Origin of the sequence: Nitrosomonas supralitoralis (assembly GCF_003011925.2) — a bacterium.
Taxonomy (GTDB): domain Bacteria; phylum Pseudomonadota; class Gammaproteobacteria; order Burkholderiales; family Nitrosomonadaceae; genus Nitrosomonas; species Nitrosomonas supralitoralis.
Window position 1 is genome coordinate 1 of record NZ_PXXU01000009.1, and the last position, 57,671, is coordinate 57,671.

General features: G+C 44.0%; 58 protein-coding genes (1 of these 58 running past the window's edge). 21 read left to right on the forward strand and 37 right to left on the reverse strand.

All coding sequences use genetic code 11. From position 1 onward, the window contains the following. The first annotated feature begins 390 nt into the window (after window positions 1-390). Window positions 391-2,352 carry a multicopper oxidase family protein gene (locus C7H79_RS04315; protein WP_197714593.1) on the forward strand — a complete coding sequence of 654 codons (1,962 nt, stop codon included), beginning with the start codon at window positions 391-393 and terminating at the stop codon, window positions 2,350-2,352. 203 nt (window positions 2,353-2,555) lie between these two features. On the opposite strand, the gene C7H79_RS04320 is transcribed toward C7H79_RS04315, so the two are convergent. Next, on the reverse strand, window positions 2,556-3,416 hold the full coding sequence (locus tag C7H79_RS04320) for an HDOD domain-containing protein (protein WP_106706070.1): 861 nt from the start codon (window positions 3,414-3,416) through the stop codon (window positions 2,556-2,558). A gap of 253 nt (window positions 3,417-3,669) precedes the next feature. Here C7H79_RS04320 and C7H79_RS04325 point away from each other — a divergent pair, with 253 nt between their 5' ends. The 6 genes from C7H79_RS04325 to C7H79_RS04350 all read left to right on the forward strand — a co-directional run bounded on the left by C7H79_RS04325 (window position 3,670) and on the right by C7H79_RS04350 (window position 10,620). Then, on the forward strand, window positions 3,670-4,935 hold the full coding sequence (locus C7H79_RS04325) for a glutamate-5-semialdehyde dehydrogenase (RefSeq protein ID WP_106706071.1): 1,266 nt from the start codon (window positions 3,670-3,672) through the stop codon (window positions 4,933-4,935). Between the two features lie 21 nt (window positions 4,936-4,956). Further along, window positions 4,957-6,723, forward strand: a complete 1,767-nt coding sequence (lpdA, locus tag C7H79_RS04330; RefSeq protein WP_106706072.1) for a dihydrolipoyl dehydrogenase — start codon at window positions 4,957-4,959, stop codon at window positions 6,721-6,723. 113 nt (window positions 6,724-6,836) lie between these two features. After that, on the forward strand, window positions 6,837-7,199 hold the full coding sequence (locus tag C7H79_RS04335) for a hypothetical protein (protein ID WP_242447144.1): 363 nt from the start codon (window positions 6,837-6,839) through the stop codon (window positions 7,197-7,199). A 190-nt stretch (window positions 7,200-7,389) separates the two neighbouring features. Then, window positions 7,390-8,094: an ATP-dependent zinc protease family protein gene (locus tag C7H79_RS04340; protein ID WP_242447145.1), complete on the forward strand. Its 705-nt coding sequence runs from the start codon at window positions 7,390-7,392 to the stop codon at window positions 8,092-8,094. Continuing rightward, the gene (locus C7H79_RS04345; protein ID WP_106706075.1) at window positions 8,094-9,644 is read left to right on the forward strand and encodes an inactive transglutaminase family protein; all 1,551 of its coding nucleotides are present in this window, start codon (window positions 8,094-8,096) and stop codon (window positions 9,642-9,644) included. The genes C7H79_RS04340 and C7H79_RS04345 overlap by 1 nt, the downstream gene beginning before the upstream one ends. Then, entirely contained in the window at window positions 9,625-10,620 is a 996-nt protein-coding gene (locus C7H79_RS04350) for an alpha-L-glutamate ligase-like protein (RefSeq protein ID WP_106706076.1), read from the forward strand. The genes C7H79_RS04345 and C7H79_RS04350 overlap by 20 nt, the downstream gene beginning before the upstream one ends. 42 nt (window positions 10,621-10,662) lie before the next feature. Here the strand turns inward: C7H79_RS04350 and C7H79_RS04355 are convergent, their stop codons facing one another. Together C7H79_RS04355 and C7H79_RS04360 are read right to left on the reverse strand one after the other, a co-directional pair. Further along, a complete protein-coding gene (locus C7H79_RS04355; protein ID WP_106706077.1) occupies window positions 10,663-12,327 on the reverse strand; it encodes a diguanylate cyclase in 1,665 nt (554 codons plus the stop codon). A 545-nt stretch (window positions 12,328-12,872) separates the two neighbouring features. Beyond that, window positions 12,873-13,601 carry a hypothetical protein gene (locus C7H79_RS04360; RefSeq protein ID WP_106706078.1) on the reverse strand — a complete coding sequence of 243 codons (729 nt, stop codon included), beginning with the start codon at window positions 13,599-13,601 and terminating at the stop codon, window positions 12,873-12,875. A gap of 469 nt (window positions 13,602-14,070) precedes the next feature. Between C7H79_RS04360 and C7H79_RS04365 the strand changes: the two genes are divergently transcribed. After that, window positions 14,071-14,760 carry a VIT1/CCC1 transporter family protein gene (locus tag C7H79_RS04365; protein ID WP_106706079.1) on the forward strand — a complete coding sequence of 230 codons (690 nt, stop codon included), beginning with the start codon at window positions 14,071-14,073 and terminating at the stop codon, window positions 14,758-14,760. Window positions 14,761-14,889: 129 nt separating this feature from the next. Here the strand turns inward: C7H79_RS04365 and C7H79_RS04370 are convergent, their stop codons facing one another. The 5 genes from C7H79_RS04370 to C7H79_RS04390 all read right to left on the reverse strand — a co-directional run bounded on the left by C7H79_RS04370 (window position 14,890) and on the right by C7H79_RS04390 (window position 17,789). After that, entirely contained in the window at window positions 14,890-15,252 is a 363-nt protein-coding gene (locus tag C7H79_RS04370; protein ID WP_106706080.1) for a hypothetical protein, read from the reverse strand. A 165-nt stretch (window positions 15,253-15,417) separates the two neighbouring features. Then, on the reverse strand, window positions 15,418-15,810 hold the full coding sequence (locus C7H79_RS04375) for a DUF3617 domain-containing protein (RefSeq protein ID WP_106706081.1): 393 nt from the start codon (window positions 15,808-15,810) through the stop codon (window positions 15,418-15,420). A 138-nt stretch (window positions 15,811-15,948) separates the two neighbouring features. Then, on the reverse strand, window positions 15,949-16,461 hold the full coding sequence (locus C7H79_RS04380; protein ID WP_106706082.1) for a DUF1993 domain-containing protein: 513 nt from the start codon (window positions 16,459-16,461) through the stop codon (window positions 15,949-15,951). Window positions 16,462-16,617: 156 nt separating this feature from the next. Then, complete coding sequence (locus C7H79_RS04385; protein ID WP_106706083.1) at window positions 16,618-17,469, reverse strand: carotenoid biosynthesis protein; 852 nt, start codon at window positions 17,467-17,469, stop codon at window positions 16,618-16,620. A 98-nt stretch (window positions 17,470-17,567) separates the two neighbouring features. Next, window positions 17,568-17,789 carry a hypothetical protein gene (locus C7H79_RS04390; RefSeq protein ID WP_106706084.1) on the reverse strand — a complete coding sequence of 74 codons (222 nt, stop codon included), beginning with the start codon at window positions 17,787-17,789 and terminating at the stop codon, window positions 17,568-17,570. Between the two features lie 957 nt (window positions 17,790-18,746). Between C7H79_RS04390 and C7H79_RS04395 the strand changes: the two genes are divergently transcribed. Beyond that, window positions 18,747-19,259, forward strand: a complete 513-nt coding sequence (locus C7H79_RS04395) for a lysozyme (RefSeq protein ID WP_106706085.1) — start codon at window positions 18,747-18,749, stop codon at window positions 19,257-19,259. 4 nt (window positions 19,260-19,263) lie between these two features. Next, the gene (locus tag C7H79_RS04400; RefSeq protein WP_172592353.1) at window positions 19,264-19,722 is read left to right on the forward strand and encodes a lysozyme inhibitor LprI family protein; all 459 of its coding nucleotides are present in this window, start codon (window positions 19,264-19,266) and stop codon (window positions 19,720-19,722) included. Window positions 19,723-20,041: 319 nt separating this feature from the next. Here the strand turns inward: C7H79_RS04400 and C7H79_RS04405 are convergent, their stop codons facing one another. The 4 genes from C7H79_RS04405 to purE all read right to left on the reverse strand — a co-directional run bounded on the left by C7H79_RS04405 (window position 20,042) and on the right by purE (window position 23,662). Next, window positions 20,042-21,004 (reverse strand): FRG domain-containing protein, encoded by a 963-nt coding sequence (locus C7H79_RS04405; RefSeq protein WP_172592354.1) that lies wholly within the window; start codon window positions 21,002-21,004, stop codon window positions 20,042-20,044. Window positions 21,005-21,138: 134 nt separating this feature from the next. Then, a complete protein-coding gene (locus tag C7H79_RS04410; RefSeq protein ID WP_106706088.1) occupies window positions 21,139-22,029 on the reverse strand; it encodes a phosphoribosylaminoimidazolesuccinocarboxamide synthase in 891 nt (296 codons plus the stop codon). Between the two features lie 11 nt (window positions 22,030-22,040). After that, entirely contained in the window at window positions 22,041-23,174 is a 1,134-nt protein-coding gene (locus C7H79_RS04415; protein WP_106706089.1) for a 5-(carboxyamino)imidazole ribonucleotide synthase, read from the reverse strand. Beyond that, entirely contained in the window at window positions 23,174-23,662 is a 489-nt protein-coding gene (gene purE, locus C7H79_RS04420) for a 5-(carboxyamino)imidazole ribonucleotide mutase (RefSeq protein WP_106706090.1), read from the reverse strand. The genes C7H79_RS04415 and purE overlap by 1 nt, the downstream gene beginning before the upstream one ends. A gap of 246 nt (window positions 23,663-23,908) precedes the next feature. Between purE and C7H79_RS04425 the strand changes: the two genes are divergently transcribed. The 6 genes from C7H79_RS04425 to C7H79_RS04450 all read left to right on the forward strand — a co-directional run bounded on the left by C7H79_RS04425 (window position 23,909) and on the right by C7H79_RS04450 (window position 28,319). Next, window positions 23,909-24,340: an ExbD/TolR family protein gene (locus C7H79_RS04425; RefSeq protein WP_106706091.1), complete on the forward strand. Its 432-nt coding sequence runs from the start codon at window positions 23,909-23,911 to the stop codon at window positions 24,338-24,340. A gap of 75 nt (window positions 24,341-24,415) precedes the next feature. Continuing rightward, complete coding sequence (locus C7H79_RS04430; protein ID WP_106706092.1) at window positions 24,416-25,057, forward strand: superoxide dismutase; 642 nt, start codon at window positions 24,416-24,418, stop codon at window positions 25,055-25,057. An 11-nt stretch (window positions 25,058-25,068) separates the two neighbouring features. Continuing rightward, a complete protein-coding gene (hisG, locus tag C7H79_RS04435; RefSeq protein ID WP_106706093.1) occupies window positions 25,069-25,713 on the forward strand; it encodes an ATP phosphoribosyltransferase in 645 nt (214 codons plus the stop codon). Window positions 25,714-25,746: 33 nt separating this feature from the next. Then, window positions 25,747-27,051: a histidinol dehydrogenase gene (gene hisD, locus C7H79_RS04440; protein ID WP_374057999.1), complete on the forward strand. Its 1,305-nt coding sequence runs from the start codon at window positions 25,747-25,749 to the stop codon at window positions 27,049-27,051. A gap of 46 nt (window positions 27,052-27,097) precedes the next feature. After that, window positions 27,098-27,922, forward strand: coding sequence for a TrmH family RNA methyltransferase (locus C7H79_RS04445; RefSeq protein ID WP_106706094.1), 825 nt, complete (start codon window positions 27,098-27,100; stop codon window positions 27,920-27,922). A gap of 49 nt (window positions 27,923-27,971) precedes the next feature. Beyond that, window positions 27,972-28,319 (forward strand): hypothetical protein, encoded by a 348-nt coding sequence (locus C7H79_RS04450; RefSeq protein WP_106706095.1) that lies wholly within the window; start codon window positions 27,972-27,974, stop codon window positions 28,317-28,319. Window positions 28,320-28,323: 4 nt separating this feature from the next. On the opposite strand, the gene uvrB is transcribed toward C7H79_RS04450, so the two are convergent. Then, on the reverse strand, window positions 28,324-30,354 hold the full coding sequence (gene uvrB, locus C7H79_RS04455; RefSeq protein ID WP_106706096.1) for an excinuclease ABC subunit UvrB: 2,031 nt from the start codon (window positions 30,352-30,354) through the stop codon (window positions 28,324-28,326). A gap of 81 nt (window positions 30,355-30,435) precedes the next feature. On the opposite strand from uvrB, the gene C7H79_RS04460 reads away from it, so the two are divergent. Further along, window positions 30,436-31,629 (forward strand): pyridoxal phosphate-dependent aminotransferase, encoded by a 1,194-nt coding sequence (locus C7H79_RS04460; RefSeq protein WP_106706097.1) that lies wholly within the window; start codon window positions 30,436-30,438, stop codon window positions 31,627-31,629. 33 nt (window positions 31,630-31,662) lie between these two features. Here the strand turns inward: C7H79_RS04460 and flhC are convergent, their stop codons facing one another. The 6 genes from flhC to C7H79_RS04490 form a co-directional block, all read right to left on the reverse strand. Then, a complete protein-coding gene (flhC, locus tag C7H79_RS04465; RefSeq protein WP_106706098.1) occupies window positions 31,663-32,199 on the reverse strand; it encodes a flagellar transcriptional regulator FlhC in 537 nt (178 codons plus the stop codon). A 28-nt stretch (window positions 32,200-32,227) separates the two neighbouring features. Next, complete coding sequence (gene flhD, locus C7H79_RS04470) at window positions 32,228-32,545, reverse strand: flagellar transcriptional regulator FlhD (RefSeq protein WP_106706099.1); 318 nt, start codon at window positions 32,543-32,545, stop codon at window positions 32,228-32,230. 540 nt (window positions 32,546-33,085) lie between these two features. After that, entirely contained in the window at window positions 33,086-33,463 is a 378-nt protein-coding gene (locus tag C7H79_RS04475) for a hypothetical protein (protein ID WP_242447146.1), read from the reverse strand. A 177-nt stretch (window positions 33,464-33,640) separates the two neighbouring features. Continuing rightward, a complete protein-coding gene (locus tag C7H79_RS04480) occupies window positions 33,641-34,141 on the reverse strand; it encodes a hypothetical protein (protein ID WP_106706101.1) in 501 nt (166 codons plus the stop codon). A gap of 94 nt (window positions 34,142-34,235) precedes the next feature. Further along, entirely contained in the window at window positions 34,236-34,448 is a 213-nt protein-coding gene (locus C7H79_RS04485; RefSeq protein WP_106706102.1) for an SUI1 family translation initiation factor, read from the reverse strand. A gap of 10 nt (window positions 34,449-34,458) precedes the next feature. Beyond that, window positions 34,459-34,713, reverse strand: coding sequence for a hypothetical protein (locus C7H79_RS04490; RefSeq protein ID WP_106706103.1), 255 nt, complete (start codon window positions 34,711-34,713; stop codon window positions 34,459-34,461). 591 nt (window positions 34,714-35,304) lie between these two features. On the opposite strand from C7H79_RS04490, the gene C7H79_RS04495 reads away from it, so the two are divergent. After that, window positions 35,305-35,754: a CBS domain-containing protein gene (locus C7H79_RS04495; RefSeq protein ID WP_106706104.1), complete on the forward strand. Its 450-nt coding sequence runs from the start codon at window positions 35,305-35,307 to the stop codon at window positions 35,752-35,754. Window positions 35,755-36,438: 684 nt separating this feature from the next. Then, the gene (locus C7H79_RS04505; protein ID WP_106706106.1) at window positions 36,439-36,774 is read left to right on the forward strand and encodes a hypothetical protein; all 336 of its coding nucleotides are present in this window, start codon (window positions 36,439-36,441) and stop codon (window positions 36,772-36,774) included. A 163-nt stretch (window positions 36,775-36,937) separates the two neighbouring features. Here C7H79_RS04505 and C7H79_RS04510 read toward each other — a convergent pair whose 3' ends face one another. The 12 genes from C7H79_RS04510 to C7H79_RS04565 all read right to left on the reverse strand — a co-directional run bounded on the left by C7H79_RS04510 (window position 36,938) and on the right by C7H79_RS04565 (window position 48,477). Further along, entirely contained in the window at window positions 36,938-37,564 is a 627-nt protein-coding gene (locus C7H79_RS04510; RefSeq protein WP_106706107.1) for a dienelactone hydrolase family protein, read from the reverse strand. Then, window positions 37,561-38,658, reverse strand: coding sequence for an AmmeMemoRadiSam system radical SAM enzyme (amrS, locus tag C7H79_RS04515; RefSeq protein ID WP_106706108.1), 1,098 nt, complete (start codon window positions 38,656-38,658; stop codon window positions 37,561-37,563). Before amrS ends, C7H79_RS04510 begins: the two co-directional genes overlap by 4 nt. Further along, window positions 38,651-39,241 carry an AmmeMemoRadiSam system protein A gene (amrA, locus tag C7H79_RS04520; RefSeq protein ID WP_106706109.1) on the reverse strand — a complete coding sequence of 197 codons (591 nt, stop codon included), beginning with the start codon at window positions 39,239-39,241 and terminating at the stop codon, window positions 38,651-38,653. Before amrA ends, amrS begins: the two co-directional genes overlap by 8 nt. Before the next feature lie 2 nt (window positions 39,242-39,243). Then, window positions 39,244-40,038, reverse strand: a complete 795-nt coding sequence (gene amrB, locus C7H79_RS04525; RefSeq protein ID WP_106706110.1) for an AmmeMemoRadiSam system protein B — start codon at window positions 40,036-40,038, stop codon at window positions 39,244-39,246. A 197-nt stretch (window positions 40,039-40,235) separates the two neighbouring features. Further along, window positions 40,236-41,474 (reverse strand): Tle-like phospholipase domain-containing protein, encoded by a 1,239-nt coding sequence (locus C7H79_RS04530; protein ID WP_106706111.1) that lies wholly within the window; start codon window positions 41,472-41,474, stop codon window positions 40,236-40,238. Between the two features lie 76 nt (window positions 41,475-41,550). Then, window positions 41,551-42,468, reverse strand: a complete 918-nt coding sequence (locus tag C7H79_RS04535; RefSeq protein WP_106706143.1) for an FAD:protein FMN transferase — start codon at window positions 42,466-42,468, stop codon at window positions 41,551-41,553. A gap of 46 nt (window positions 42,469-42,514) precedes the next feature. Beyond that, on the reverse strand, window positions 42,515-45,229 hold the full coding sequence (locus C7H79_RS04540; protein ID WP_106706112.1) for a DUF3570 domain-containing protein: 2,715 nt from the start codon (window positions 45,227-45,229) through the stop codon (window positions 42,515-42,517). 39 nt (window positions 45,230-45,268) lie between these two features. Beyond that, entirely contained in the window at window positions 45,269-45,430 is a 162-nt protein-coding gene (locus C7H79_RS04545) for a DUF4266 domain-containing protein (RefSeq protein ID WP_242447147.1), read from the reverse strand. 112 nt (window positions 45,431-45,542) lie between these two features. Continuing rightward, window positions 45,543-46,040, reverse strand: coding sequence for a TlpA family protein disulfide reductase (locus C7H79_RS04550; RefSeq protein WP_106706113.1), 498 nt, complete (start codon window positions 46,038-46,040; stop codon window positions 45,543-45,545). Window positions 46,041-46,094: 54 nt separating this feature from the next. Further along, window positions 46,095-46,556, reverse strand: a complete 462-nt coding sequence (locus tag C7H79_RS04555; protein WP_106706114.1) for a hypothetical protein — start codon at window positions 46,554-46,556, stop codon at window positions 46,095-46,097. A 135-nt stretch (window positions 46,557-46,691) separates the two neighbouring features. Continuing rightward, a complete protein-coding gene (locus tag C7H79_RS04560; protein WP_106706115.1) occupies window positions 46,692-47,435 on the reverse strand; it encodes a hypothetical protein in 744 nt (247 codons plus the stop codon). 589 nt (window positions 47,436-48,024) lie between these two features. Continuing rightward, the gene (locus C7H79_RS04565; RefSeq protein WP_242447148.1) at window positions 48,025-48,477 is read right to left on the reverse strand and encodes a hypothetical protein; all 453 of its coding nucleotides are present in this window, start codon (window positions 48,475-48,477) and stop codon (window positions 48,025-48,027) included. Between the two features lie 360 nt (window positions 48,478-48,837). On the opposite strand from C7H79_RS04565, the gene C7H79_RS04570 reads away from it, so the two are divergent. Continuing rightward, complete coding sequence (locus tag C7H79_RS04570) at window positions 48,838-50,499, forward strand: alginate export family protein (protein WP_106706116.1); 1,662 nt, start codon at window positions 48,838-48,840, stop codon at window positions 50,497-50,499. Window positions 50,500-50,564: 65 nt separating this feature from the next. Here the strand turns inward: C7H79_RS04570 and C7H79_RS04575 are convergent, their stop codons facing one another. The 6 genes from C7H79_RS04575 to queD all read right to left on the reverse strand — a co-directional run bounded on the left by C7H79_RS04575 (window position 50,565) and on the right by queD (window position 57,001). Beyond that, window positions 50,565-52,940 carry a fatty acid cis/trans isomerase gene (locus tag C7H79_RS04575; protein ID WP_106706117.1) on the reverse strand — a complete coding sequence of 792 codons (2,376 nt, stop codon included), beginning with the start codon at window positions 52,938-52,940 and terminating at the stop codon, window positions 50,565-50,567. A gap of 257 nt (window positions 52,941-53,197) precedes the next feature. Then, complete coding sequence (ald, locus tag C7H79_RS04580; RefSeq protein WP_106706118.1) at window positions 53,198-54,313, reverse strand: alanine dehydrogenase; 1,116 nt, start codon at window positions 54,311-54,313, stop codon at window positions 53,198-53,200. A 24-nt stretch (window positions 54,314-54,337) separates the two neighbouring features. Then, window positions 54,338-55,078, reverse strand: coding sequence for an SDR family oxidoreductase (locus C7H79_RS04585; protein ID WP_106706119.1), 741 nt, complete (start codon window positions 55,076-55,078; stop codon window positions 54,338-54,340). Between the two features lie 37 nt (window positions 55,079-55,115). Further along, window positions 55,116-55,766 (reverse strand): ankyrin repeat domain-containing protein, encoded by a 651-nt coding sequence (locus C7H79_RS04590; RefSeq protein ID WP_106706146.1) that lies wholly within the window; start codon window positions 55,764-55,766, stop codon window positions 55,116-55,118. Further along, window positions 55,750-56,532: a TatD family hydrolase gene (locus tag C7H79_RS04595; RefSeq protein WP_106706147.1), complete on the reverse strand. Its 783-nt coding sequence runs from the start codon at window positions 56,530-56,532 to the stop codon at window positions 55,750-55,752. The genes C7H79_RS04590 and C7H79_RS04595 overlap by 17 nt, the downstream gene beginning before the upstream one ends. A 19-nt stretch (window positions 56,533-56,551) precedes the next feature. Then, window positions 56,552-57,001, reverse strand: coding sequence for a 6-carboxytetrahydropterin synthase QueD (gene queD, locus C7H79_RS04600; protein ID WP_106706148.1), 450 nt, complete (start codon window positions 56,999-57,001; stop codon window positions 56,552-56,554). A 45-nt stretch (window positions 57,002-57,046) separates the two neighbouring features. On the opposite strand from queD, the gene C7H79_RS04605 reads away from it, so the two are divergent. Continuing rightward, window positions 57,047-57,671: the 5' portion of a radical SAM protein gene (locus tag C7H79_RS04605; RefSeq protein ID WP_106706120.1), read on the forward strand. The gene runs 236 nt beyond the window's last position; 625 of the gene's 861 nt are visible here — the first part of the coding sequence; the start codon lies at window positions 57,047-57,049; its stop codon lies beyond the right edge, outside the window.

Genomic DNA, 57,671 nt, shown 5'->3' on the forward strand with positions numbered 1-57,671 from the left:
TTTAAATGGAAGATAGTGAGTAATTGCAGCTAACTCTAAAGTTGCTGTGAGCGTTGCGGTTATGAGCTGTACTTCTTTGTCTGATTAACAAATCGACTTTGGTGAATTTCTTGTTTTCATGCATATTGTGCGAGTATCACAGTGAAGATAATGAAGCTTAATAATAAAGAACGAGTTCACGGCACAGCAAAATTTCAAGATTTTTCCACGCAATCCTCTTTATAACCAGTAACTATAGCAACAGTTACTGGACAGAGAGTAATCGTCAATGGTCCTTTCTAAAATTAATCTGACTAGCAGCTTGCAGTAGGGAAGTCATGCGGCATGATGATTAAGGTCTTTACATAAAGTCAAGAGGGGGTAAAAATGAAGGAAAATCAATCAAAAAAGATGTGTTGTAACTTAATGGTTGCAGCATTCCTGTGCGTAGGATTGCAGGTTTCAGTGCATGGAGCATTACCAGGAGGTTCACTCGATCCAACAACGATTCCGAAGTATATCAAGCCACTCAAAATCCTGCCCGCAATGCCGAAATCAACCAACCCAAATAACTTCTCTGGGGATTATTATGAGATCGCAGTCAGACAGTTCCAGCAGGAAGTGGTACCAGGTTTAAATACCACCGTCTGGGGTTATGGCTCGATCAATGATGATACAAGTTTCAGCTACCCAGCCTACACCATTGAAGCAAGCCAAAATAAACCGGTCCGGGTCAAGTGGATAAATGATCTGAAAAAGCCAAACGGCAAATACCTACGACACCTTTTACCGATTGATCAGACCCTGCATTGGGCTAATCCAATCATGGCAGATATGCACGGCGATGATCCTAAGCCCTACACTGGACCCGTGCCAATGGTGCCGCACCTTCATGGTGCGCACGTAACCCAGGATAGTGATGGTTATCCAGAAGCTTGGTTTCTGCCGAATGCCACTAATATTCCAGCTGGCTATGCCAAATTTGGCACCAAGTATGAACAATTCAAAGGGGAAGCTGAAACAGCCTACGGACAAACATGGGAGCCAGGCACCGCCGTTTATCAATACCCTAACGACCAACGGGCTGCTGCTCTCTGGTATCATGACCACTCTCTGGGTATGACTCGCACTAACGTGTATGCCGGCCCGACTGGTTTCTACTTGATTCGCGACGGAAACGACGATTTAACCTCTGGTCTTCCCTCAGGAGCCTACGAGATCCCCCTGATCATCCAGGATAAATCGTTTAACAAGGATGGATCGTTGTTCTATCCGGACAACCGCGCCTTTTTCGAAGGACTGAAACAGAGTAAGCTGAAAATACCATTTATTCCTGAGCCGACAATTGATGGTGAGCAGAGCGATGTATCGCCTATCTTTAATCCGGAATTCTTTGGCAATACCATGGTAGTCAATGGCAAAACCTGGCCCTATCTCGAGGTGGAAAAACGACGCTACCGTTTTCGTATATTGAATGCTTCAGATTCCCGTTTCTTAATCCTGAAGATGAGCAACAATCATAAGTTTTGGGTAATTGGTAATGACGGTGGTTTCTTGGCGGCGCCAGTTAAGCTTGATAAGCTGCTGATCGCGCCTGCTGAACGATTCGATATTATTATCAATTTCACTAAAATTCCGGCAGGCACAAAGATAACTCTGCAGAATATTGGCCCGGATGAACCTTTTGGGGGCGGAGAGCCAGACTTAGATTTCGATTTGGCAGATCCTGATACCACTGGTCAAGTAATGCAATTTCGTGTGGTAACGAGTAACGGTTCCGATAACAGTATTCGACCAAGAAATTTACTATTGCCTGCGATCACCCCCATTCCCGGGACTCCGGTTATCCGCCATTTGTCAATCAACGAGCTGGTATCCAAAACGGTCTTTGTTCCCGTTGATAGCGAAGGCGATCCGGTATTGAACAACGCGGGCAATCTTGTCGCTGTGCCAGCAAATACTCCGGGAGCCGGTATGTTTGGTCCGGTAAAAGCCGAATTAGGAGCTATGGAAAACGGCGTTCCGATACCTCAGTCCTGGATGGGGCTGATCAGCAATACACCTACCGTGGGCCAAACCGAAGAATGGGTACTTTACAACTATACTGAAGATGCTCATCCTATCCATCTGCATCAAATACAGTTCGAAGTTATAGAGCGTATCGATCAAATGGGAAAGGTCACAGGTCCAGAGTCTTGGGAAACCGGGTTTAAGGATACCGTCATTGCCTATCCGGGTAACGGAGATATAAATCCAGGCATTACCCGCCTTAGAGTCAAATTTGACCTCCCAGGGCTTTTCGTGTGGCACTGTCATATTCTTTCGCATGAGGACAACGAAATGATGCTTCCGATTAAAACTGTAGCGCCATAAAAATTCAGATCAAGAAGGAATAAATGAAAGCCGCAGCTATGCTGCGGCTTTTTTTGCCTTGAGAATCCAAGTGAACCGTAATATTCTTTCAGTAAATACGTTGGCATAAGCAAGGAGAAAGATGTTAAATCAGATCAACTATACTGCGAAATGCCAGACAAATAGGTAAGGCACGCAGAGACTGGATGCGTACTGAAACCCAATCAAACGCATAAAGCTTCGGTTAATACTCGCACTTCCTCTTCAGAATCCTGCAAAACATTGCTCAGCGTTGCATCATTGGTATACAAAGTGCAACTGACGTCAACATCGCTACCTTGTTGATTAGAAGGCAAGGCAAAAGGAGATTTGACGGGAGCCAATTGATTGGCGATTAACAGTGTATCGCCAAGCGATCTGGGTGGACATGTTAAATGACCTTGCCACAGATAAACAATATTTTCCAATACAACCTCTGGAACTGAAAGAGCTTTTAGGACGGCAGTCCCGATCGTAATTTCACAATCGAGCGCGCGTTCGGCATCCAAATCTTCATCACCGCTCCATGAACTCGCCATGCTTTCATCAATTAATCCCGGATAATACTTTTCTCGCGCCAACAAGTAAAACCAGCCAATTTCATGAATCATTCCAGCGAACATGGCTGTTTCCGGATCCTGTCCAGTGACGCGACGTGCTATGCTTTGGGCCAGCGCAGCCATATATGCGGAATGTTTCCATAACTGATCGGCCTGTTCGTTTTTGACTTGTGTTCCTACCAGTTGCTGTACCACCACGGCGGTTGCCAGATTGCGCACAGTTCGCATACCAATCAGCGTGATTGCTGAGCGCACGTCGGCGATTTTCTTTCCTGAGCGGTTAAATAGAACTGAATTGGCTATTGCGACTACTTTTGTCGATAGCAGCGGTTCGGCTTGAATCAGTCGAACCATGGAATCGAGACTGCAGTCAGGATCTTCTAATTTCTCTTTGATTCTGATCGCCACAGTGGCTGAAGTTGAGAAAATCAGTCGTCCTTGTTCCACCTCGGCTGCCAACACACTTAATATTGCACTCTTTTCCATAATCACCTCGCTTTACCGTTCCGGGCAAAGCATGATTTATTGTCAATAAATTTGCAGGTTACGCCAAGATGTAAAAAATAAATTAATGAAAAAAGCAATTATTAGAAGCCATTTCTCGCGCGAATTGGGTCGACGTTATTATAAAATATAGTTTTGTAACTGACGGCTGCTATGGCAGCTTATAATAAAGCCCTTATCTTGTACTATAATTCCAAATTACTCACAGATTCAGATTTCGATTAAAACTTAATTCATGAACATCATAGATATTAAAAGTTATATGCATCTAGTTGGTCTGGAGGCGCGCACAGCCTCCCGGCTGGTTGCAAAAGCCGATACTGCGGTTAAAAATCAGGCGCTAACCGCTATGGCCAATGCCATTCGGCGTGATGAGTCATTATTATTAACGGCCAACACCAAAGATCTTGAAAACGCACGTGCGAAAGGGCTGGAGGCTTCAATGATTGATCGATTGACTTTATCGGCCAAAGGCGTTGCAACAATGGCTGAAGGTTTGTTGCAGATTGCTGCGCTGGCTGATCCAGTAGGAGAAATCAGTGGGCTAAATTACCGCCCATCTGGTATCCAGGTGGGAAGAATGCGTGTGCCTTTAGGTGTAATCGGCATTATTTATGAGGCACGTCCGAATGTAACAGCTGACGCTGCAGGTTTGTGCTTGAAAGCGGGCAATGCGGCAATTTTGCGTGGTGGCTCGGAAGCCATTTACAGTAATCAAGCGATTGCCGCCTGTGTGAAAGAAGGATTGCGTCTGGCCGGACTGCCCGAAACGGCTGTGCAAGTGATTGAAACCATCGATCGCGCCGCAGTCGGTGAATTGATTACCATGAAGGATTTTGTCGATGTGATTGTACCTCGTGGCGGCAAAGGCTTAATTGAGCGCATTGCCAAAGAAGCACGCATACCGGTGATTAAGCATTTAGATGGTGTTTGTCACGTGTACATTGACGATCAGGCTGACTTCGATAAAGCGGTCCGGATAGCGGATAACGCAAAAACCCAACGTTACGGTACCTGCAACACGATGGAAACGCTGCTGATCCATACGGATATTGCACGGAGTATATTGCCCGTGCTGAGTAAAATTTATTTTGATAAAGATGTTGAGTTACGAGGCGATGAAACGGCGTGCAGCATTGTTCCACGAATCAAAGCAGCTACCGAGCAAGATTGGTATGAAGAATACCTGGCACCGATACTGAGCATTCGCATTGTTGATGGATTGGATCAAGCAATTGACCATATCGCAAAATATGGCTCGCAGCATACCGATGCGATTGTTACCGAAAACTATACCCGTGCGCGTCGCTTTCTGCGTGAAGTCGATTCCAGCTCAGTAATGGTCAATACCACTCCACGTTTTGCAGATGGATTTGAATATGGCCTGGGCGCAGAAATTGGCATTTCTACAGACAAAATCCACGCACGCGGCCCGGTCGGTCTGGAAGGATTGACCAGTCAGAAATTTATCGTGCTGGGTGACGGCCAGATAAAACAATAAACTCAACAATCAAAGGGTATTATGACGCAAGTTGTTGAAGTAAAAGTTCCCGATATCGGTGATTTTAAGGAAGTTCCGGTTATTGAAGTGCTGGTTGAACCTGGCGCCTCAGTTGAAAAAGAAACCTCTCTCATTACGCTGGAAACTGACAAGGCTTCGATAGAAGTACCTTCTCCACACGCCGGAGTAATCAAGGACATAAAGATCAAGATCGGCGATAAGGTATCCGAAGGTGCGCTTATCCTCACTCTGGCAGTGACCGAACACCCCACAGACACAAAGAAATCCGAAAAAGCACTCGAAATCAATCAAGAAGGGCCAGTTGTACCGGTTGAAGCTCCGACATCTTCATTAGCATCAGCGCAATCCATGTCACCAGGCGATATCCATGCAGAGGTGGTGGTACTGGGTGCCGGACCAGGAGGATATACTGCGGCGTTCCGCGCCGCCGATCTTGGGAAAAAAGTGGTTTTAATCGAACGCTATCCCACGCTCGGCGGAGTGTGTCTGAATGTTGGCTGCATCCCATCCAAGGCTTTACTGCATGTCGCCAAGGTGATAACTGATGCAGAAGAGGCGCAAGCGCAGGGGATTGTATTTGGCAAGCCTCAAGTCGATATAAACAAACTGAACACCTGGAAGGAATCAGTCACCGGCAAGCTGACCAAGGGCCTGAGAGCGCTGGCTAAGCAACGCAAGATAGCAATCATCCACGGCACTGGAAAACTTGCTACGCCACATCTAATTCATGTTGAAACAAGCGAAGGTGCAAAAACAGTGCCATTTGACAACTGCATTATTGCGGCTGGATCCAGCGTTACCCGCATTCCTGGTTTTCCATATGACGATCCACGCTTGATGGATTCTACCAGTGCTCTCGAACTGAACGATGTACCTCAACGTATGCTGGTTATCGGTGGCGGCATTATCGGTCTGGAAATGGCGACAGTCTATGACGCGCTGGGAAGCAAAATCAGTGTAGTGGAATGGATGGATCAACTGATTCCGGGTGCTGATGCAGATCTGGTAAAACCATTGTATCGCCGCATTAAGAAGCGCTACGAAGCGATTTATCTCAAAACCAAGGTAACCCGGATTGAAACTGGAAAAGCCGGGCTCACTGTAACCTTTGAAGGTGATAATGCACCGAAGCCGCAAATCTATGATCGCATTCTAATGGCGGTCGGACGCCGTCCGAACGGTCGCGCAATCGGTGCCGAGGAAATTGGCATCCAAATCAACGAGCGCGGTTTCATTCCGGTGGATCGGCAGATGCGTACCAATCTTCCGCATATCTTTGCGATCGGCGATATAGCGAGCGAGCCGATGCTGGCCCACAAAGCGACATATGAGGGAAAACTGGCGGCCGAAATAATAGCCGGACATAAAGCAGGCTTTGATGCTCGCACTATCCCTTCAGTAGCGTATACCGATCCCGAAATCGCCTGGATGGGTCTGACCGAGAGAGAAGCCATTCAACAGGGAATAGATTACGAAAAAACCCGCTTCCCTTGGGCAGCCAGTGGTCGGGCGATCTCGATGGCACGCGATGAGGGACTCACACAATTACTTCTGGATAAAAAGACACGCCGTATTCTGGGTGCAGGAATTACAGGCGTTAATGCCGGTGAACTGATTGCAGAAACCGTACTGGCATTGGAAATGGGTGCAGACATGCAAGATATTAGCTTGACAATCCATCCGCATCCGACACTATCAGAAACAGCTTTATTTGCTGCTGAAATAGCAGAAGGAACTATTACTGATCTTTTTATACCTAAAAAATAGCCTGAGAAATAAAATTACAAGTTATTGTTAAAAAAACAATCTTCATAATTATTCCATAAACCATAATGGCCTTTAGAAAAATTTATCTCATTTCATTCATCCTCTTGCTTTTTATGGAAAATGGAGTAACAAATGCGTTTGCGACACATATTTCACAGCCTATCCTTGTAGACCCCAAAACACACTATACCGTTGGCGACACCATTATTCTGCATGGATGGGTGGAATATAATGCGCAACCCGCTCCCGATGTTCTACTTAATTTCAAGTTAACTCATTCTGATTCTGATGAAGCACCTGTGGCTGATCAATCATATCCTAGTGATCAAAAGGGTCGTTTTGAATTTAAATTCGATACCACGAATGAAGCTCCTGGTGCTTATCTATTCACCATTACATCGCATTGTCTGGAAATCCATCGTTATGCCTGCACTTATAAAAATCAAACGCTATCCATTCAGTTAAGCAATCCATAACAATAACTTATATATAGTGATTGAGCATCACATTGCAGAGCCATGTTTTAAACTGCATCCGACAAACGGTTAGATTAACTGATATTATTCGTGCAGCCACAATGCTTCCGTTTAAATGACTAGAAATAAGAAAGTTATGAGAATTACTCACCTACCTTGCGCGAAAACTTGTTGTCATTATTTGATGTTAATGCTTGCAATATTCTTGTTGTCAGGCTGCAATACAGATAAAAATCAACTAGCGGAACGTGAAGCTATGATTAGTGCCAGAGAATCAGAACTGGTTACCTTGTTTGCTGAACTGGTCGAACAAAAAAAGTCCTTAGAAAAGGAAAATTTCGAAAATCATCTCGAGACAATACAGGAATCAACAACTAAAACTTGTTCATGCGATTCAGATTCTAGTGAAAATACCGAAAAAGAATCATCGGAGATGACTGAGACTAAAACAGTATTAGGTGGTATCGAGAATGTTTTTCTTGATCCACCTGGCATGGAATTTAGCGCACGAATCGACACCGGGGCACAAACTTCCTCGTTGAATGCGCTCGATATTGTTGAATTTGAAAGAGATGGGAAGCCTTTCGTAAATTTCAATTTAATCCATCCGCAGACTGGAGAAAAACTGGAATTGACCCGACGCCTTCGCCGTCATGTGCGCATCAAGGGACGCGGCGGCAGGGAATCACATCGACGTCCGGTAGTCAGAATACGTGTAGTTCTCGCCGATATTGATGAGCAGATCAATTTTACACTGGAAGACCGTAGCCGTTTCAAGCATCAGATACTGATCGGACGCAACTTATTGCAAGATCTGGCTGTTGTCGACGTAAGCAAGAAAAATGTTGCGACATCCAAAACCGAAAAATCCGATATAACGGGTGATATCAAATAATGCACGCAAAACTAAGGCTCTATATTCTCGTTATCCTGATTATGGGATTTGGAATTGGTCTGATTTTATACAAGCACTTCGCCTTAGGATTTCCTTTATTGCCAGATGACAAGAAATCAGTCTGGACTATTGAAGCCAGAATAGATTTTACCGCGCGAGGCGAGCCGGTGGTCGTGTCTTTTGCATTACCTCCGCAGACCCCGGAAATTGTCTTTTTGAAAGAGGACTTCGCTTCACCTGATTATGGTTTTAGTGAAATTACTTCGCCCGCTGGACGTCGTGCTCAATGGAGCAAAAGAACCGCGACTGGTCCGCAAACAGCTTATTACCGGCTTAGTTTATATGAGACTGAGAAAATTGTACCGGTTCAATTAACGGATGATCTTCCACCTGAACCTGAGAAACCTGAATTTGATGAAGTGATCAAAACAGCAGCAATTACTTTGTTGGAGCAGGTGCACGGCAGATCCGCCAATACTGAAATTTTTACTCGTGAATTAATTACTACATTGAATTCCAAAGCACCCAGTCAGAATCAGAGCTTGTTACTCAATGAGAAATCCAGTGAAGATTATAAGACGCATCTGATTATCAACCTGTTGGCGATGGAAGGGATCAGCGCACGCATTGTCCGCGGACTATACCTTGAAGATGGCCGGCGCAGACAATCGCTGATCAACTTCATAGAAGTATATATTGGCGGGCAATGGCTCCTGTTTAACCAGAATTCTGGAGTGCATGGTAAGCCGGAGAATTTTCTGATCTGGCAGCGTGGCGATCAATCTTTGCTTGATGTGGTTGGCGGTAAGAATTCGCAAGCATCCTTCTCCATTATTAAAAATATGCATTCGACCCGCAATCTGGTAGTAAGCGATGGCATGAACAAACAAGCTGGCTTGGTAGATTTTTCCATATACAGCCTGCCCATTGAGCAGCAAAATGCGTTCAAAATGATTTTATTATTACCGATTGGTGCTTTAATAGTCGTTATCATGCGTTTGCTGATAGGTATCCGAACTTCCGGCACCTTTATGCCTATTCTGATTGCATTAGCATTGATACAGACAACTTTGCTGACCGGCATTATCATTTTTTTATCGGTCGTCGGGATAGGATTATTGATCCGATCGTACTTGTCGCGTCTGAATCTTTTGTTTGTTGCTCGTATTTCGGCTGTGATCATTGTAGTGATCGCGATTATCGCGAGTATTAGCATTATCAGTAACAAGCTCGGACTCGATCAGGCTATGACGGTCACATTCTTTCCGATGATTATTTTGTCATGGACCATAGAACGCATGTCGGTGCTGTGGGAAGAAGATGGCCCTCGAGAGGTATTTATCCAGGGAGGCGGTAGTCTGTTGACGGCGGTGATTGCCTATTTATTCATGACCAACCGGACCGTTGAATACCTTTCTTTTAATTTCCCAGAATTGATGCTGGTTAATCTGGCTCTCATCCTGGTTCTGGGACAATATACCGGTTACCGTTTAACCGAGTTGTATCGTTTTCATTCCTTGGAAAGACGCAATGCTTCTGGCGAGCGCTAGAAAACTCAGAAGCCTGGGCATCATCGGGATGAACCAAAGAAACTTTGGTTTGATCTCTCGCTATAATCCGCGCCATTTATACCCGCTTGTTGACGACAAGCTCAAGACCAAACTGTTAGCACAGGAAGCTGGTGTTACCGTACCAAAACTACTCGGCACAGTTCAATATCAGCATGATGTCAAATTATTAAAGGAAATACTTCGCCCACACGATCAGTTTGTAATCAAACCCGTCAAAGGAAGTGGCGGCAAGGGCATTCTGGTCATCACTAAGCATGATCATAACCTTTACTTCAAGCCCAGTGGTGATTCCATCCAGTTGGCGGATATTGAAAGACATGTATCAAATATTCTAAGCGGATTGCATAGTCTGGGCGGCAAACCCGATACAGTCATGATTGAATCATTAATACAATTGGATCCGATTTTTTCGAACTATAGTTACGAAGGCATTCCGGATATCCGTATTATCGTATTTCAAGGTTATCCTATCATGGCAATGTTACGGTTGACGACTCACGCTTCGGATGGCAAAGCCAACTTGCATCAAGGTGCAGTGGGCGTAGGAATCGATATTGCAACAGGTCGTGCGTTGCATGCGGTGCAGTACGGTAAAACTGTTTTGCATCATCCTGACACAAGAAAAACCTTCTCAGAATTAACTGTTCCACATTGGAATAAACTACTACAGCTTTCCGCTGCTTGTTATGAGATGACCGGCCTGGGCTATTTAGGTGCTGACCTGGTATTGGACAGAGATCAAGGTCCCATGATCATAGAACTTAACGCACGCCCCGGACTTGCCATTCAAGTTGCTAACTTCACCGGTTTAGCACCACGGGTTGCCGCAATCGAAGCACTTAAAACTATAGACACCGATCCACAATCGCGTGTTGCTTTCAGCAAGAATCAGTTCGCTATCGACACTAATACTCAATCATCTCGACAACTACGTACACGCTGTGATGATTCGTGACTTGGAAACAATCTTGCAGAATCGCTTGTCGACTTGCATGTGTTAATCGTTATTATTGACAATTACTTTGTTCCGTCCTCTTTGCTTAGCTTGATAAAGTGCAGCATCAGCCGCTTCACTCAAACTTGCAGCATCGGGGAAATGCGCAAGATCTGCGATACCACAGCTAAAATTCACTGTGAATTCCTCATCGTGACTCAAATGCAATAATCGCGAGAAAACGTTACGTATCTCGTCAATAACCTTCGCTGACGAATCGGCATCAGTATCATTCATAATAATTGCAAATTCTTCGCCTCCATATCGTCCTACAATGTCCGTTTCTCGCAAGCGTTGCTTGAGTAATCGCGCTAAGCTTTTGATAACGCGGTCTCCTGCCGCATGCCCGTAGGTATCATTGATTTTCTTGAAGAAATCAATATCCAACATGGCAAATGACAGTGAAGAATTCAATCGACTGGAGCGTATTACTTCACGTGCAAGCTCTTCTTTGATGGCTGTATGGTTAAGTAAACCGGTCAATCCATCATGAATCATCAAAGAACGTAAGAAACGTGCCCGCGTTACACGCGTTGTTACTGCCGAGATTAAATATGCTGGATCGATGGGCTTAACCAGAAAATCATCACCGCTCAAACTCATAGCCTCCGGTTGTGTATTGAAATCATTCTCGGAAGAAAGATAGACAATCGGGGTGCTCAGAAAACCGTCTATCTGTCGGATGACTTTTGCCAATTCAACCCCATTGCATCCCGGCAAATACAAATCCATCAGAATAATATCCGGATTAAAATCATTCAAATTCTCGAATAACTGCATTGGCTCGGATACCGTTTTTACATGCATTTCTGCTTGTTCTAATATGGCCGCATGATAAGCAAGCAGCGTTGGACTATCATCCACAATCAATATACGAAACGGATCCTGAATTTGCGATGCTGTGATCAAATCCAACTGATCAATCAACTCATTGGAGTTAATAGGCTTTGTAAAATATGCGACACTACCGGCGCGTACTGCACCCAGTCGATATGACATATCGTCATGCGCAGAAATAAAAATCACTCGAACCGGCTGAGTCAGCCCTTTCTGAATTTGTTCCATGATTTGAATTCCACCCATTTCATCCTCAGGAAACTCAATATCCATCAGAATAATCGCATGCGGCCTTTGCTCCACAGCGATACGAAATTTATCGAGATGATTAAAAACTTCTACTTCATAACCATAGTAGCGTAACTGCAAGGCAAGCTCTTGCGCGGCTTCAAAATCGTCTTCAACCACAAATATCAGGTTGGATGCAGGAATGTCTGGAAGAAACACATGCTCATCGGTAGCTTTTAAAATGCTGTCGGTTGTCAGAATCGATTCTTTCTCGACAGAAATTCTTTTGAGCTCCTGTATCTGTTGAAGAATCCTGGTTGCTTGCAAAGCATCGGCTGAAGTATCTTTCTGCATCAGGCTCTTGAGAACCTGTTCCAGTGCACGTGCCTCTATACTGAGTTCGGGATAACCAAATGTCTTACCATTGCTGACTAAATTATGCACTGAACGATGCAGATCTTGCAGCACTTTAACATCCCATTCAATTTGCAATTTATTCCAGAGAGCCTCAATTTCATCCATTCTGTCTGGAAGTTCATGTGCAAATAATGCTAATAACAAACGCATTCTTTCACGGAATTCTCTGTGTTCTGTCGTGTTCATAGTTTTGTCTACCTAATGAGATTAGAATTCAGCTATCACTTGTATTGAAAGGATTTTCCCGACTCTGTCGATTGTTGTCTAAGCATGTATGATTAAACTAAATTCATTTTTTGACCCAATCAGTATATTGTTAAAACTAAAATTTAATCTTTAAATCTAACATATAAAAATCAATTACTAAATTGATTCATTTCAAACTTGAGTTCGACATCATATATAAGAATGCCAACTCAATAAAATAAAATTGCAGCCTTTGACGTTGGTTCAGAGCTGCTTATTATTTATTATCTGTTTAAAGATTCGTTCAGATGTAGTGCTCGAAGCATATAAGTCACTCAGGTTTATGTTTTTGCGAATGAATATTACCTTAGCACATGGGATTATCTGATTTCACAACTGATCAGAATCAGCGCTCCAGCGCTTTTCAGTGCCTGACTTTTGTTATGCGAGCCCTTACTTCACATTAACTCTAACACTTTTTGTCCAGTGATAGAATCGTCCATTCAGTTCCACATTATCTTCAAAACAATTGTTTTATTTAAAAGCTAATCAACAACTTCAATTTCTGAAACAACCGATCTTGATCCGAATCCATAAAAATTAGTGAAATAAGCAAGCCGATCGCTATAGTGTACTTTCACGAGTACAGCGCTTTTTAAAACTGTGACTGCAAAATCATACAAATCATGGTCATCTATGAAGAAATGGCGAAATTTGCTCCCACCTGTACCGACCTGTATTGTCATAAAATAACTTCTATTTGTACTCTTGTTTTTAATCAAATTCGTTATTCTTCCGAATTCAACCCCTTGGGAAATTTCCCTATCCATAGTATAAATGCTGCCAATCAGATGTTTTTGTTCCAATGGTTGATTTTGAATCACTGGATAAACATTCACCAATTCATTCACAGCTGAGCAAGAAAGCAAGGAATTTTTTTTAGGTGTTTTAAATTCTAATACGATGTCATTTCCGATAAGATTCTCAAGCTCTTCGTAGCGATCTTTTTCAAAACAAAACTCCCATGGATTGGAAACAAGGTTAGGTGGTTGATTTCCAAGACTGATAAAGGTCATACTCTCATGTCCAAGTGATACTTCCCCAACATAAGCCCTGGTTACATTCGTGTCACGGCTTACCTTACTTAATTGACCCGAGGCGTAACCCTCCGTACTTAGCAGTAGAGGTCCGGCAGCAACCCATTGAGGGATATAAGTCAGCAAAAATAATAAAAACATCACATTGATGCCGAAATACCTAAGTGACTTAGTCATAACTCTTACGCCTTTATTTTTGTAATGAGTGTATCCAATGCACAAATCCTATATACCTTTAAAAGAGTTTCCAATATGCTTCTCGATTTAGTCAATTGATACAGGTCTATTCCTGCTGATGCTAATTTACACGGTTACAGGCAAACAATAACTGAATGAAAAACATGCAATGTGATTATTGTCCGGGTGATCACATCTTTTAGCCAGATCCGGCATGTGAGTATATATAAAAAACAGTATGCATAACTTCAATTCATCATGGAAAATCTGACGACGTTGAGAATCCTGAGTTTGAACGATGCTGCGCTAGCACAAAGATTTAATGGGCGCGGAACAGTTTTAGCTATCTGAGAGTGAGCAATTACTGTTACGTTGCGCGTTCTAAAAATCAGAATAGAGCAAAAATCCGACAATAAAGATTAAAATGCTTTTTGAGATTCACCCTCAAAAATATATCTCGGAGAATATTATGAGTCGCCATAAGATACATCGATCACATCGCATCGGATGGTTACGTGCTTCTGTGCTCGGCGCCAATGATGGCATCGTTTCAACAGCAAGTCTTATTATTGGGGTGGCATCGGCTCAAATACTGCATGCGGATATCCTTATTGCTGGTTCCGCTGGTTTGGTTGCAGGCGCCATGTCCATGGCTGCCGGCGAGTACGTATCGGTAAGCTCTCAATCCGACACAGAAAAAGCAGATCTTGAAATCGAAAAGGATTCATTAAAAAATGACTTTGAATTTGAACTAAAAGAGCTTGCCAATATTTATGAAAAAAGAGGATTGGACTCAAATCTGGCCCAGCAAGTAGCACAGCAGCTAATGGCATATGATGCACTGGGAGCGCATGCAAGAGATGAGTTAGGCTTAGCTGCGAACGCCAAAGCTCGCCCCATTCAGGCCGCTTTATTCTCGGCGGTGACATTCACCATTGGCGCTGGCTTACCATTATTGGTTGCATGGAATATTCCGGGTACTCAGCTTATACCGGCAGTTGCGGTATCTTCACTCTTATTTCTGGCAACCTTGGGCGGTCTTGCTGCACGTGCTGGTGGCGCGTCAATAGTTATTGGCGCGCTCAGAGTTACATTTTGGGGTGCACTTGCAATGGGCCTGACTGCGACAGTCGGTAGATTATTTGGTGTGGCTGTATGATCACTCGGAACCAGCCCTTATTTAACAGACCTACATGGAATCTCTTATCAAAGCAAGGTCTTGGAATATTGCTTAAGGGATAAACTGCAGCTCTAAATACGGCCTGTTAACCATCTTCAAACCGGACTATCAATGCACACTTTGTGGCTGGAGATGATTCCCGACGATTTCGGCGGAGATGATCTGCAATGCCTGCTCTGGCATCAACTTTGAGTCATCTACCAGCCAGCTCTTTCTGTTTAAAGGGTGTTCGGAATGCATAAGCTTGCTCATAAAGTCCAACAGAAAACCGCTGACTATCCGCTGTGCGGATTGGCTGGTATCGCCAAAGCTGTTTGCGCCATGAATCGCCATCTGCTGCAAAAACAAAATGGCCTCATCTTGCGCATGAAAATCATCTTTGGTCATCACTCCGGGAGAATTTAGCCATGGCTTTTCTTTGAGAAGCTCAAGAATCAATTCAGCAGCGTAATTCGAGTTAACATTTTTCATACATATTCGTCAGTTAAACAGACTCAATAGCGAATTCGTGGAAGAGTGAAGGCATATTTAGACAATGTTGAAACACATAGCAAGGCTATGCAACAAATAATCGGAAAAAATGAACTGCTTTAATTCCCATTGGCGCAATGTTCTGATCTTGAACCCGACAGATTTCTAGCAATCACCAATTCGCCTACCCGTGTAAGTATGATCTATTTCCATTGGATCTGATTGAGGCATTCTCATTTTAATGATGGCGGAACCTGTGTATTTATCTGCACTAAAAACAATTCTTCCTGCGCCTGCCATCATCAGATCACTGTCACATTTCATTTGCCAAGTCGCAGTATTTTTGGTGATTGTATAGTTATAAAATTGACATGACTCATGAACAGCAATAGGAGGTTTATCCTTATGCTTATCATTCACGCAAACTATGTCCTTATGCGCTGGCACTTGAGCTTGAACACCCGGAATCATTGTTTGCGTTGTCACTTCCCACCGACCGTTCCGAATTTTTTCGGCATGTGTACTGAAAGCGAGAAAAAACATAACATTCAACACCATGAATCTAATAAAATGATTCAACTCATCCCCCCTTACAAATAATCGAGAATAAGAAGTTCGACAAATTTAAATCGCTGCCTGCTATAGAATGAGAATAAACGCACCATCAGAGGCACTAGTTGTGACTGGCAACAGAATCTAAAAGCTACCCATAAAATCGCCTTTGCCAACTTCCAATCCATTGTGTCGCAAAATTGCATAGGCAGTAGTCACATGAAAGAAAAAATGCGGCAAACCATAATTGATCAAGTAGTTGTAGCCAATCAATTTTTTCTCTTTCGGCGTACCCGGGCGCAACACAATTTCACGCGTTTCGCTACTTTCGAATTGCGCTGGCGTCAAGCTTTCGATAAACGTCAGTGTCTTGCTGATACGCACCTGTAAGTCGGCGAAGGTTTGCTCATTGTCCTCATAAGCCGGCACTTCAACTCCAGCCAACCGTGCTGATACGCTCTTGGCAAAATCGGCGGCGACTTGCACCTGACGGAGCAAGGGAAACATATCAGGATACAGCCGAGCATTCAGCAACACTGTCGGTTCAATTTTTTTCTCGGCTGCGTAGGTTTCGGCTTTGCCCAAAATAACGCTTAAACTGTTCAGAAGCTGTTTAAAAACAGGTATGGATGTTTTATACATATATGAAGTGGTCATAAAATTTTTCCGGTAAATCAATTAAATTATTATTGAATATTGAAACCAAGTATCTCATGAATAAGCATGTCTTAGGATGGCAGCCCTTGAAATATCTCACTAAAGCCGTCTGCCCAGGCTATTGATTCTATATTACAGGAAATTTACGCCATCTTTTTAATTCTCAGGCCTGTTCATAGGCGACCAAGGATAATCCTTTAAATGGCTCTGTAATTCCTCATCACGATAGCGATTAACTCGTAACAACACCTGAATGGTTACCATGACAATCGGTAGTGTGAATATCAATATGCCGGTCAGCGCAATCAGATACTCGCCTATCCACAGTGTAACCATCCAATTGAAAATCAACACCGACAAATAGAGGGCCGGTCCCAGTAAAGAACGGAAAGGCATGGCAAATATCCCATACGGCGCTTCTTCCTCGCGCCTGCGATCAATCCGTTGAAAAGCCGCCACCAACAAGAAACTGGTCAGCAGCCACCCGACGTAGTTTGAAATCGGCACACCAAAATGCAACCCCGCTTCATAGTATCCGTATATTTGGCCGAGAAACCAGCGATTGCCTTGCAATGCCACCGGATCAATGATGATATCCAAGAATGTTTGTAGAAAAGCAGCCAGCACCAATACAGCCCACGATTGCCTGATAGCGCGAGTTTCCAACGTAATCAGATCCGTGTCTTTTGTTGCCAGAGGCGACAGAATAAGCAGCGCCATCGTATAGCTGCAATAAGTCAGAAAAACATACGAAAGCGAATCAAAAAAAGGCACTCCCCAAACCCACAGTTCCTGATGACTGGTATCGTCGATATAATAATACCAACCGTAGGGAAACCCGGTGGTAATGGAAAGCTTCTCCGATGCAAAGGCAATCAGGTAACCCACGACTGTAAATATCAGAGTCTTGCGCCAACCCACATGCGGTACACAAGCCAGCAGAAATGCCGCAAAAAAGGTAAATACATAAGGGCGCATGACTATGGTGTCAATAGCGATATCAAGCATAAGCAACTCCTAGGTTGATGAACTGGTGTGAGTCCCGCAACCGGGGATGAATCGTCAAGCCTCACGAATTTTGCAACAGTAAGATGTCGGAATTCTTATCATATAATTCCAACTTCTTGGTTAAACCGATCCGCAAAGCGATTGCAGCTTGAACGAAGATTGGATGCTCTGGCTATCGAATATCCATATCCAGCAGGGTGGCATTTGATGAACAAGAAACAAGGCAAGACTTGTGACACTATGTGTTCTTCACCATTTTTTTCAAACAGTACCGCTGCGGTAGCGTAATGCAATCCAATTTCGTCTGCAATCACTTTCATTGCTCAACTTCAACATGCCCGATGAGTAACTCACTGTTTAAGATTATAGAAGTACGGATTCTATTCGCTCCATTAAAAAACCTGAATCATGACGTCGCCGAGTGGAATTGATAGCGCCGTTAAAATCGATGATTCAACTACTGGAACTGGGAAGCCGTAATCATCATTGTCACCCGTTGAGGAGAAAAATCTGACACCTCAGTTGCTAGTGCGTCAGCAGAACCCTGAAATTGTCAATCAAGAACTAAGTATTACGATGTTGCGCGGTGATACCCAGAATTTCCTTAACAGGTCTACATGGTTTACTGCGATTATTAAGACTGCATCCTGAAGTATCAGAGAATACGTGGGCTGCAAGCTATATGTTAGCAGGCGTACAGAAAAAAACTCCAAATACTCTAAAATGTTTTGCAGTGCTCATACATCTCTTTTTTATGAGTCGACCGCACCAGCCAGGGCGTCTCATTCCGCCTAGCCGGATGGCTGGATCTGAATCCCCAGTGCGTGACTCCCTAAGCCCTCTCTCTGCGCACTGGGGTTTCATTCCCATCTCCAATCAACGGATGCAGATGAGGGATAAAATATAATTTTCCACTATCTACTCATAAAAAATAGGCTCAAGCCTTTGCAATAGGCCATAAATTATTCCATTTTTTTTATTGGCGCGATTATTTTTAACGTAATACAATCGAAATTCTTTTCAATTACTATCAGTGCATCATTTCAACACGCTGAGAAATAAATCATCGTTTATTTTTACTGAAGACCAAACTTCAATTTTCTACTTCAGTTGATTGATTCGCATCCGCGACGGTATAACGCATTGCACCAAAAAACTAAGTGATAGATACTACAGAAGCCATCAATTAAAACAGATACCACTCTATCAATGAAACAATGCCAATAGTTCGGTCTATTAAGCTGCTAGACTAAAAACCAAAACACGAGAGGGAGTTTATGCTGAACAATCAAATGAGTGACAAGGGAATAGAGCTGCTCTTGTCTATCGAGTCGTTCAGGGGAACGCCCTATGACGACCAGAACGGTGATGCGATTTCTAATTGGGTTAAAGGCGCAACCATCGGTTATGGCCATTTAATCAATCAGGACGAGTGGAATCGATGCGGTGACAATTATAAAAATGGCATTACCAAGGAACAAGCAAAGGCATTGTTTTTGCAAGATCTGGCACCTTTCGTATCTGGTGTAAATACCAAAGTAACAGCAACTATTTCGCAAAATCAATTTGACGCGCTCGTAATACTGGCTTTCAATATTGGCTTAGCTAATTTTGCAAACTCTTCGGTTCTAAAACTTGTAAACGATCTATCAACACAAACAAATTATCCAAATCTGGAAGCCGCATGGAAAGCATGGAACAAGTCACAAGGTAAGGTGATGCAGGGATTAGTAAATCGGCGCAATGCAGAATGGAATATATATTCCAAAAATGTTTACGCGCATTGGTGACAGTATGAAAAAAATAATACGACGAAACCTTTATAATTTTGTTCTGATCGTTGTATTTCTGTGCTATAGCTTATTCACTCATGCGATAGACAACCCGGATGCGCCAGATTACGTGAGTGATTTTCTAAAGCACGCAGAAGTGTATGAACGAGAAATCCAACAGACAACACACACCACACAAAGTTATCTAACCGCATACGCAGCTTACGAAAAATTTCTGGATAAGGAACTCAATACTGCCTATAACCAATTGATGGTACATCTAAATGAAGATGTACAGCTTGTTTTGAGAAACTCGCAACTCAAGTGGCTAAGCTATCGCGACAAGGAATTTGATTTTATTGCCCGCAACTGGACGGCGCAAAAATTTGGCAGTTCTGCGGTCATTTCCCGGGGAGGTTATCGCACCAAGCTTATCAAAGACCGGACTATGATATTGTTACAGTATTTACAGAATTATTGATCAAGAAGAACAGCAATTGCTTCTTTTCTTTAACTTGATTTACCTGAAAAAGTTCAATCACCTATTTACCATCACTGCATCCAACAGCCAGGATCAAACAAAGGGTCGGATACAGAATTGAGAATATAAATTACAAAACAAAAGTATATGCGATTCATCGACAATATTCTCAACTCGCGACCCTATTCCCTTGCGGGCTCGAGAACCGATTGGGTGACGGGTTAGTCGCAGGTATGTAACACACAAGCAGGATCAGCCCTAGTGGTTATGAGCTAGCGAATCACAGCAATTAATGCGAGCGTGTAATGTCGAATTCTGTTTATTCTAATCTTTTATGCTTAAAAAAGAAGCCATCGCGACTACTACCAAGTGGGCCGAGATAGCGATCCCAAACGGCTTGCTCCTTTAACGATCTTACAACGCCGTCATAACCGGTAAACATTCGAGCACCGTTTATATTTTCGTCTGCCAAAATTCTACAAAGAGTAGCGCTTTCCGACCATGGTAATTCAAATTTAATAAACGCATGGCCAACCCAAGGTTGCTTTGATAAGTGTGATGCGACCAAGCGCTTTAGTTCCTCAAGAGAGGATTTAAAGTCTAGCGTCCGCATGCCTTTAGAGTTGTGCCACCATAGGAGAAAAAGTCCTAGCTGCGCACGTAGATTCGCATTTGTCGCAGATGGAGCGGTTACAATCCGAAGATTTATTGGATCAGTGGATATATGCGATGAAAGCGAACTAGCATATACAAGAAATGCCAGCGATACTGCCCAGACACCAAGCTTACCGTTTTTTCCAATGGAAAACTTCGTTGCTGAGCTACTTGCGGCAAAATATGCAGCATGTAGGCTATTGCGAGTAAAATCTAGTAAACGCGTTGGAATCCCATGATGTTGAGCAAGCGCCATAAGCGTCTGTATCGCTGGATCTGCAAAAAATATTTCCGAATTAGAAGTACCCAAGTTAATTAATTCGCGCACACGCATATGTTCTGGAATCGCTAGCCCTGCCGCATCACAAGCATAAACGAAACGTCTTAACAACGATAGCTCCTCGCGCTCTTGTCGATCGATCTGCTCTGGATAGGTGTGCGTTGGTTGATGAAGTGGATAACCAGCAACCTGAAATGGTAACCAAGCTTCGTCGCGATACGCCAATGGAATGAGCAAACGGGAACAATCAGACTGTCCACGAAAAATCCAATCTTTTGGTCTATCGCCCCAAAGAGCTCCAGTCGGCCTTAACAATTGCAGCAAATCAGCAGCTTTTGCAACCGACACAACGTGTTCAATGCTCTCTGTTATATCCTTAACTTTTGATCTCCCCTTCTATCTGGTGAGCAAATAAGCAATCTTTTAGTTATTAACTTTCAGATATTCTCGCTCGGCACAAAATGACAAAAGCCCAAAGAAATTCATTCCGTCAACAACCTTAAAGCCTCCCGATACTTGTCCATCGTCTGTTGCAAAATTTCATCAGGCAATTCCGGTGCGGGCGCCTTTTTATTCCAATCCTGAGTTTCCAGCCAGTCGCGCACGAATTGCTTATCGAAACTGGGGGGATTCTGCCCTGCCTTATATTGATCGGCAGGCCAGAAGCGCGATGAATCGGGTGTCAATACTTCGTCGATCAGATACAGCTCACCGGTTTCATCCAATCCAAACTCAAACTTGGTGTCGGCTATGATGATGCCGCGTTGTAGCGCGTAATCGGCCGCTGCGGTGTAAAGCTGGATGGCTTTTTCGCTGACTTGAGTGGTCAGGATTTTGCCTAATTGCTGCTCCACTTGTGTTAATGCAATGTTTTCATCATGCGCACCGGCTGCAGCTTTGGTTGATGGCGTAAAAATCGCGCCACCGGGCAGTTTCTCAGCCAGTTTCAATCCGACGGGTAGTTGAATGCCGCAAATCGCACCGGTTTGCTGGTAATCTTTCCAGCCTGAGCCAATCACATAGCCGCGCACAATGGCTTCGATCGGCAAGGGTTTCAAGCGCCAGATGACAAATGCGCGATCGCGCACTTGTTCGCGCTCATTTTCAGCAACGACTGATTCCGGTGCCATGCCGGTCAAGTGATTAGGTAGGATATGCGCTAGTTTCTGAAACCAGAAATTGGATAGCGTGGTCAGGACGTTGCCTTTACCGGGTACGGCCGTGGGCAGAATTACATCGAAAGCGGACAAGCGATCTGTTTGCACGATCAGCAGCTTATCGTCACCAACGGCGTAAATATCCCTGACTTTGCCGCGATGTAAGAAAGGCAGGCTTTTGATGCTGGTTTCAAATAATGATGATGATTGCGTCATAGGCTCCGGATTCAAGGATGTTCAAGTTGTTTTTTAATGCGAATGGCTTCTCGCAACGCATTGTCAATATTCGTGCTTAGAACGGTGTAATGCCCCATTTTACGACCAATACGTGCTGCGTTTTTGCCATATAAATGCAGTTTAGCCGATGGATGTTGCAAGACTCGATGCCAGTCAGGTTTTCCATTGTGCCATAAATCGCCCAATAGATTGACCATCACTGCAACACTGTGTTGCGTAGTGGCTCCGAGCGGAAGGGCGCATAATGTTCGTACTTGCTGTTCAAATTGCGATGTGACGCAGGCATTGATGGAATAATGCCCGCTGTTATGCGGCCGCGGTGCGATTTCATTGATCAGCAGCGTATCATCCTGCAACACAAAAAACTCAACACACAACACGCCCTGATAATTCAGCTTCCTAACCACTTGACAAGCAATATCTTGCGTTTTCTGTGCGAGTTCCATCGTTACTCTGGCCGGCACAATACTGATATCGAGAATACCGTTGACATGCTGATTCTCGGAGACTGGAAAGGTCTGCAATTCCCCGTCGCTGCCACGCGCCACGACGACCGATAATTCTTTTTTTATCGGCATGAATTTTTCCAGCACGCATACAGCTTGATTGAGCTGATCGTAAGCAACTATCAATTCGTCAGTGTTAGCAACCGGGATCTGGCCTTTGCCATCGTATCCAAACTGGCTTATTTTCAGAATACCGGGAAGAAATTGCGCAACATCCAGGGCAATCAAATCTTGTTGCTGCACAATCACGGAAAACGGCCCGACCGAGAAACCGTGGTCTAACAAAAATTGTTTTTCCAGCACGCGATTCTGTGCAATCGCGACACTGTATACATCCGGCTTGACGATGCAGGACTCAGCGAGTTTCTGCAGCGACTCGGCAGGGATGTTTTCAAATTCGGTAGTAATCGCAGCACATTGGTTGCCAAGTTTTTCCAGCGCCGTATGATCGGCAAATTCCGCGCAAACAAAATCATCCGCAACTTGTCCGGCAGGACTGTCGATCGCTGGATCAAGCACTGTCACCCGGTACCCCATCTGTTGCGCCGCATGAACAAACATACGTCCAAGCTGCCCGCCACCCAGGACTCCGAGCATAGCGCCAGGCATGATGCGCATTATTTCGGCAACTCAGAAGTCAGAACAGATTCGGCCTGTTTCTGCCGATATTGTTTTAACTGTTCGCTCAGTTCATTGTCATAAACTGCCAGTAATTCAACCGCGAAAAGTCCGGCATTGGCCGCGCCAGCCTCGCCGATGGCAAACGTGGCGACAGGAATTCCTCTGGGCATCTGCACAATCGAAAGCAACGAATCCAAGCCTTGCAAATGTTTGGAGTTCACCGGAACGCCAAGGACCGGCAAAGTGGTTTTTGCCGCAATCATGCCCGGTAGGTGCGCCGCCCCCCCCGCTCCGGCGATAATGCACCGAATACCGCGCGCTTTGGCTTCAGAGGCAAATTGAAACATTAAATCCGGCGTACGATGCGCTGAAACCACTTTCGCTTCATGAGCAATATTGAATTCACTCAGGATCGCTACCGCATGCTGCATTACACTCCAATCACTTTTACTGCCCATCACAATGCTAACAAATGGTTTAATCATATAACTTCAATCGATTTTAAGTTTGAGAATAATTATTTAGTAACACGTTACTCGATTATCTCTTGAAACACGGCTGGCTATTTTATAAGTCTGTGCAATAATTGTGTGATCTATTTCGATAGCTTCAATAAAAATTGCAACTGGTATTATACTAGCCATCTTTGCAGTTGCATTTTTACATTGACATAATTATTCAATGTATTAAATTTGAAAATTGACTTTCCATTAACGACGGTTTTTATCTGAATGAATTTTCAACGCGGGAAACAAAGTGACGAACCAGAAATCAATCTGGTGCCAATGATCGACGTGCTGCTGGTAATACTGATCTTCCTGGTAGTGACAACAACCTATTCGAAGTTTGCCGAACTTGAAATCACTCTCCCGCAGGCCAGTGATGAGGAAGTCGACAAAAATATCGACAAGCCAAACAATATAGACATAACCGTCAATGCGCTGGGAGATTACACCATCAATATGATACCAATCAAGTTTTCCAGCATTGAAAGTTTACGTGACGCTTTGCAGTTCGCAGCCAAAGATCGACCCGATCCTTTTATCATTATCAGCGCAGATGCCAAGGCTACGCACCAGTCAGTCATTACAGTTATGGAAGCTGCCCGCTTGGCGGGTTACAATAAAATCACTTTCACCACGGAGACGAATAATGCAGACTAAAGATTACTCCGAATCGTGATTGAATTCATTAAAACTATTGCAATAAATTAACATTTCACTTCTAAGGAGAGCACGATGACCAATGTCAACCTCGATAACTTTTCCCAGGCAGCACAATCCGGTTCGCAGTATGTCTTAGCCCCATTGCCTTATTCAGACAATGCACTACAGCCTGTGATATCTGCAAATACACTGAGTTTCCACTATGGCAAGCATCACAAAACCTATGTCGACAACTTGAATAATCTGTTGGCAAACAGCGACCTAGCAGGCCAGTCATTGGAGCAAATTATCAAGGCAACAGCAGGACAAGCGGATAAAGCTGCAATATTTAATAATGCTGCGCAAGTCTGGAACCATATGTTTTATTGGCATAGCCTGAAACCCAATGGCGCCGGCGAACCTTCGGCAAAACTGAAACAAAAAATTGAAGCTTCATTTGGAAGTCTGGAGGCTTGCAAAAAAGAATTTTCCCAAGCTGCATTAACCCAGTTTGGAAGCGGTTGGGCATGGTTGGTGCAGGATGGCGATAAAATCGCTTTGGTCAAAACTGGCAACGCCGAAACGCCGCTGACAAAAGATGTCCGGCCGTTATTAACCATCGATGTTTGGGAACATGCCTACTATCTGGATTATCAGAATCGCCGTGTCGATTATGCGAATGCGATTCTGGATAAACTGATCAATTGGGATTTTGCTGAAGCCAATCTTAAATAATCCCACTCTATATGACTGATATCACCATCGCCCTGTCAAAAGGGCGAATTTTCGATGACACTGCACCTATACTCAACGCCGCAGGAATTGAAGCGCTGGATAATCCGGAAACATCGCGCAAATTAATTCTCTCCACTAACCGGACGAATGTACGTCTGATCATAGTGCGTGCATCGGATGTACCGACTTATGTACAGTATGGCGCTGCAGACCTCGGTATCGCTGGTAAAGATGTACTGCTGGAGCATGGTGGCGCAGGTCTCTATCAACCGCTGGATCTGAATATTGCACGTTGCCGCATGATGGTAGCGGCACCGATAAGTTTTGACTACGATTCAGCGGTTCGACAAGGTGCAAGATTACGCGTTGCCACCAAATACGTACAAACCGCCCGCGAACACTTTGCTGCTAAAGGCGTGCATGTCGATCTGATCAAATTGTATGGTTCGATGGAATTGGCGCCTTTAGTGGGTTTGGCGGATGCCATCGTTGATCTCGTTTCAAGCGGAAACACATTAAAAGCTAACAACCTCAAGGCGGTGGAAGAAATCATGACTATTTCATCAAGATTGATTATTAATCAGGCAGCCTTAAAGCTGAAAGGAAACACCATACAACCGGTATTGGATGCATTCTCTGCAGCCATCAAAGCATAAATCAATCCCTTCGTGTCAATTCACTCCACTAACATGATCGAAATAAAACGATTTAATTCAAAAGACACTGATTTTAATTCCAATCTTGATAAACTTCTGGCGTTTGAGAATGCTCAGGACGACACGGTCGACTTAACCGCATCGAAGATTCTTGCAGATATTAAGCAGCGCAAAGATGTCGCTTTGATCGAATATACCAATCGGTTTGACAGATTGTCGGCAACTTCTGGTAAAGATCTTGAACTCACGCAGGATCATTTGCGGCGATCACTCATCACATTGCCATCAACCCAGCGAACTGCATTGGAAAAGGCAGCCGAACGGGTCCGCAGTTACCATGAGAGGCAGTTGATGAATTCATGGCAATATATCGACTCGGAAGGCACGTTATTAGGCCAAAAAATAACGCCACTGGATCGTGTTGGACTTTATGTTCCCGGTGGAAAGGCTTCCTACCCTTCTTCGGTTTTGATGAATGCAATTCCAGCCAAAGTCGCCGGCGTAAAAGAATTGATCATGGTCGTTCCGACACCGAATGGCGAAAGAAACGACATGGTTTTGGCAGCCGCCGCCATCAGTCAGGTGGATCGCGTTTTTACTATCGGTGGAGCTCAAGCTGTTGGCGCATTGGCTTATGGTACTGAAACCGTTCCGCCCGTGGATAAAATTGTCGGCCCAGGCAATGCCTATGTCGCGGCTGCAAAACGCAGAGTGTTCGGCATCGTCGGTATCGATATGGTGGCCGGACCGTCTGAAATTTTGATCATTTGCGATGGTCAAACCCATCCGGATTGGATTGCTATGGATTTGTTTTCCCAGGCTGAGCATGACGAACTAGCTCAATCTATTTTGTTATCACCCGATGCTGAATTTCTTGACCGAGTGACGCTTAGCCTGAATCGCCTGTTAGCAGAAATGTCACGCAAGGACGTCATTCGTGCTTCGTTGGAAAATCGTGGTGCTTTGATTCAGGTCAAGGATTTGGACGAAGCTTGTGCAATCGCCAACCGAATCGCACCAGAGCATCTAGAATTATCTCTTGAGCAACCGGAAAAATGGATTGATAAAATCCGCCATGCCGGCGCCATTTTCATGGGTCGCAATGCCTGTGAAGCACTAGGAGATTATTGCGCCGGCCCCAATCATGTATTGCCAACATCACGAACAGCACGATTCTCATCTCCATTGGGTGTGTATGATTTCCAAAAACGCAGCAGCTTGATCCAGGTCTCGCAGCAGGGCGCAGCCAAACTGGGAGAAATTGCATCGGTGCTTGCGACTGGGGAAGGATTGCAAGCACACGCTTTATCGGCAGAATACCGTTATAAAAATCGATAGTAGTGCGATTTCACTGCGATTGTTTCGATACTTGCGGGGTTTATAAATGCCAGTTATTACTTCACGTGACCACCCGCTAGTAAAACAACTGATCAAGCTGGAGGGATCGGCACAATATCGCAAGAAAACTGGCCTGACGCTACTTGACGGCATCAACCTCATTCAAATTTACTGCTCGATATTGGGTAAACCGGAAAATCTGATTGTCAGCGAATCGTATTATGAAGATGCTGATAATAAACATTTCATAGACATAATCTTTGGACACAAACCTCCTAAAATAACCATCATTAGCAACTCGTTGTTTCGTGCAATATCTCCGGTAAAGACACCTATCGGCATACTCGCGCTTATTTCAATTCCCGCATTGAAGGAACAAGCTTATAGCAGAAAAGTAGTTTTCAGCGTGCTGCTGGAGGCAATCCAGGACCCCGGAAATCTTGGCTCGATATTGCGTTCGGCAGCCGCCGCCGGTGTCAACAATATCTATCTTTCAAAACATTGCACTGACGCCTGGTCCCCGAAAACATTACGGGCTGGCATGGGCGCTCATTTTTTTTTGCATATCCATGAAAATAGTGATCTAAAACATATTGCACAGCAATTCAAAGGAACTGTAATTGCTACATCCATACAGGCATCAAAGAATCTTTTTGAAATTTCATTAGTTGGACCCACAGCTTTCATATTTGGTAATGAAGGCGCAGGATTATCTAAGGAAATGATACAAGCCGCAGATGAAAATATCGTAATTCCCATGCCTGGTAAAACCGAGTCACTGAACGCCGCAGCTGCAGCCGCTATTTGTTTTTTTGAGAAAGTACGCCAAGAAAGAGACTCAATACTATCTTCCAATATTGGAACTAAATAATGCAGAGGTGTATCATACTGCACCTAACAACACACTCGTTTGGAGTATTATGAAAATTACATGCTTATCCCTCGTCATCCTGCTTGGATGCTCGTTATTCAATCCTGTCAATGTCATGGCGTCCCATCATGAACCGCAGAATCAGCAGGAATCCAAAGCAAAAATGCTGGATGATGAAGGAATTGTTGTCAACACTATGGATGCTGCTGGTTACACCTATATGGAATTGGAAAATAGTGGACATAAGTTCTGGATTGCTGCCCCCACAACCAAGGTTAATATAGGTGATCATATCCGTTACTCTGGAAGTATGGTCATGTCCAACTTTACCAGCAAAACATTGAATCGCACATTCAGTACAATCGTTTTTGTTACTTCTACGCAGGTTAAAAAATAACCTTTCAAGTCACATCAGTAAAACCAATCAGTAATTTATTCTTGAGACTTTTGAGCTCATCACGAAATTGCGCTGCCTGCTCGAATTCAAGGTTTTTAGCAGCATTGAGCATTTTCTTTTCGACGCGTTGTATCTCCTTGGCCAGTTGAGCTTCACTCATGGCATCATAACGAGCCTGTACTTGCGCTGCTTTGAGATTCTGCTGTGCGGATTCATAGTTATAAACACCGTCGATCAGGTCTTTAATTCGTTTCTGTACCGATCGCGGTGTAATGTGATTTTGCACATTAAATTCCAATTGCTTCTCGCGTCGACGATTGGTCTCATCAATCGCTGCACGCATGGATCGGGTAATGGTTGCGGCATAAAGAATAGCCGTGCCGTTGATATGACGAGCAGCGCGGCCGATGGTTTGAATCAGTGATCTTTCCGAGCGCAGGAAACCTTCCTTGTCGGCATCCAGTATCGCGACCAGTGAAACTTCCGGGATATCCAACCCTTCGCGCAACAAGTTAATCCCGACCAACACGTCAAATTGCCCCAAGCGCAAATCGCGGATAATTTCAACACGCTCTACCGTATCGATATCTGAATGCAAATACCGCACCTTAATTTGATGCTCGGAAAAATAATCCGTTAAATCTTCCGCCATGCGCTTTGTGAGAGTAGTAACCAACACACGCTCATTCTTGGCTGTGCGTAAATGAACCTCGGACATTAAATCATCAACTTGAGTCGCTACCGGTCGCACCTCAATCGTGGGATCAATCAATCCCGTAGGCCGCACTACTTGCTCTACAGTCTGCCCGCTGTGTTGATGCTCATAATTCGCAGGTGTTGCCGATACAAACACAGTCTGCGGCATTCTTTTTTCAAATTCTTCAAAGCGCAAGGGACGATTATCCAAGGCAGACGGCAGGCGAAAGCCATAACTCACCAGATTTTCCTTACGCGAACGATCGCCTTTATACATTCCTCCGATCTGCGGCACCGTAACATGGCTCTCGTCAATAATCATCAAAGCGGTGGAAGGCAAGTAATCCAGTAAAGTCGGAGGCGGTTCTCCGGGCTTTTTGCCGGAAAGATGGCGTGAATAATTTTCAATGCCTTTGCAGAAACCCAATTCATTGAGCATTTCGAGATCAAACCGGGTACGCTGCTCAAGACGCTGCGCCTCAACCAAGCGGTGCTCCTGGTAATAATATTCCAGCCGTTCGCGCAACTCATCTTTGATGGTTTCCATTGCACGCAATGTAGTGCTGCGCGGCGTTACATAATGACTGGAAGGATAAACAGTAAATCGCGATAATTTTTGTAATATACGACCGGTCAACGGGTCAAATAGTGACAGGCTATCCACTTCATCGTCGAACAATGACACTCTTAACGCAGCTTCCGAACTTTCCGCCGGAAAAATATCCACCACATCACCTCGAACTCGAAATACCCCGCGCTTGAATTCCAATTCATTACGTTCGTATTGCATCTCAGTCAGACGTTTTATAATATCGCGCTGGGAAATTTTCTCACCGTTTCGCAAATGCAAAATCATGCCATGATAGTCCACCGGATCACCGATACCGTAAATACATGACACAGTAGCCACGATAATTGCATCATCGCGCTCCAATAGGGATTTGGTCGCAGACAAGCGCATTTGTTCGATATGTTCATTGATGCTGGAATCTTTTTCGATAAACAGATCCCGCGCGGGCACATACGCTTCGGGCTGGTAATAATCGTAATAAGAAACAAAGTACTCGATGGCGTTCTCGGGAAAAAATTCGCGCATCTCAGCATAAAGTTGTGCCGCAAGTGTTTTGTTTGGCGCGATTAAAATTGCCGGACGCCCCAAATGAGCAATCATGTTGGCAATCGTATAAGTTTTCCCCGATCCGGTAACACCCAATAATGTTTGAAACGCAAGGCCATCATTTATCCCTTCAATTAGTTGCTTAATTGCCGCAGGTTGATCTCCTGCAGGTGCAAATGCCTGATGTAATTTGAACGGACTATTGGGGAAGGTTGCGATCACAGGTATAATTCCAACTGAACATTTTATGTGTTTGTATCATTCTAACATGCCGGTCTATCTATTTTAGTGCGAGGATTTTCTGTGGAACTCTCTAGTCGCGTTCAAGCTATAAAACCATCCCCTACCCTTGCTGTTACCGCGCGCGCCGCCAAGCTCAAATCTGAGGGCAAAGATATTATAGGACTGGGTGCAGGTGAACCTGACTTTGATACTCCTCAGCATATCAAGGATGCTGCAATCGCTGCAATTAATAAAGGCCAGACAAAATATACTGCGGTCGGCGGAACTCCCAGTTTAAAAAATGCCATTGTGGCAAAGTTTAAACGAGAGAATAATTTTGATTTTGACACCAAACAGATTTTGGTTTCGTGTGGAGGCAAACAAAGTTTTTTTAATCTGGTTTTGTCCGTAATCAATCCCGGTGATGAGGTGATTATCCCGGCACCTTATTGGGTTTCCTATCCAGACATTGTGTTAATCGCTGAAGGTAAACCAGTATTTATCGATACCGGTATCGAACAGAATTTCAAGATTTCTGCGCAGCAGTTGGAAGCTGTCATCACGCCAAAAACTAAAATGTTTGTCATCAACAGCCCCAGTAACCCATCGGGAGCTGTTTATACCTTGGATGAACTCAAAGCACTGGGTGAAGTTTTACGTAAACACCCCAAAATTCTCATTGCCACCGATGACATGTACGAACACATATTGCTTTCTGGACAACGATTTATGAATATCGTCAATGCTTGCCCGGAATTGTTGCCTCAGACCATTGTTCTTAATGGTGTTTCCAAGGCTTATTCAATGACAGGATGGCGAATCGGTTATTGCGGAGGCCCTGCACACATCATTTCAGCAATGGAAAATATTCAATCACAAAGCACATCGAACCCCAGTTCCATCTCGCAAGCAGCTGCAGAAGCGGCATTAAATGGCGATCAATCCTGCATCAACCCCATGGTCGCAGCTTTCAAAGAACGTAACACCTATATGACTGAACAATTGAATCAGATGAATGGTGTGCATTGTTTATCATCGCAAGGCGCATTCTATGCATTTGCAGATGCTCGTTTATCAATCCACACGCTATATAAAAGAAACCTGATAAGCGCACAAAATGATATCGCGTATAGCGAATATCTACTGGAGAAATCAGGAGTCGCTGTGGTTCCAGGTTCCGCATTTGGGTGTGAAGGCTATATGCGACTATCCTTTGCAACCTCAATGGAAAATCTAAGGCAAGCATTAAGTCGCATGAAAAATCTGCTGGACTAAATTCATTATTCCTGCAGATTTTTGATTATTATTTTAATGAAGCGCGGCCATTGCTGCTTTCTTAGTTTTTCCAGCCCGAGAAGGTATATTACATAAACCGCACACGTGATTGGAGTGAATTTCGAGGGAATGCACCACATACTTGCCATGACACCTCACACAGGGCGCTATGCACAACACGCCACTGACAACAAAGCGCACTAAAGTCCAGGCACGCGTTAAGCTTAATACTTTCTCTAACTGGTTAACCTTAACGTGCTCATTGTAGAGCTTGTAACTTTTAATTAAAGCATCAATACCTTCAATACCGGTATTTGCGGTCACATAATTGTATATATTAATGAACAACGAAGAGTGCATATTCGGTTGCCAGCTCATAAACCAATCTTCCGAATAGGGCAGCATTCCTTTGGGGGGCGAAACTCCTCTAATTTCTTTATATAGCTTTACTAATCTTTCTCGACTCAGATCTGTATTCATTTCGAGCACCTGTAATCGGGCCCCTAATTGAATCAATTCAGTTGCCAGTTGAATTTGCTTGGCTTCGGTGATAATGCTTCGATTGCGCATGAGGTTAGCCTTTTTTATATATTTACTTCTATGCCACAGTTTCTGCAGGTATTCCTGCCATCAAAATAGCTGCGTGCGACTTAGCGACGGATTGTTCACGATTATCGTTGGATAGCATTTCGGCAATCAAACGATCATCAAAACGGAAACGACAAAGTAACAAATTTGATGCAGCCATTTTAATTAATTGTGCAGAGGTTAATTTATCCAGAATATCAGCAAGATCCTGGTTGATGCCTAATCGATACATGGCAGATACCTTATCGTCATGCAACATTTGCTTCGCAAGCAATAAATAGCTCAAATTAATATCTCTGATTTCATCCAACATTTGATCTGTATGCATTTTAAATTACCCCCTAAATGAAATAAAATTTAATTCAAAAACATCTGTTCGTGTAGATGATATTTTCAATTATGACGTGAAGGAAGTAAATGAAAGATAGGCTTAAACGAGGTTAGGTAAACTTCTTATCGCAATGTAAGAATATTACCTACACCACTCGAGCCATATTTAATTGAATCTGGTAGATTTATTATTAATCTGGGCAACTAAGTCAGCATGATAGCTACTTGTGACTTGATAAAAGAAACAAATATCGTGCACGGTAATCGTGTAAAAGATGATAATGAATTCAAGCAAATCTTCAGTCCCAATTCCCATAATAACTGGTCATCAGGTCAAAAATAATAGTTGCTTCGTTCATTTATTTCTGACCGCTGAACGATCAATAGAATTCATAATATCATGAATCCAAAGAGTATCAATCTTAAGAATATCGACGGAAAAATACTTTAAATCAGCAATTTTAAACAGTTAGAAATACATTTATTTTTCTAAGGTCTTGAGTACTCTAACCACTGGTAATTCAATTGGATCAATGTTTTATGAAGTTGAACCCAAAAACAAATCCGGAACCATTTCCTTGCGTTGCAGTAGGCTCCGTTCCACTACGCGCACTTTATTGAACAGAATGGTCAATTGTGAATAGAATTGTTCGCTAGCCATCAATTGTTTCCACTCATCGCCATCCGGATCATCTTCATCCAGATTGCGCCAAAAAAGATTGCCGAAGCTATTAAATGAAATGGGATGTCCTGCGACCAAAGCAGCTTTAATTTTTTGGTCAATCCAACGTTGTCGTCTCTCGATTAAGCCCTCTACTCCATCACACACAACAACAGATAGATAATCATATAAATCTGTAATTCTACGTATGCTTTCAAGTTCAGAACACTTTTTTTTGTTGATGACATTGGCCATCAATTCTTGCAAAGCTATAGTAGAAACTTTAAGACTTACACCCGTTTGTAATACGTATATTTTATCAAGGCACATAAATCATTAAAAATATATAAAACAGCCGTAGCTAATGAACACTTCGATTGAGAATCGAAGCTAAGGTTCATTCTTGCTGTAATTACTGCGATACACCTTATATTATTCGTAGCGTATAAACTCTTCAGCAAATGCTTCTGAACCATGTCGATCAATCAGTGATTCAATTTCAGCAAGCAAATTATCATCTTCGTCCTCATCCAAAACACCAGAGCCCACCAGGCTTGCGGTTAATCCTGAAACCATCGCGTCCCTGACCATATCCAGGGTCGGTGGATTTTCCAGATCCATGTCACTAACCAATGCTTCAATGACACGCGACAAGGGCTCGCTGGCGACTCTCTGAATAAAATCAATCGCAGCGGCCGTTTCCCCATATTCTTCAATCAATGCATTTAATTCATCGACCAAGGATTCATTAATATCAAAATGATGAAGCTGTTCTGTTTCAGTAAATGCCTCCGTCAATAAACCGGTTACAAAATCACGGGCCATGCCCAGTGTAACATCCTGCTCAGGTTTTGATCGATTTAAGCAATTTTCAAATAATGCAGATAAATTGGGGCTGACACGGGTTGCAACATCAATCGGATTTCGTATCATAAAAAGCTCCTGGCTAATAATTTATTATTAATACAATACATCATCAATCCATTAGTGATGTATCGATTCAGCAAGACAAGCAACCACTTCTTCGTCACTCACTTGTGGGAAATTCAAATAATACTGACCAACTGCATTGAAACCCGGTGGCGATGACAAGCACACGACCCGATTCGCCTTTCCGTGCATTTTTGTGAGCATTAGGCGGTGCCATGGGCACAGCACAAACCAACGGGGTTGGGCCACGATAATCAGAAAGCACTCCTGCCAATTTGTTAGCTGCAGCAATACGATCAGAAGAAATCATGACTTACTCCTTAGCATGATGACAGCATGGTACGTTTAGCCAACGAATCCAATTCTTTCAGTGAACGAGATTTCAACACAGTGTTAATTTCCAGCCAACCGCACCTAGTTTGATCGATCAGCGCGAAGAATGGCAAAATCGCAGTGCTGGGCATCGTAAAATTGTCGCCCCTTTCCAACATATAAGCAATTTTCTTAGAGATCTCAGCAATGACAGCATTGTGTTTCGCATACAACTCAGTTTTTGCACTTTTTTTGTATCTCATTTTCAGAAATTGATTTATCTAAAAAATGCCAAACTAAAATATATTATTCAAAATAATACCACAGCTTACTCGTTGCGCCGGCCGTTCGAGATTCTTTCAACCATTTTGAGCAAATGGAGAAATTGATTAATAGATTGAATAAAAAATGTATTCTATATGTGTAGGAAGCTACCAATGCTAAACGCAGCGATAATTTTTGCTTGATAACAAGCAAGGCTGAAGCTTGACAAATTCATCAAAGCGATCAAGATGTATGTAGTAGTGCTGACATTGTTATAAATGCTTTTATCCGGATAAATGGACAGTGTTTATAATTTTGAGTGAATCTGTTGTTGCAAAGGAGATTGATCATGAGTACCCGAGTCAAACACCCGGATTGCTATAAAATCGCTCGACATGACGACATTAATCAGGAACAAAACATGATTGTTAGAGAATAATAGGCAAGCTAACGAAACTAACAGCTCTCCTTAAACATAGCACAATGTTCTACAACGGCCATTGGCATTGAATAGAAAACCGTAAACGCGACTTGGGTCACATTAATCAATCCACAGCTGTTTTATTCAAATAACAAGAAAGGAGCATAATATGACTATCGGTGAAATTTGTAATCGTGAAGTAATTGTAATTCAGCGGAATGAAACTATACAGGAAGCTGCAAAACTGATGCGTCAGTTTCATGTAGGCGCTGTCATCGTGATCGACAAACCCAATGGCCGCGCGATCCCTGTAGGGATAGTCACGGATCGTGATTTGATTGTCGAAGTTATGGCTACTGAATTGGACGAAACGGTCATTACGGTTGGCGACATCATGTCACCGGATATATTTACCGTGAAAGAGAGTGCCGAAACACTTGAAGCGATTGAATTAATGCGTCGCAAAACTAGCCGTCGCTTGCCGGTCGTTGATGATGCCGGAGAATTGGTTGGCATTTTAACTCTGGATGATGCCCTACAATGGTTATCCGAAGCACTGCTTGATCTCGCCAAACTGGTCAGATACGAGCAGAAAAAAGAAGTTCGTCATCGTCCGTAATGATGTTGATTCAAGGTAATCGGAAAACTGTATCGCTGACCGATTACCTTGAGTAAGATTGAGAAGTCTCACTTGAACTCCTGTAACAGCGGCAAATATTCTAATGGAATACCAGCGGAATTTGCGCATGCTTTACAAGCAACGCACCGTCTGATCTCGCCGACATTACCGCCAGCCTGCTTGATGCTGAATTAATGAGAAACAAAAGTTACTAGAACGATTGATACGGATGAGCGCCTGCAAAAATGCTGCAAATTCTGACACGCCACATAGAAGTTTTGCGACAATTATCTGTGTGTAACCGCTTGACTTAAGTAGAGTGATTTTCATAACAATGGAAAACGTGATTGACAATGTTTCACTGCAGAAGTATTACACCAATCCTTTGTCTCATAGCATCTCCCGGTAAAACAAGGCAGATTCAACAACTAATTGTGACATAGCCAAAAATAATTCAATTCAGACCAGAAAATTCTGAATTCAACCCAATATCCAAAAAAAAACCTGCTCGATACGCTGCTGCGCGGTGAATTATTCAGTGCTTCCATAACTTCTAAAAAACTGTTGCTTAAAATTTCTGTCAGAGTATAGTTAACTGAAGCAAGGTTATGTTGCATTTTCATATTACTGAAATATATCTTTGCTATCCTGGATTCTAACACTTTATACAAGGAGTGGCGCCAGATGAAACAATTCTCAATTGCAACCGATCTTAATATCGATTTTCCGCTAAACCAACGAAAAAATTGCAACCCATTTTTTGAAGCAGGTCAGTTAAGGCGTGCAAAAATGCATGCATCACGCTTCATTGAAGCATTAGATATCAAGAGACTACTGACACCTTCCATGTATCAATTATTGGAAGCAAGCCTGATACTGGAATCAACAAACACGCGAGTTCTCGCTTTCTATTTAAAAAGAACTCCGGCCAATATCCGTAAAGAATTCGAGAAAATCTGCGCCACGTTAGGAAGATACGAGGAGTTCTCAAAAGATTTTTATAAACAACCCCCTCCTTAATTATGCAATCTGCCTGATCAACAATTCAATCGTCAAGCAGTTAACTATCAAATATGACTGATATTTCTTCGAAAGCAGTAAAATTCTTAACAGAAAATTTACTGCTTCACCGAAAGCACTACTAAAACAGTTATTGCTCTGGAAATTCGAAAAATCTATTTCATTACAAATACTTCATAAACCAGTGAGTAGCATGCTGTGCAGCCTGCTCTAAAGTGTCAGGTTCTTCAAACAAATGCGTCGCTCCCGGAATCAAAACCAGATCTTTTACGCATCTCATTAAAGCATAAGCCTGCTCGTTCAATTCAATTACACCGTAATCCTCACTGCCAACGATGAGCAATACCGACGCGGTCACTTGGCTTAAGGCAATCTCACCTGCCAAATCCGGACGTCCGCCACGCGATACCACGGCAGCAATAACCGATCCCATTCTTGCCGCAGCTTGTAATGCAGCGGCTGCGCCTGTACTGGCTCCAAAATAACCGATTTTCAGCATCTGGGTTTCCGGATTAGCCTGGATCCATGCGGTAGCAGCGAGCAAGCGACATGTCAGAAAATCAATATTGAAACGCATCGCATAATCTTGATCTTCTGCATCTGTCAATAAATCGAACAACATCGTGCCGACACCCTTTTGCTGCAACTCTCTGGCAACATAAGTATTGCGCGGACTGAAACGGCTGCTGCCACTGCCATGCGCGAATAATACGATGCTCCGCGTCGAAGCTGGCAACACCAGTTCACCGTTCAGCTCAACGGTGCCGACTGTAATTTTTACCATGGTCATGCTATCGCTCTAATTCTGACCGGAATACGTTGTCTGCCGAATTGCCCAGCACATTGATCATAACGACCTGCAATTGCCGCATTACAATTTGTGCAACGTCCATCCGCAGTTAAGTGATATTGCTTAATTTCATACCAATCGCGCACGGTGGCTGCACTTCCGCAGGATGGACAAAAAGTGGTATCGCCCTCGATATAGTGCACATTACCGGTATATACATAGTTTAAACCGGCATTCAATGCAATATTGCGCGCCCTGATTACAGTTTCAGCCGGCGTTTGCGGTATATCGTTCAGTTTGTAATCAGGATGAAAGGCACTGAAGTGCAGCGGCACATCGGCCCCCAATTCTTTGATGATCCACTCGCTCATCGCGCTGATTTCCTGATTTGAGTCATTTAAACCAGGTATCAGCAATGTCGTCAATTCAAGCCATACATCAGTTTCATGTCTCAGATATTTTAAGGTATCTAACACCGGTTGCAGATGCGATCCAGTTTGCTTGATATAGAATTCTTCGGTAAATGCCTTAAGATCAACATTAGCGGCATCCATTTTGGCAAAAAAATCCCGGCGCGGTTCGGCATGGATATACCCCGCCGTCACTGCGACTGTCTTGATACCCGCAGCGTTACAAGCATCTGCCACATCCATCGCATATTCCGCAAAAATCACCGGATCGTTGTATGTAAATGCAACGCTTTTGCAACCATATTGTTTCGCACACTGCGCGATAGCCTCCGGACTGGCCTGGTCTAGCAATTTATCAAAGCTGCGGGATTTGGAAATATCCCAATTCTGACAGAACTTGCAGGCAAGATTACATCCTGCCGTGCCAAAAGATAAAATGCTGCTACCCGGAAAAAACTGATTTAATGGTTTTTTTTCAATGGGATCCACACAAAAACCGGATGAGCGCCCATATGTCGTCAGTACCATGGCCGCACCAACGCGCCCACGAACAAAACACGCTCCACGTTGTCCATCATGCAGTTTGCAATCACGCGGACATAAATCACACTGAATTCGGCCATCGTCAAGCAAATGCCAATATTTAGCCGGATGTTGTTGAGAGGTGCTAATCGGTTCATCCATGTGTGAGCTCCTTAAAATTATCCTTTTCGCGCCATTTACTGACAGTATATCGAGATAGCTTAATCTCTTCAGACCAGAAATCTTCGGCTAACCGTGCTTTCGATTTTAACTTAGCCAGAAATTGTTGGGGTTGAGGAAGGCTCTCCCATACTTGAGGCAGAAATGTACTGCGATGCGGCCCACATTCGAGCACAATGCCGTCAATATTCGGACGCAATTGTGACAGTACATCGACTTCGCTGTTAAAACCCAGCGGTTGCAATTGAGAGAGCAACGACACTTCGACTTCTATCGTATCGAGCTCTTCTTCCGCCAACGGTACGAAGCGTTGATCACGCAACGCAGCCAGGACGGCATTATTACTGACATCTTCAAGCAGCGGATCACATGCTTGCAGAGAACCGACACAGCCCCTTAGCTCACCATATTGGATTAAAGTAACAAAGGTTGCTCCCGGTTTGTTAAGCCAAGACATATTTTCTTCCACCTCTGCCGCTGTGCAGGATACATGCAAAGCTTGTGCAATGGCCGTCCGTGCAATTTGCAGCAGAATCTTTCCCTGTTGAGCATTCTCCAGTAACATGATCAAACCTTCCTTGAATTAAATGCAATGGCCGCATAACCCACCACTTGATCTCTAGATCCCGCAGTATCGCCAGAATTCCTCAGATCCAGCAAATGCGCCGTCAGGTGGTGCTTCTGAGCTGCGATGATCAAGCCGTTAATAACTCTGCTCCCACAGGCATGATCTTGTACTATCGGTTGTTGCAGTTGCAATATCGATTGCACTGTTTGCTCGTCGATACGTTGTGCAGTTGCATAGGGTAAATAATGCGACAAGTCCGAGCTGATCACGATCAACGTTTCGTCACCGCCCCACAGATAATCCAATACTTCAGCAACTTCTTCGGCTGAAGCCATGCCAACCGCCAATGGCAGCAGGGTAAAGTCACCTAATACACTTTGTAGAAACGGAAGCTGTACTTCCAAAGAATGTTCCAATGTATGCGCTGCTTCGCTTACGCCCACTTGCGGTAAGTGGGCGATTGCGTTAACTAAATGTGCATCCACTTTTACGTTGCCCAGCGGTGTAGAGAAACTATCCACGCCTGGTAAAGCCAAGCCATGTATGGCTACCCGATGCACTGGCCCTAGCAATACCACACGCTGAATGTTTGCTGCGAGCGCACGTAAGGTGACATAAGCCGTTGCCGCGATAGCACCTGAATATTGATATCCGGCGTGTGGAACAATTAACGCTTTTGGATTGAAGTCCTGTTGATTCGCTTTTTCAAGCAAAGATTGCACGTCCTGCCTTAATTGCTGTACATCAGCTGAATAAAACAAACCGGCGACTGCAGGGGAACGAATAGTTGTCATAATGCATTCTCTTGTTGATTCACGCTATCATTATCAGACAGGGAATCAAGCAATAAATTGCAGCTATCTAACTAACTGACACACAATTTCTTTATTGAATTCACTATTGTTTCAATAAACTTGGTTCCATATTGTCAAAAACAAAATGTAACCTTAGCAAGTGTTGCAACTTCAAGACTTAACAATAATAAACCTGACTACCAACCATCCCGATAAATAGTCATAAGTTTGATCGCATTTTCGGCTAGCTGGTCAATACTATGGCGGCCAAGTCTCAAATCTTTCAGATCCGCCTGACGATTTGGCAAAATTTCTCTCGATTTAAAATCAAATTGAATCAAGGGTGTGACATGATGAGAATTTAAATATATCTTTCCAGTTTTATCGGTATTAGAAAACGGGTCATGAATATCGACAATCACATAAATTAAATCTTGAAGCTGTTCTTTGGTGAGTGAAATCGTATAGGTATCAAAGAAATGATCAGGAACAGGGGAAGAATTAAAAGCAAATGTTTCCAATCCCAGAACAGCGCCAATCGCTTGCGCTAATCCACCACCTAAAGAATGCCCTGCCACGGTAATTTTTGCGCCAGGGTGCCGATTGACCACATCTTGAGCAAATCTAAATGCATCTTTAAATTGATCACTCACGGTACCCGTGCCTATGGCAGCATCTGCAATGGCATCGCGCGCAGTATCTTCCAATTCCTTAAACGAGCAAGGAAAGCTGCAGGTTTCCGTGCCACGAAATACCAGTGCTAACTCACTGGTATCACGGTTCATGAACACGCCTGCATCCATTCCCGAGCTTTTTCCATTGGATTCAATCAATTCCCAGGAGCCTACCGCAACATTATCAAAATCATAGATCGCATCAGCGAGTTGCGCATAAGGAATAGACCGTACCAGTAAGTCAACCGCACGCCGTTCATTTGGAAACAACATGCCATAGGGTTTCCAAGTGACATTGGGCACATACTCGGGATTGTTATACAGCGCGACTGAATTCAGCTCAAATACTGAAACTGCATCTACGGTCGCATCATCGCCATCTGTCACCCAGTTTAAACTGACAGCATATCGCTCAGTTCCATAAAGCTTGGGAACATTAACCTTAGGTAAGGTCAGCACACCGTTTAGAAGGGAGAAAGTTGGGCTATGCGACTCGGAATCATCGTCAAACTCAGTGCTTAACAATATAAATCGGTTCGGATTATCCGCACCCTGCCACTGCAACAACGCTTTATATAATTGATCGCCAGATGAATCGGTCACGATGATTTTTTGTAAACATACTAACCCGTTGGATTCAATAAACGTAACCGGGGCTGTCAAATTGACGCATTCATCCGGTAATGCGTTGACTGCGGACACTGCAAGGATCAGTCCAGCAGCGCTGATCAGTCTGACTAAATTGAGATACCACTTTTTCATTAATTGACTCATGGGTTGGTTAAATCATAAACCCTAACAGGATAACCCTTATTCAGAATATATGTGGACTTAAGTATTATATTTCAGCCCTCTCTAACAGAGACCCTCCGGATTCCCCGCTCACATTAACCCACAAGTGCGGCAAACCCAGTGTATTTAACCACTCAGCTCCAGCTTCCCCTTTCAACATACCAATGGTTGATGCACTGCCAGCAACGACACAGAATTCACCCAGCACGCTGACCGCCGCCATATAATGTACCGGCCAACCGGTTTTAGGATTGAGCACATGGCCGTAACGAATACCGTTCAGTGTGATACAACGCTCATAATCCCCACTACTCGCCAATGCTCCTGTATGCAATAACAGTGTTTGCAATACCCCATCCGGATTTCGAGGATGACGGATGGCAACACGCCAAGGGCTGCCGTCCTGATGCGGACCAATTACTCTAATATCGCCCCCCAGATTAATCAGTCCATGGTGTATGCCAGCATCCCAGCATAATGAAGCAGCGCGATCGACGGCATATTCCTTGACGACACCGCCAAAATCAATTTCCATTTCCGCAGCAGTGAACTGCAGAACTGGACGCTGCCAGCTAATTCTATGCCAACCGATTTTATTCAAAAGAGCTCTAATTGCTTCCGGAGCAGGTATATTTCCTGACTTGAAGTTCCAGGCGCGACGCAGAATTCCGGAAGTAATATCAAACAAACCATCGCTTTGCTGATAACAAGTGTCCGCATAATCAAGTAATCCGGCAGTTTCATCATCCACACGGATATGCCCACCTTGCGCTGCAATGCGGTTTATTTCGGACAGAAAACTGTCTGCCCGATAACGAGAGTACTTTGCTTCAAGGCGATGCACATCATTCATAGCCAATTTGGCTGTACGCGCGGCCTTCATTTTGTGACTGGCATAAAGCTGAATCGCGCAAGGCGAGCCCATTGCGCTGAAAGCAAAATGATAGTACTTTAACTGCGCCATCACAAATTACTCGCCCAATAAAACATAGCGTAATGACTCAATCCATTTAGAACTCATAACTCCAGGTTGCCGACAACATTCCCTGCCGATCAAGCTGATATCCATTAAAGTCGCTCCTGATCGGTTGCAGCCATTCTAATCCTAGCTGGTTCCCGGCAAAACGTCCGCCAAGAATCCGAACGTTCACACCAAATCCCATATCAAAGAATTGCCCGCCATAATTGGACGGAAAATCCATCGGGCCGATACGCGCGTTAAATTTATTAAAATCCCGATGAATCGCATCCTGCCAAGTGTAAGCACCACGTATCGTGGCAGTCAGCCAATGCTTCAAATCATAACCACCCCAGGTTGTAGCCTGAAACTGGTCACCCAAGCGATAACCTGATTTATTCTGCTCTTCCAAACGCTTGATACCGCTGAATTGCGTACCCCATGACCAGCGGTTGTATTCACCCGCATAAGTCAGGCTTGGGGTAAAATCCCAGGTACCGCTGCCCAGTTGCATGCCAAAATGGATCAAGCCACCATCAATCTTAGCGATGCGGCGCAGCTCGATATCCACTTTTCCTGTGGGCGCGCTGAATCCGAGATTCGCGTGCACACGATGACCGGGAATGTCCAGCAATTTTATCATCGATGAGAAATAGGTATCGCCCACTGCACCGGTTTCATGCCCGGCTGCGCCTGTGTGTTCATGCACACCCGGCCTAGGAGGCGGAGCTCCGTCCAGCCTGCGCAAATTCATATCCATGTCCATGAAGGTCGGCATCAACATGACATTGAGCCAATGGGTCGGTGCATACATAAGGTCCACCATATGCATACGCATGTTCATGAATGTCGGTACAAACCGGCAAAGCCCGATATCGCTGCAACCCTGATCAACGATAGTTTGATCATTTACCGTCTGGGTGCCATGCATCATATTTCCACCGGTCCAATTGTACATAAACCGATAACCTGCCATGAAATCTCCAGCCTTGTCGAGCATGTGACCAAACATGATACCTGCGGGAGGAATTTTGTGATGCTGATGTGAAGTAGCATGAGAATGTGATTCAGAAGACCCACCAGACGTACCCATCGGTGGTAATGTCGCGGGTTCAATATCGAACTTTATCGCCGCATTCGCCACATAGTAGTCAAAATCTGCAAAACTGTTGCTTCCACCGCCGCCGATCTGCATTGAGCTGGCACGGGTATAGTATTCAAAACCGGCCTCCAGCGCGACACCTTTGCCAAGCGTCTTACTCAATATTACCCCGCCGCTTAATGCGCCAAAGCCTGCCAAGCGGTGATCACTGGAAAAATGATCGGGTAATTTTCCAGAGTCGTATGATGTCATTTTAGGTGCGGCATTCACTGAAAAATCCACCGCATTGCCATTTTGATCAACCAGATCAAACTGCGTCTCACCAAAATACTGTTTAGTTAGATTATTCTGATCAACCCAGACTTTTCTTCCCAAACTATCAATTTCCTGTTTACTAAAAGCTTGCTGAGAAAACAAATAGGGTCGATAAAAACTGGCAGAATCTTGCGAGTAATAACGAATCCGGGGTGTCAACGTCCATCCGCCACCAATCGGTTGCACCCAACTGGCATCGAAAGTATGCGTATTCACCCCCCAATCGTCAACCGACAGTCGATACCCTAGATGCATTGCCGCATTGAATGGGCTGATATATTGAATGTATTTGGCATTTAAAGCGATTTGATTGCGAATATTGGGACGTTGTTCGATAAAGGCACGCACATCTCCACTAATTAAACTATTGTTTAATTGAGCCGGATCAATAAAAATAATCGATGTCGCCTTATAAGGATTTTCCAGGAATCCAGAGCTATGCGTGTAACCCACATTAGCATCAATCAACGCATTTTTTGTCAACACCTGGGTTAGCCCCACGTTCGCCACCCAGTCTTTCCGGTCTCCTCGCAGAATCTCAGAACCATCACGTCTCACTATTTGCTGCGCGTAAGCTTGTTTAGTGATATATGGCGATGAATCATGATCCAGAATTGCGCCGATTTCGCTGCTGGTGTAGCCACCACCAAATTTAACACTGGTGAGTTTCTGATTAAAATCCAGACGACCACCTATATTACCAAAACTTGATTGATAATCTCTTTCACGGGAGAATCCCCCTCCCACATTCATAGCCGCTTCATTCCATTCATAACTTAAGCCAAAATTAGCTTGGCGACGTGTTTCCGGAGAAGCTGATGACATGACCAGGACCGATCGGGTATCGATACCGCCCACTAATTGTTTGGTGATGGGATCTCGTCCGATAGGATTTAAATCATGGTCTAAAAGAACCTGACTATTGGCTAACGGAGAGGCCCCGACGACTACCCCATTAACTGTATAGGGGCGATTACCGCCATCGGTAGCCAATGGCGTCGTAGTGACTGGAGTTGCTCCCGACCAGGTATCTTGGGTATAACCAAACGTGAATTTGAAGCGATCAGTGAACGAGAAAACCCCACTGCCGTGCAAAACATCTGCTGAAATAGGTTTTAAATTATTGGGAGCACCAAACAGATTGCGTTCACCTTCCTGGTAACGGCTATATTGAAAATTAACCCGGTCTTGACCGGCCGCATGTCCCGGTGATAATAATAAACCGGGCAATACCATTGCCGCGGATGTAAGCGCCTGGAGTGTATTCCTTGGCTTTACTGATGAGGTTATTTCCGGGAGAGGGATTGGCTGACAGCCACGTTGACGCCGAGGCTTACTATTTCGCTGCAAATTGTGTTTACCTCAATTGCCGATCCGAAATGGATCAGCTTAATAACAGCCACAACCTCCACCGCCGGAAGAGGATTTATGACTCGGTGCTGCTTCCCGGCTACTATAGTTATGGGATTGCATTTCGCTTTGCAAAGGATAAGGATCAATTTCCATTTGCGTTTTTGCCAGATTACCGCGCTCCCATGGAGCTACGCTCACACAAGCTGTCAAAAAAATACATGCTATAAAGATATAACAGCGTGCAATTATAGCTCTAATATTTAGTTTAATCATGGGAGATATAGACATTGCAAATCCTGACAACTGGAACTCATTCCTTCAGCAGTTGCGTAATCAAGGCACGTAACTTTTCTGATTCACCCGTACGAAACCCTTGATGAATATGACGAACATTACCATTGCGATCAATCAAAAAGGAAGTTGGCATTGCCATTAACTCAAATTCTTTGGCACATTGTTTACTGAGATCGGCCACAATCGAAAAATCAACCGGATTCTTGGCAAGGAATGCTTGCGCATCGACAACTTTCTCATCCAGATTGATACCGACCACATGTAAACCTTCATCCTTCAAATCCTGATCCAGTTGATTCAGAAAAGGAAAAGACTTTATGCAGGGCGGACACCATGAGGCCCAGAAATCCATGTATACCACCTTACCTTTCAATTCCTGCAGATTATAGGTTGGATCCCCGTCCAATGTAGTAAATTGACATGAAGCTGATGCTTGTTCCAGCTGTTCTGCTAATAATGGCCCTGTAAACAGAAGCAGTACAAAAGCAAAACAAGATAATTTTATATTTTTCATAGTTAAAACCACCTCAATGATCTCAAAGCGCTCTTATGTAAACTAATATGACCGTTATTGAAATTGATGAACAAGAACTTCCGACGTTCCTGTATGTACATTATCGAATGTCATACAATGATAAGACACAATAAATTTACGTAGGCCCGGACCAGTTTTGTTAACAAGTAAAAGATAAGGGCCTTGCCCACCAAACACACTGATATTATCGCTAAACCTACCATCACCGGAAATTGCGTCAGTAGTATTAATTGCATGCTTGCCTTGAATTATCTGCAAGTTCACCAATAAGTTTTCTTGTGGCAACGAAGTATCTTGAACACTGGCAACCAAATGATCTGGGGGTCCATTTCCATCATCAAAACATGTAACTTGCCCATATCCAGTAAAACTCGCAACATTACCATTAGGATCCATGATAGCCCCGGCATCATGCGCACTACTTATACATGCATACCCAAGCGTAGCTAAAGTAAAAACAATACTTAATGCTTTTTGAAAAAATAGCTGTGACATGATCGTACCCCATTGATAGTTTAATAGTTTATATTTCCAAATAGCGTCATATCGCTCAGCGCATTTGACGATCCAATCGCAGGTGTTTTATACATCTGTGATTACGTTCTTTTCTGGCGCAAAAGCAACCTTGAATTATTGCGGCCAAACCTGATTGCCATTAAAAATAATCGGCATATCACGGTTAATTTGCGCTGCTGATGGCTTTACTTCGACCACCTGACCGGTTCCACAAGATGCTGGCAAAGGATTAGTTTCGCTACGAAGAATGGTCAGTGATGCAGGACCATCATCAGTGGTGCTGACACGGTCGTAAATGGTCCCAAGATTGTTATGCGTCCAGAAATTAACTGTATTTTCATTAAAACCGGATGCAGGTGTGATTTCACAAATATCCGCGATTGAGATATAAAATTTCACACTCGCTGCACAGGATGTAGGTTCAATGAGCGCCGCACTGGTTCTAAAGGGGATATAGCCAGACATATCATGTGGCAGGGAGTCACCACCGCCAGCCCAAAAACCAGAAACGTTTCCATTGGCATCCGGTTTCTCAGCCTGGAAGGTAAAAACTGCTTTACTATAAATTTTCGTATTAAGATTTCCCCAGTTTTGTATAAACTCAGTCAGGTCACCGGTATGTGGCTGACCATCAACCAAAATGGATGAATCCACTCCATCTGGAAACACTACGCTGGTGCCAATTACATTATTCTCACCACAACCATGCCCAATTACCACGTTATTGGTTACTCTAATATTTTCGGAAACTTCGGGTACTTCCAGGCGCGTATGAGCTAACGCGTTATGTCCCAATGTTGAAATTACAGCAGCAATTACAGAACACGATATGAATTTTATTTTATTATGACTTATCATCAAACTTCCTTTTTTGTTAATTCAGACTCCGTTGATATTTTGTTATTTCCTGATGATTGCAACTCGATACAATTTTCAGTATAAGTTTTTAGAATCCTGAAATCGCAATTTCAACCACCCGTTGATCACATGCCAATTGCAATTTCATTCAAACTATTCACTTTTTTAATTATCTATTCCCTGGACATGATTTTCAATGTGACAAATTGTCGCACCTCTCATCCACAGTTTAGGAAAAGCACTTTTTATTCTATTTTTGTTTGTGTTTCAGGCCGGTGCGACAATATGTCACATTGATTTTGCAGTAATAAAAAACTATTATGGTCACACAGATTGTATTCGAATAGTTGTGTTTGCAAAGCATGTGTGATTGAAACGAAGATCCTCGGTTTTTGCTAACTTCAATGGTTTATTGTTACTTCAGTTCCAGAATCTGGAGCTTGTTAAATACGTCTGATTGGGCTCAATTTACTGGACTGCTCAGTACTCTGCCCAAAGTTGTTTTGTTTGGTATTTACTCATGATTTACCCTCCCTTGACCTCCGGCTACGTCGGAGGTTTTTTCAAAAATGAGCATTACAGTTTTTATTTATTCTTTTTTAATAATCGTAATCTCATTGACGACGTCATTTTCATCATACTCAACCTGAAACGCCATGTCGTTCCCACTGAAGGCAATTTCGGTCGGCGTTCCAACCAGTTCCCATAGCCCTAGCGTTGCAACATTGGCTGCACCATGCAGAAATGCCCTACCAGCCTTAGTACCTGTGCTATAGCCTTGTATGAATTTAAAAATTTCAAACCGTTTGCCGTCTTTATATTCACTCATAACAGGCGCACCAAATTCTGAGATTAATTGGGTTCTTGTCACACCTTCCTTTAATAGCTCGATGTCTTTCTTTTCCGGTTGTTTAGCCGCCATAAAAACTGAGCACCCGGAAACCACCACTACCCAAACAAGCCACTGTGTTGTCAATAACAACCGTCTTTTTACTCTTCGCACATTTACCAACAAGTCATTAATCCATTTTCTAACGTTCAATTAATATCAGAAAAATTCATTGAATCGGGTGATATTATTTCCCTGAATTCAGAAAATTCTGTTCCTTTGCTTATTATTTCACCAGTTAATTATTACAACGAAATGCAGCTATCCAGATCGAAAATCAGCGTTCATAATATGATTTATGTATATATCTAATTGATATAATGGAATCAATAAATAGTATTTCTATTTATATCTAAAAATTGCTATATTTCGCTCCTATCAATTTTACGAATGTTCAATGTAGCTCAAAAATAAATGGCTCAGATATACAGCCGAACATCGTTTAACCTACCAAGAAAATAATAATTTTAATGATCTTACCGTAATACCAGGTAATTCATGCAGGAGAATACAGTGAAATTTGTTTGGTTTTTCTTACACATCGTGGCTGTAAGCACATTTATTCAGCCCGTTGAGGCTGCATCCAACGATCCATCAACGATTGAAGGAAAAGCAAACAAATCGAGTGTCGTCCGGATAGTTCAGACAGGCGCCGCAGATTTAAAAACAGCCAGCAATGAATCGATTGATCATTCAAGGTCATTGCCAGCCATCGTACCAGAAGCAAAAGCGAATGTAAGCAAGCAATTGACCAGCTATCATAGCCGTTCTGATAGTTACGCCACCAACCCGGAATCCGACCCGCCACGTTATGTGCGTCGTTTAAGCGATGTCGGCATTCCGGCATTTAACGATTTTACCTGGCTCGATATCGGCTTGGAGCATCGCACCCGATTCGAGCACCGCCATAACGATATCCGTCGTATTGAAGGAGGTAATGATGATCCTGTTTTCTTCCGTCATCGTGCCTGGATTGGAATAAGGGACATCCTGGACCCATTCCGTTTTGCAGTAGAATTCCAGGATTCACGAATCGCTAACAATAAGCACCCTTCCACCGACCAGGAAAGAAATGAATTCGATCTCCTCAATGCTTATGGTGAGCTATATTTCAAAACAGCACTCGGGGTCGATGACCGAGGCAATGATCGTCCGATTCGATTCCGCGTAGGACGGATGGCATACGAAACAACCGACCGGCGATTTATCGCGCGCAATGAATGGCGCAATACCACCAATACATTTGAAGGTTTTCGCCTGAACCTGGGCCGTGAAGCCAATGACTGGGAATTGGATCTGTTCGGAATGCAGCCTGTTAGGCGCTTGCAAACCAAATTTGATGTAGCCAATGATCACTTATGGTTTTTTGGTGCTATCGGCCACTGGCGCAAGTGGTCTGACATCATCACAATACAACCGTATTATATGGGGCAGAAACAAACGGCCAATCCAGATGGTTTTACCGCCACCAACCGACTGGATCGGGAAATTCATATGCCTGGAATTCGGGCTTACGGTAAGGTGGCTAATCTATTTGACTATGATTTCAGCTATAACCATCAGCTAGGATTTAGCGGCCCTAATCGGCAGGATGCACAAGGCTATACTATCGAAGTAGGGCGTAACATTGATCATGCCTGGAAGCCCCGTATCAGTTTATTTTACGGATATGCGAGTGGCGACAAGAATCCCAATGACAATGTCGACAATCGTTTTGACCGCTTTTTTGGATTTGCGCGTCCTTGGTCAGCTGATCATTATGTGGTTTATGAAAATCTTAAGGCTCCAAAAATCAGATTTGATCTTCAACCCATGCAAAAAATTGGATTCGAACTCACTTATGGCGGATATTGGCTCGCTAGCAGTAGCGATCGTATGTTTGATTTTCTCAATGGCAATATCAGCAACACCGTCAAGGACCCCGGATTCAATCGCGACCGGACTGGTCAAAGCGGCGATTTCATCGGTCATTCATTGGAAGGACGCATACGCTTCCAACCCACGCCACGAATAAATGCTATCCTGGGCTATACGCATTTTACCGCCGGAGATTTCGTAAAGAACCGTATCGCAGCTAGTCCATCCTGCGCGAATGGCAACATAAATATTTGCGTTGATCACCGCTCTGGCGACACCGATTTCTTGTATTTTGAAGTATTGATCAGTTTATTGTAAATCATCACAGTTATGAAACACCGGATAACTGCAGATTGGATTGATTGAATTAATTCATAATTATGTTAAAAATTTTCATAGCGGTTGATATCAAATATACCCGCGATCAAAGGTTGCCGCTCATTCTGCCAGGCAGTAAAGTCGTGCAGAATCTCCCAGAATTGAGGATGTGTACGCCGCACACCCCATGTTTCTACAATATGTTCGAAGTGCTCCGTTTTCTCAGCATTACTGAGTAATGAAACAAATTTTTCAATATATGCGACAGGCACATCAAAAATGAAATTAGGGTAACTACCAATAATTCCTGGATATATTGTGAGCTGATCTTTCTCAGGCTGGTACCTTAATTCCTCTCCCAGGATAAACGCAACATTGCTATGCGCGCGATCTCGCAGCAACGTATAAACAGTACGCTCATTTTTTTCATTTCTGACACGAACAAATGTCACATCCGGCAATTGCTTGATCCCAGCCAATTCGGCAGCGGGTCGAGCCGTTATGGTGGAAAAAGCCGCATCCGCTTTTTGCACCCAGCGCGGTTGGTCCGATCGACTGCAATTTAATTCTTGACATCGATTCAACGGATCGGATGACATGGTATTAACCGATTGGAAATGCTTTAGAATTCTTGATGCCAGCTCTTGTTTAGGGTTTTCTGTTGTAAAAACCTCTGCCGAGGGAGATTCATCATCAATGGTTGCGTAAATAATTCCGAATTTTAGCTGGCCCGAATCCTGATACCAATCATGCAGTATGTTTTCCCGCTGTCCGGCTGGCATCAAGCGCATGAAGTTATGCTCCGAACCATTGCGTATCAGATCGAAATAAAGTCGAGTCAATAGTTTATGTGCAACATTGCCGAATACATCGAAATTAACCACGAGCTCGTAGTAAGTTTGCTCAAGCAACGGATAATCCATTAACCATAGTGTCTGTGGAATATCACCAACAAGCCCTGCGACAACCGATGCGCTATCATGGTGGCGAAAAATAGTCAGCAAGGCATTCTTATTTTTGCCATCGCCATCCCATATATGAGCGAGTGAAGCGCCTTGCTGTTGCTGTGATATATACTGATTCTGACGCAATGCCAGGTAATCGTTATGACGTTTCAGATAATGCAGCCAGTTTTCCCCCATTGCGAGCAGGCCATCGTCTTGTCCGGGTATTCCCAGCAATGGAATCACTTCACGCTGATAAGAAGCATTGGTTACAAAAAGATCGGATTCCGGATTCTGGAACAATGTCCAGAAATGGTCACGTATCACATCGGAAGCAATCTGGCCACGGCAAACCGGCCCATGAATGAAAGTACGCACGAAATATTCCGCACTATCCAGCATAAACTGATAGCGGGCATAAGCTGGTATATCGGCAAAAGTCACAAACGGATTGGCGCGTTCCGTATAACTGTAACCTGGCAATTCGCCCATTGGCCAGGGTTTACTGAAAAACAGAGTCTTGATTCGCTGTTGTCTTGCCTGATCGAGCGGATACGGAATGCGACGTTTGTGCATGACGCTGCCTGCGATCGGACGCAAGCGGTAGAAAAACGGTCTCATGGGATCGTCATTCGGGCTAACTGTAGCTATAGGTTCGATATCCTCGCCGGACGGCGTAGATGAGCGTAATAACTCAAAGAAGCGAAGTTCTCCATCCAACTCAGGAAAATACAAAGATGCCACAAACAGATGTTCATACAACCAGCGCGCCACGAGTTTGCTGCGTTTTTCATTCTGGTTGAAAAATGATTCCCAATGCTCAATTATTTGCCGCTCGCCACTTGTAAGCGTAATAGTCTCATTCGGAATCACCGCACCTTGATTGACCCATCCGGCCAAGAGCGAATATTCCTGATCGCTAAGTCCGGTTACCGCAAATGGCATACCACTCAGTGGATAATCATGCGCATACTCTGCAAATTTTTCACTGGTTACACATTGGTTTTTTCGGTTAATGCCCAGCTCAATTGAATCCGGCAATTTACTGTTAGGAGGAAAAGGAAATTGTTTAGCCAGCGAGATCATGCCTGATATCAAAGGTTTCGTCTGCTCATTTTCAGCTTGTAGAACAGAATGAAAACCACGTTCGCGCCAACCAGAAACAGTTAACTCGTCTATGCCCAATCGAGTGGGTTGCATAGCTTCGGTACGCACTCCGCCATAAATTGATTCGCGAAAAGCGCCACGCAACAGTCCTTCCGCGCTTTCTAACTTAAGCTGGCATGGCGCATCGAAACAACTGTGGCATGTTAAACATTTGGTTTCAAGAATCGGTCGAATTTCTTTGGCATAGGAGACTGGATGTTCGGCGGGCGCAGGCAAAGCAACCGGTGACGATGCAGGAGTGCTGCTGGGCAGCATAGTGTTATTATTCTGACAAGCAGACAACAAAAAAAACAAACTTAACAAATACATGCATGGATGATATATCCACATGAAAAAACTCCATAACTTGGTATTGATCGAAGAAATTCTACTTAATGGCTTATTTATTGAAGTCGTTGACAATTTCTCCGTTGACTCACGAACGATTAATTCTAACGTGACTCGCCAAAAAAAATTCGAACTTTGGATTGCTCATTTATATATCAATCAAATATAAACCGAGTATTGAATTGAGCGTTCAGCAGGTAGAATTTCTTATTCTGTTGCGAATAAATGTAAAGATTCGCTCATCAATCTATGCTTCAGATTCACGCCAGAACATTCATAGCAGGCGTATACATCAATCCTAGATCGCGCGCCACTGCCTCATAAGTCAATCGACCCTGAAAAATATTCAGGCCATTGCACAGATGCGGATCTTCCATCATTGCTTTGCGATAGCCTTTATTGGCAAGCGCCAACACAAACGGCAAGGTTGCATTATTTAATGCAAAAGTGGAGGTTCTGGCCACAGCTCCCGGCATGTTGGAAACACAATAATGCACCACGCCATCGATGGTAAAAATGGGATTGGCCAGCGTTGTGGGTTTGGAAGTCGCAAAGCAACCGCCTTGATCAATCGCAACGTCAACCAGCACAGCACCGCGGTTCATACGGCTAACCATTTCACGGGTCACCAGTTTGGGAGCTGCCCCTCCTGGCAGCAACACAGCACCAATAACCAGATCGGCGGACAAAACATGTTCTTCCAGTGCATCCACGGTTGAAAAGATAGTATTAATTCTGGACCCGTACTGAAAATCCAGCTGCTGCAGGCGGTGGATCGATTTATCCAGCACTGTCACATGCGCTTCTACGCCCATGGCTATCCGTGCGGCATTCGTACCAACCACACCGCCACCAATGACCACAACGTGCGCAGCTGGCACACCGGAGACGCCTCCGAGCAGCATACCACGACCACCTTGATCCAATTCCAGCGCATGAGCACCCGCCTGAATCGCCATACGTCCTGCGACTTCACTCATCGGTGCCAGCAACGGCAAACCACCAAAGCTATCGGTAACCGTCTCGTAGGCGATGGCGATGCAGCCTGAATCCATCAACCCTTTGGTTTGCACTGGATCGGGCGCAAGATGCAGATAGGTGAATAGCACTTGTCCCTCACGCAGCAGCGAAATTTCAGCTGGTTGTGGCTCCTTGACTTTGACGATCATGTCCGTTCTGGCATAGATCTCCTGCGATGACTCCACGATCTCCGCTCCTGCGCACTGGTACTTGTCATCGCCCAAATCAATTTGTACCCCTGCATTCTTTTGCACCATGACCTCATGGCCATGCGCAATCAGCTCTCGTACCGCCGTCGGCGTCAGACCCACACGCGATTCATGAGTTTTAATTTCCTTCGGTACGCCGATACGCATTATTTGATTCTCCGTTCCTATCCGCTAAATAATTCCACCGTTGACACCAATATTTTGCCCCGTAATCCAGCGAGCTTCTTCGCTAACCAGAAACAACACCACTTGGGCAATATCGTCCGTTACTCCAATTCGTCCCAATGCCGCCATTCCGGACATACGCTCTATGTCCGCTGCAGTTTTTCCCGTGCGAAACAATTCTGTATCAACCGGGCCAGGTGAAACGATATTAGCGTTAATGCCGCGTTTTCCCATTTCACGCGCAAAAATACGCGTCAATTGTTCCACAGCTGCTTTAGTCGCGGCATACGCACTGTATTTAGGCAGCATCAAACGTGTCACGGTACTGGATATTGTCACGACACGTCCATGATCTGCCAGTTTTGCAGTCGCTTCACGCAAGGTATAAAAGACACTCTTGAAATTGATATCAACTATACGATCAAACTCATCGTCGCGGATTTCGGAAATTTCTTTAAACAACAGGATTCCGGCGTTATTGACGAGAATATCAATCTGGCTAAACTGTTCAACAGTTGCAGTGAAAAGCTTTTGTACCGCAACCGGGTCACTGACATCGGCTTGAATAACTTTGCACTCACCACCCGCTTGGGTAATGGCTGCACAAACTTGATCCGCAGCCATCCTATTTTCTACATAATTAATAGCAACCTTTGCACCCGCCTTGGCTAATGCAAATGCGATCTCCGCGCCTATCCCCCGTGCGGAGCCCGTAACAATTGCAACTTTTCCATGTAAGGATTGCACGGTAAATTATTGCTGGAATGCAGTGCGTTTATCCGGCTTACTTGGATTCGTCATAGCTTTTAAGGAATTTCACGATACTCTGATAATCATGCTTCTCAGCCCATGTCAAGGCATTGTCACCGTGTTCATTTTTAATCGCCAATTCAGCACCACGTTCCAGCAACAAAGAAACCGCATCCAGATGATTCTCTCTGACCGCCATCATCAAAGCAGTCGATCCGTTTTCTGTTGTCGAATTAATATCGGCGCCGCCACTCAGCAACAATCGAATGATCTCCAGATGTCCTCCAGAGGCAGCATAGATTAACGGATTCCATCCACTGTGATTAATTTCCGCACCCTTGATATAGAGCTGCCTCACTATTTCGGTTTGACCATGATAGCTGGCCAGCATAATCGCTGTTTCTCCATAGCCGTTCCGAATATCTGGACTGGCTCCAGCTTCCATCAAGATTTCCGCAAGTTTCAAATTCTTGCTTTTTGCAGCAAGCATCAATGGAGTGTAGCCTTCCTTATTCGGTGTATCTGGATTCGCGCCCTTGCTAAGCAACTTGGATACTTCGGAAAGATTATCCTTTTCAATTGCCCAGATCAAATCTTCTTGAATACCGGCAAAAGTCGTAAGTGGCCAACTAAAAACTGCGACTAGGACTAAAGCCAGAATACGTGGTCTAGTTAGATAAGCCATTTTTTGAAATTTTAAATAAGTTAAAAAAATTGTTTGTTGTTGCGACAGCAATGTCATTTAATTCCACAGCACGTAAACGCGCGATTTCTTCTGCTACATGACGCACAAAGGCAGGCTGATTTTGTTTGCCACGAAATGGCACCGGAGCAAGATAAGGCGAATCAGTTTCAATCAGCATTCTATCTAACTGAATGTTCCTGGCAACTTCTTTTAACGCTAATGCATTTTTAAATGTCACAATACCAGAAAATGAAATGTAAAAATTCATCGCAATCGCTTGCTCCGCGACCTCCCAACTTTCGGTAAAACAATGCATCACGCCACCTACTTGATCAGCACCCTCCTCGCGCATGATTCTTAGCGTATCTTCAGCAGCCGCGCGTGTATGAATGATCAATGGCTTGTTTGCTTTGCGTGCGGCACGGATATGTTGACGGAAACGCTCCCGCTGCCATTCCAAGTCCCCTTGCAAACGAAAATAATCTAAACCAGTTTCACCAATAGCAATGACTTTGGGGTGATTGGCCAACTCTGCCAATTCGTGCGCCTGCGGTTCAATCTGATCTTCGTAATCCGGATGAACACCTACGGATGCAAACAAATTGTGATGCGTTTCCGCCAAGGTGCGTATCCGCGGAAAATCCGGCAAATTGACACTGACACATAGCGCATGCGTGACTTGATTCTCCTGCATGTTAACTAATAGTTGATCAAGATCTTTTGCAAGATCGGGAAAATCAAGGTGGCAATGTGAATCTATAAACATAGAATAAAGTATTAAATAATTATCGGACACCGCGCACTGCATCAGCCCAACAATTGGGCGTTTCAAACAAGCGCACTTGTTCTAATTGCAGATGATTGCCATAGCTATCCTGGTAAGCGCTATCCAAAATGTTAAAAGCGATAAGCGCCAGATTCTCAGCAGTAGGCTGAACATCCAGGATGACAGTTTTATGATCTTCGATTGATTGCAAAAATTGCAAAACTTGTTGATCTCCGGAATAAACCAGAAATGCATGATCCCAGTGATCCACCAGGGCTGATTTTGCAATTTGCTTCACTTCGGAAAAATCCATAACCATACCTTGCTGTGCGACGCCTTCGTCAGCGATAATGTTACCCGACAAGGTAATTTCAATACAATAGCGATGACCGTGTAAATGACGGCATTGGCTGTTATGCGTTGAAATGCGATGGCCCGAGTCAAATTCCAACCTGCGTGTGATTAACATACGTACAATTTTAATAGCGCTAAATAAATTAATTGGATTGTAACATTGCAATCAAAACCTAACTTATTGAATACGATTGATCACAGTCGTGACCGTGCCGGGCTCACTTATGTTTATCCGGTCATATCCCGCCGTGCCGGTGGTGTATCGATCGGTATTAACCTTAATCCAAACAATGCCTGCAACTGGCGCTGCGTATACTGCCAGGTACCGGAACTTAAACGCGGCTCGGCGCCTCGCATTGACCTGAACAAACTGGAAATAGAATTGCGATCATTCTTGCACGAATTGATTCATGGCGATTTCATGCACAAACAGGTACCTCCGGAAGCCAGAAAAATTCACGATATCGCTATCTCCGGTAATGGTGAACCCACCAGCGCAAAAGAATTTGATCAAGTTATCGAGTTGATTGGTCGCGTCAAAAAAGACTTTACATTGCCGGCAGAATTTAAAATAGTATTAATTACCAATGGCAGCCTGATTCATCGACCTATGGTACAAGCTGGTCTGAAACATATGGCTGCCCTGAATGGAGAAGTCTGGTTCAAATTTGACCGCGCATTGGCAAAAGAGAGGCAGCGTATCAATAATACCTCGATTAGTCTGAGAAAAATCTATGATCATTTGCGAATAGCCACTTCACTCTGTCCTACTTGGCTGCAGACCT

What these genes read in the sequence shown, in the direction of transcription:
- C7H79_RS04315 (WP_197714593.1), top strand. Translation starts at nt 391, where the DNA reads ATGTGTTGTAACTTAATGGTTGCAGCATTCCTGTGCGTAGGATTGCAG.
- C7H79_RS04320 (WP_106706070.1), bottom strand. Translation starts at nt 3,416, where the DNA reads ATGGAAAAGAGTGCAATATTAAGTGTGTTGGCAGCCGAGGTGGAACAA.
- C7H79_RS04325 (WP_106706071.1), top strand. Translation starts at nt 3,670, where the DNA reads ATGAACATCATAGATATTAAAAGTTATATGCATCTAGTTGGTCTGGAG.
- lpdA (WP_106706072.1), top strand. Translation starts at nt 4,957, where the DNA reads ATGACGCAAGTTGTTGAAGTAAAAGTTCCCGATATCGGTGATTTTAAG.
- C7H79_RS04335 (WP_242447144.1), top strand. Translation starts at nt 6,837, where the DNA reads ATGGAAAATGGAGTAACAAATGCGTTTGCGACACATATTTCACAGCCT.
- C7H79_RS04340 (WP_242447145.1), top strand. Translation starts at nt 7,390, where the DNA reads ATGCTTGCAATATTCTTGTTGTCAGGCTGCAATACAGATAAAAATCAA.
- C7H79_RS04345 (WP_106706075.1), top strand. Translation starts at nt 8,094, where the DNA reads ATGCACGCAAAACTAAGGCTCTATATTCTCGTTATCCTGATTATGGGA.
- C7H79_RS04350 (WP_106706076.1), top strand. Translation starts at nt 9,625, where the DNA reads ATGCTTCTGGCGAGCGCTAGAAAACTCAGAAGCCTGGGCATCATCGGG.
- C7H79_RS04355 (WP_106706077.1), bottom strand. Translation starts at nt 12,327, where the DNA reads ATGAACACGACAGAACACAGAGAATTCCGTGAAAGAATGCGTTTGTTA.
- C7H79_RS04360 (WP_106706078.1), bottom strand. Translation starts at nt 13,601, where the DNA reads ATGACTAAGTCACTTAGGTATTTCGGCATCAATGTGATGTTTTTATTA.
- C7H79_RS04365 (WP_106706079.1), top strand. Translation starts at nt 14,071, where the DNA reads ATGAGTCGCCATAAGATACATCGATCACATCGCATCGGATGGTTACGT.
- C7H79_RS04370 (WP_106706080.1), bottom strand. Translation starts at nt 15,252, where the DNA reads ATGAAAAATGTTAACTCGAATTACGCTGCTGAATTGATTCTTGAGCTT.
- C7H79_RS04375 (WP_106706081.1), bottom strand. Translation starts at nt 15,810, where the DNA reads ATGGTGTTGAATGTTATGTTTTTTCTCGCTTTCAGTACACATGCCGAA.
- C7H79_RS04380 (WP_106706082.1), bottom strand. Translation starts at nt 16,461, where the DNA reads ATGACCACTTCATATATGTATAAAACATCCATACCTGTTTTTAAACAG.
- C7H79_RS04385 (WP_106706083.1), bottom strand. Translation starts at nt 17,469, where the DNA reads ATGCTTGATATCGCTATTGACACCATAGTCATGCGCCCTTATGTATTT.
- C7H79_RS04390 (WP_106706084.1), bottom strand. Translation starts at nt 17,789, where the DNA reads ATGAAAGTGATTGCAGACGAAATTGGATTGCATTACGCTACCGCAGCG.
- C7H79_RS04395 (WP_106706085.1), top strand. Translation starts at nt 18,747, where the DNA reads ATGCTGAACAATCAAATGAGTGACAAGGGAATAGAGCTGCTCTTGTCT.
- C7H79_RS04400 (WP_172592353.1), top strand. Translation starts at nt 19,264, where the DNA reads ATGAAAAAAATAATACGACGAAACCTTTATAATTTTGTTCTGATCGTT.
- C7H79_RS04410 (WP_106706088.1), bottom strand. Translation starts at nt 22,029, where the DNA reads ATGACGCAATCATCATCATTATTTGAAACCAGCATCAAAAGCCTGCCT.
- C7H79_RS04415 (WP_106706089.1), bottom strand. Translation starts at nt 23,174, where the DNA reads ATGCGCATCATGCCTGGCGCTATGCTCGGAGTCCTGGGTGGCGGGCAG.
- purE (WP_106706090.1), bottom strand. Translation starts at nt 23,662, where the DNA reads ATGATTAAACCATTTGTTAGCATTGTGATGGGCAGTAAAAGTGATTGG.
- C7H79_RS04425 (WP_106706091.1), top strand. Translation starts at nt 23,909, where the DNA reads ATGAATTTTCAACGCGGGAAACAAAGTGACGAACCAGAAATCAATCTG.
- C7H79_RS04430 (WP_106706092.1), top strand. Translation starts at nt 24,416, where the DNA reads ATGACCAATGTCAACCTCGATAACTTTTCCCAGGCAGCACAATCCGGT.
- hisG (WP_106706093.1), top strand. Translation starts at nt 25,069, where the DNA reads ATGACTGATATCACCATCGCCCTGTCAAAAGGGCGAATTTTCGATGAC.
- hisD (WP_374057999.1), top strand. Translation starts at nt 25,747, where the DNA reads ATGATCGAAATAAAACGATTTAATTCAAAAGACACTGATTTTAATTCC.
- C7H79_RS04445 (WP_106706094.1), top strand. Translation starts at nt 27,098, where the DNA reads ATGCCAGTTATTACTTCACGTGACCACCCGCTAGTAAAACAACTGATC.
- C7H79_RS04450 (WP_106706095.1), top strand. Translation starts at nt 27,972, where the DNA reads ATGAAAATTACATGCTTATCCCTCGTCATCCTGCTTGGATGCTCGTTA.
- flhC (WP_106706098.1), bottom strand. Translation starts at nt 32,199, where the DNA reads ATGCGCAATCGAAGCATTATCACCGAAGCCAAGCAAATTCAACTGGCA.
- flhD (WP_106706099.1), bottom strand. Translation starts at nt 32,545, where the DNA reads ATGCATACAGATCAAATGTTGGATGAAATCAGAGATATTAATTTGAGC.
- C7H79_RS04475 (WP_242447146.1), bottom strand. Translation starts at nt 33,463, where the DNA reads ATGGCCAATGTCATCAACAAAAAAAAGTGTTCTGAACTTGAAAGCATA.
- C7H79_RS04480 (WP_106706101.1), bottom strand. Translation starts at nt 34,141, where the DNA reads ATGATACGAAATCCGATTGATGTTGCAACCCGTGTCAGCCCCAATTTA.
- C7H79_RS04485 (WP_106706102.1), bottom strand. Translation starts at nt 34,448, where the DNA reads ATGATTTCTTCTGATCGTATTGCTGCAGCTAACAAATTGGCAGGAGTG.
- C7H79_RS04490 (WP_106706103.1), bottom strand. Translation starts at nt 34,713, where the DNA reads ATGAGATACAAAAAAAGTGCAAAAACTGAGTTGTATGCGAAACACAAT.
- C7H79_RS04495 (WP_106706104.1), top strand. Translation starts at nt 35,305, where the DNA reads ATGACTATCGGTGAAATTTGTAATCGTGAAGTAATTGTAATTCAGCGG.
- C7H79_RS04505 (WP_106706106.1), top strand. Translation starts at nt 36,439, where the DNA reads ATGAAACAATTCTCAATTGCAACCGATCTTAATATCGATTTTCCGCTA.
- C7H79_RS04510 (WP_106706107.1), bottom strand. Translation starts at nt 37,564, where the DNA reads ATGACCATGGTAAAAATTACAGTCGGCACCGTTGAGCTGAACGGTGAA.
- amrS (WP_106706108.1), bottom strand. Translation starts at nt 38,658, where the DNA reads ATGGATGAACCGATTAGCACCTCTCAACAACATCCGGCTAAATATTGG.
- amrA (WP_106706109.1), bottom strand. Translation starts at nt 39,241, where the DNA reads ATGTTACTGGAGAATGCTCAACAGGGAAAGATTCTGCTGCAAATTGCA.
- amrB (WP_106706110.1), bottom strand. Translation starts at nt 40,038, where the DNA reads ATGACAACTATTCGTTCCCCTGCAGTCGCCGGTTTGTTTTATTCAGCT.
- C7H79_RS04530 (WP_106706111.1), bottom strand. Translation starts at nt 41,474, where the DNA reads ATGAAAAAGTGGTATCTCAATTTAGTCAGACTGATCAGCGCTGCTGGA.
- C7H79_RS04535 (WP_106706143.1), bottom strand. Translation starts at nt 42,468, where the DNA reads ATGGCGCAGTTAAAGTACTATCATTTTGCTTTCAGCGCAATGGGCTCG.
- C7H79_RS04550 (WP_106706113.1), bottom strand. Translation starts at nt 46,040, where the DNA reads ATGAAAAATATAAAATTATCTTGTTTTGCTTTTGTACTGCTTCTGTTT.
- C7H79_RS04555 (WP_106706114.1), bottom strand. Translation starts at nt 46,556, where the DNA reads ATGTCACAGCTATTTTTTCAAAAAGCATTAAGTATTGTTTTTACTTTA.
- C7H79_RS04560 (WP_106706115.1), bottom strand. Translation starts at nt 47,435, where the DNA reads ATGATAAGTCATAATAAAATAAAATTCATATCGTGTTCTGTAATTGCT.
- C7H79_RS04575 (WP_106706117.1), bottom strand. Translation starts at nt 52,940, where the DNA reads ATGTGGATATATCATCCATGCATGTATTTGTTAAGTTTGTTTTTTTTG.
- ald (WP_106706118.1), bottom strand. Translation starts at nt 54,313, where the DNA reads ATGCGTATCGGCGTACCGAAGGAAATTAAAACTCATGAATCGCGTGTG.
- C7H79_RS04590 (WP_106706146.1), bottom strand. Translation starts at nt 55,766, where the DNA reads ATGGCTTATCTAACTAGACCACGTATTCTGGCTTTAGTCCTAGTCGCA.
- C7H79_RS04595 (WP_106706147.1), bottom strand. Translation starts at nt 56,532, where the DNA reads ATGTTTATAGATTCACATTGCCACCTTGATTTTCCCGATCTTGCAAAA.
- queD (WP_106706148.1), bottom strand. Translation starts at nt 57,001, where the DNA reads ATGTTAATCACACGCAGGTTGGAATTTGACTCGGGCCATCGCATTTCA.